The following is a 57,671-nucleotide window of genomic DNA, read 5'->3' on the forward strand; positions in this document are numbered from 1 at the left end:
ATGAAAACCCTGTTCTCCCGCCTGCTGCTGGCCGCGCTGCTCGCCGCAAACGCGTTCGCCGCCCAGGCCACGGTCATCACCGACATTGCCGGCCGCAAAGTGGACGCGCCGGCCAAGGTCAACCGCATCCTCTTGGGCGAAGGCCGGCTGTTCTACGCGCTGGCGCTGCTGGAAGGCAAGCAGCCGCTGGCCCGCATCGCAGGCTGGCAAGGCGACTTCCGCCAGCTGGACCCGCAAACCTATGCCCAATACAAGAAGCGTTTCCCCGAAATTGACCGCATCCCGCTGATAGGCGGCACCAGCGAGAACTCGGTCAGCGCCGAGAAAGTGCTGGCGCTGAGACCGGACATCGCCATCTTCAGCGTCTCCGGCCACGGCCCCGGCCTCTCCAACCCCATCGTCAAGCAGCTGCAAGCCGCCAAAGTGCCGGTGGTGTTCGTCGATTTCCGCAACACGCCGCTGGAGCACACCGTGCCCAGCCTGCGCATCATGGGCCAGGCGCTGCAGCGCGAGGCCGAGGCGGAACGCTTCATCCGCTTTTATCAAAGCAAGATGGACGCCATCCGCAAAACCGTGGCCGCCATCCCGGCGCAGCAGAAGCCCAAGGTGTTTCTGGACCTGCGCGCCGGCGCTTTCCCCAACGTCACCAGCGCCGGCAAGGGCAGCCTGGGCGAACTGGTGGACGCCGCCGGCGGCGTCAATATCGGCGACACGCTGATTCCGGGCGCGGTAGGCGAAGTCAATATGGAGCACATCCTGGCCGCCAAGCCGGACTGGTATATCGGCACCGGCAGCGCCGCGCCCGGCGACAAGACCGGCATCCAGTTCGGCGCCGATGTCGCGCCGGCCCAGGCTCGCGCCTCGCTGGCCGCCGCCGCCGCGCGGAAGCCAGTGGGCGCACTGGCCGCCGTGCGCGAGGGCCGCACTTTCGGCGCCTGGCACCACTTCTACAACACGCCTTACCATATCGTGCTGCTGGAAGCCTTCGCCAAAACGCTGCAGCCGCAGCGCTTCGCCAAACTGGACCCGGACGCCAGCTGGCAGCAGCTGCACCGCGACTTCCTGGCGATCCCGCCGCAGGGCACTTACTGGGCGAGGGGCGGCAAATGATGGAACACGCCATGGCGGCGCCCGCCGCCTCGGCCATCTCCGCCGACTACCGCCGGCGCCTGCTGCGCCGGCTGTTGCTGATCGCGTTTTTGATCGGGCTGATATTCGCCTCGCTGACGCTCGATGTCACCACCGGCGCCAGCGGCCTGCCGCTGGCCGAGTTCTGGCGCACGCTGCTTGATCCGGCCACGGCCGATCCGTCCACTGCCGTCATTGTATGGGACATCCGCCTGCCCTACGCCCTGATCGCCGTCGCCGCCGGCCTGGCGCTGGGCCTGGCCGGCGCGGAGATGCAGACCGTGCTGCACAACCCGTTGGCCGACCCGTTCACGCTGGGCCTGCAGCCGGCGGCGGCGTTTGGCGCGGCGCTGGCCATTCTGCTGAACCTCAGCCTGCCCGGCGTGCCGGCAGCATGGATGCTGCCGGCCAACGCCTTTGTCTTCGCCCTCGGCTCCGCGCTGCTGCTAGACGGCGTGGCGCGGGTGACGCGGATGGCGGCCAGCGGCGTGCTGCTGTTCGGCATCGCGCTGTTCTTCAGCTTCAATGCCCTGGTTTCGCTGCTGCAGTTCGTTTCCACCGCCGACGCGCTGCAAGACCTGGTGTTCTGGCTGATGGGCAGCTTGTCGCGCGCCGATTGGCCCAAGCTCACGCTGCTGTTCGGCGCTTTCGCGCTGATTCTGCCGTGGTCCATGGCCAATGCCTGGCGCCTCACCGCGCTGCGGCTGGGCGAGGACCGCGCCGCCAGCTTCGGCATAGACGTGCGCCGCCTGCGCCTGGCGTCCTTGCTGCGCGCCAGCCTGCTCACCGCGCTGGCCGTGGCCTTCGTCGGCACCATAGGCTTCATCGGCCTGATCGCGCCGCACATCGCACGCCGGCTGGTGGGCGAGGATCATCGCTTTTATCTGCCGGTCAGCGCCTTGACGGGGGCGGCCATTTTGTCTCTGGCCTCCTGTGCCACCAAGAACCTGATCCCCGGCGTCATCGTGCCGGTGGGCATCGTCACCTCGCTGGTGGGCATTCCCTTCTTCATCGCCATCGTGCTGCGCAACGGAGGTCGGACATGAGCGGGCATCTGTCGCTGGAAAACCTGTCGGTGAGCTACGGCAAACACCGGGTGATAGACAAGCTCAGCGTGCCCAGCCTGGCGGCCGGCGAAGTCACCGCCCTGCTCGGGCCCAACGGCAGCGGCAAATCCACGCTGCTGCGCGCGCTGGCAGGCCTGCAGCCTTGCGACGGCGCGGTGCGGCTGGGCGATAGGCCATTGAACCGTCGCCAAGGGGAGGCCGCCTATCTACCGCAAACGCTGCCGCCCTGCGTGCATCTGACGGTGTTCGAGTCCTTGATGGTGGCCGGCCAGGCAACGGCTGCGGGGCTGTTTCGCCGCCATGGCGACGACGAGGTGGTGGCGCTGCTGGAGTCCTTGGGCATCGCCCACCTGGCGCGCCATTATCTTGACCAATTGTCCGGCGGCCAGCGCCAGCTGGTCGGCATCGCCCAGGCCTTGATCCGCGAACCGGCAGTGCTGCTGCTGGATGAGCCGCTGTCGGCGCTGGACCTGAACTACCAGTTCCATGTCATGGACCTGCTGCGCCGCGAAACCCGCCGCCGCGGCATGGTGACGGTCATCGTGCTGCACGACCTCAACGCCGCGCTGCGCCATACCGACCGCGCGCTGATGCTGAAAGGCGGCCAGTTGCTGGCCAATGGCCGGCCGGAGCAGGTCATCGACGCCGCCACGCTGCGCGCGGTCTACGGCGTGACAGGACGCGTGGAACGCTGCCCGCAAGGCGTGCCGCATATTCTGGTGGATGGATTGGCGCACCACGCCGGCTAAAGCAATCCCTTCTTACCGCGGCCAGCCGGCCGCGGCAGTCATCGCCGTAAATTTTGCAGATTTTTGCATAGATAATTGCAATTGATACTCAATCGCATTTATTATGCGACATCATCATTCCGCAAGCCGCCCGCGCGGCCCACCCCGCAGCACACCATGAACCCGACACCGTCCCGCCTCCCCGTCAGCGCCGCCCAGCACGGCATCTGGATGGGCCAGCAACTGGCTCCGCACAATCCATCCTACTGGACCGCCGAAGCCATAGAACTGCGCGGCCCTCTCCATGCCGAGGCGCTGCTGGACTCCGCCGCGGAAGTGCTCGCGCACTGCCCTGCGCTGAACATGCAGTTCCATTTCGACGGCGAATCGCTGTGGCAGCAGCCGCATGCGGAACCGTTTCCGCCCCCGGCGCTGCATGATTTCAGCGGCGCGGCCCAGCCGCGCGCGGCCGCCGATGCATGGATGCGCGAATCTCTGGCCCGCCCCTGGCAAACCGATTTCGAACGCCCGTTCCGTGCGGCGCTGCTGAAGCTGGATTCTCACCATCACCTGTGGTTTCTGCAAACGCACCACATCGCGCTGGACGGCTACGGCTACGGCCTGCTGGCCAAGGCGATCGCTGCGCGCTACAGCGCGCGGGCGTCCGGCCAAGCCATGCCTCCCCTGCCCGACTGGTCGCTGCAGAAAGTGCTGGCGGAAGACCAGGCCTATCGGGCATCGACGGATCGCGAGCATGACCGCGCTTTCTGGCTGCAGCGGCAAAACAATCTCCCCGCAGCGGTGACGCTGGCGCCGCCGCAGACGCTGGCCGAGCAGGTCGCCAAGACCGGCGGCATGCTGGACGGGCAGCGGATCGCCAGCTGGCAGCTTGCCGCCAAAGCATGCGGCGGCAATTGGGGAGGCTGGCTGCTGGCCGCGATTGCCGCCTGGCTGGCGGAACACACCGGCCGCCGCGACATCACCCTGGGCCTGCCGGTGATGAACCGCATCGGCTCCTCGGCGCTGGACATCCCCTGCATGGCGATGAATATCGCCCCGTTCAACCTGCGGCTGACGCCAGACGACACGCTGGCGGAACTGGTGCGCCAATCGGAGGATGGCCTGCGCGCCATCCGCCCCCGCCAGCGCTATCGCTACGAATGGCTGCGCGGCGACCTAAACCGGCTGGCAGGCGATGAGCGGCTGTTCGGCCCCGTCGTCAACCTGATGCCGTTCGACCGCCGCGCGCCGTTCGCCGGGCTTGAGGCCCGCATCCTGCCGGTCAGCGCCGGGCCGGTGGAAGATCTGTCCATCAACCTCAGCCTGCTGAATACCGAATGGCGTTTCAGCCTGGAGGCCAATCCGCGCGCTTATCCGCCAGAGCGGCTGCAAACGCTGTGGCAATCGCTGCTGCATTGGCTGGACAAACTGGCCCAAACGCAACCCGCCACGCCGCTGGCCGAGCTGCTGCCCCATCTGCCGCCCTTGTCCGTGCTGCACGGCCCCGCGCTGGCGCGCCCGCCGCAAGACATCATGGCCCGCCTGGCGGAGCAAGCCGCCAGCCAGCCGGATGCGGCGGCGCTGGTCTGCGGAGCGCAAACGCTGAGCTATAGCCACTTGCTGGCCAGAGTCCAGGCCCTGGCCGGTCAATTGCGCGCCCAGGGCCTGCAGGACGGCGAGCGCGTGGCCATTCTGCTGCCGCGCGGCGTCGATGCGATTGTCGCCATCCTGGCCACGCTATGGGCCGGCGGCTGCTATGTCCCGCTGGACCCGCACGGCCCGCCGGCGCGCCTGCAAATGGCACTGGACGATGCCGCGCCCAAGCTGGCGCTGACTTGGCGGCTCTGGGCGGCGCAGCTGGGCGGCATCGCCACGCTATGCCTGGACGAGCCCTTGCCTTTCTCGCCCGCTCAGATGCGCGCCATATCCGCGGCGGCGGATCTACCCGCCTACCTGCTGTACACCTCCGGCTCCACCGGCAAGCCCAACGGCGTGCTGGTAAGCCGCGGCGCCCTGGAGCATTTCGTCTCCAGCGCCGGCCAGTTCTACCGTTTTGCCCAGGGCGAACGCATGCTGCAGTTCGCGCCGCTGCATTTCGACGCCAGCGTGGAGGAAATCTTCCTCGCGCTATGCCATGGCGGCGCCTTGCTGCTGCGCGACGAGGCCATGCTGGAATCGATGCCGGCCTTTGTCGCTGCCGTATCCGAGCAGGGCATTGACGTGCTGGACCTGCCCACCGCCTTCTGGCATGAGCTGGCCTATGCGCTGACGCCGCAGCTGGCCGAGCAGCTGTCCGGCGTGCGCCTGGTCATCATCGGCGGCGAAGCCGCCCTGCCCGAGCGCGCCCGCCGCTGGCGCGAACTGCTGCCAAACTGCGTCCTGCTGAACAGCTACGGCCCGACCGAGGCCTCCGTCATCGCCACCGGCGCCATCCTGTCCGGCCCCGGCGCGGCATGGGACGGTTCCGACAGCCTGCCCATCGGCCTGCCCCGCCCCGGCGTGGACGCCGTCATTGTGGACGAGACCTTGCGCCCGGTGCCGGCGGGCGAGGCCGGCGAACTGTGCCTGCTGGGCGAGGCCTTGGCCCTGGGCTATCTGCACCGTCCGGAATTGACCGCGCGCCGTTTCGTCGAACTGAGCGCCCTGCCCGGCTCGCCGCGCGCCTACCGCACCGGGGATCGAGTCGCCTGGCGCGATGGCCAGCTGCGCTTCCTGGGCCGCTTGGACCAGGAGCTGAAGATCAGCGGCCTGCGCATTGATCCAGCCGAGGTGGAGAACGCGCTGCTGGCCTATCCCACGGTGCGGGAAGCCGCGGTGATCGGGCTGCCGCTGGCCGGCGGCGGCTACGCGCTGGCAGCCTTCCTGAGCGGGGAGGAGCAAGCCGATGCGGCCGCGCTGCGCCACGCGCTGGCGGATGTCTTGCCCGCCGCCGCCATTCCCGACCGCTGGCGCTGGCTGGAACAACTGCCGCGCAACGTCAACGGCAAGATAGACCGCAAGCAGCTGGCCCTGCTGGCCGATGGCGCGACCGTCGCATCGGCGGGTGCGGGGGAAGCCACGCCCTTGCAACGCAAGATCATGGCGGTCTGGCAACAGGTGCTGGGCGTCACGCCGGACAGTCCGAGCGCCAATTTCTTCGCCATGGGCGGCAAATCGCTGCAGGCGATTCAGGCCGCCAACCGGCTGAGCCGCGAGCTGGAGCGCGAAGTCCCTGTCTCCGCCTTGTTCACCCATCACACCGTCAACGCGCTGGCGCAAGCGCTGTCCGCCCCGGCGGCGCACCGGCCGCCCGCGCAAGACAGCGACCCGTTCGGCCCCTTGCTGACCATACAGCCTGGCGCGCTGCCGGCGCTGTTCTGCCTGCATCCGGCGGAAGGACTATCCTGGTGCTATCTGGGACTGGCGCGCCACCTGCCCGGCATGGCCATCTACGGCCTGCAGGCAGCGGGCATCCGCGGCGAGACGCCGGACAGCTTCGAAGCCATGGTGAGCGGTTATATCAAGCAAATCCGCGCCATTCAGCCGCGCGGACCGTACCGGCTGCTCGGCTGGTCGCTGGGCGGCGCGCTGGTCCAGGCCATGGCCACCGCGCTGCAACAGGCCGGCGAAACCGTGGAACTCTTGGCGCTGATGGACAGCTACCCGGTCACACGCTGGCATGGCCGTCCCGCTCCTACCCTGCGCGACGCGCTGGTGACGGTGCTCACCGTCAACGGCGAACTCGATGCCGGTCCCGATGGCCGCCCACTGGACAACGAGGCCATCTATCAGCGCCTGCTGCGCCCCGGCAGCCCGCTGGCGCCGCTGGGCCGAGCCGCGCTGGAGAAACTCGCCCTGGCGTCGTGGCAAGGCATGCGGCACTTCCGCGCCAGCCAGACGCCGCGCTACCACGGCGACATGCTGTTGTTCCGCGCCAGCCATCATCCTGCGGATGGACCGCAGGCAGTCGACTGGGCGCCCTACCTGAACGGCCGGCTGGAGGTGATGGAGCTGGACTGCGATCACATCGGCATGAGCGATCCGCAACCCATGCGGCGGATAGGGGAAGCGCTGGCGAGGCGGCTGACAACGGGGTAATGCTTGCCGGGCACTGCCCGGCGCAAAGCAATGCTTCACCCGCCATCTAGTTTTCCAAAAAACAAATCTCATCCCAAATGAATTAAGCAGCATTTTTACAGTTGACTTAGTCCAGCTTTGGCGATAACTTTGAACGATAATTATTATCATTATCAACTGGAGCCTGCCATGAGCAAGCCATCCGTGATGACCGAACAGACGGACGCTGTGTTTTATTTTCTGTCCGCCCATCGCAGCCTGAAGGCCGCCGGCATCCATAGCCGCCTGAGCGTTCCGGCGAAAGACCGCCACTTCCAGACCGCCGTTAGCCAAGCCTTCGCCCGCGCCCGCGCCCGCGCCGCCGGCATCGACCAACCCGTGCTGATGGGCGCCATTCCTTTCGATATGGATCAACCGTCGGAACTGTTCATCCCGTCCTGCCACGGCTTTTTCGACCGCGCAGAGCGGCTAGAGGCCGCCTCCCGCCGCGCGGCCGCCGCCAGCCGGGCCGTCAGCGCGCGCAGCCTGCCGGACGAGCCGGGCTTCAAGTCCGCCGTCAGCCAGGCCATCGCCCGCTTCCGCCATGGCGATATCCGCAAGGCTGTATTGTCCCGCGTGTATGAGGTGGAGTTTGCCGAACCGCTGGCGGCCGACCAGATATTCGATGCCTTGTGCCGACAGAACCCGCACGGCTACCAGTTCCAGCTGCCGCTGGCCGCTGGCGGCCATCTGGTCGGCGTCAGCCCGGAGTTGCTGCTGCGCAAGCACGGCGCCAGCGTCCATACCTTCCCCCTGGCCGGCTCCGCCAAACGCCAGACGGACGCCCGCGCCGATCAGGCCGCAGGCGACGCCTTGTTGCAATCCGCCAAGGACCATTACGAACACAGTCTGGTGATCGAGGACATCCGCAGCGCGCTGGCGCCGCACTGCGTGGAATTATCCATCCCCGATGCGCCGTCCCTGCTCGGCACCCGCGCGATGTGGCATCTGGGCACGCCGATAGAAGGCCGGCTGGCCGACCCCGCCATGACGGCGCTGAAGCTGGCTTGCCTGCTGCATCCCACGCCGGCCATCTGCGGCTTCCCCACGGCCTCCGCTCGCGAGTTGATCGGCCAGATCGAGCCGTTCCAGCGCGGCGTGTTCAGCGGCATGGTGGGCTGGTGCGACGAGGAAGGCAATGGCGAGTGGGCGGTGACCATACGCTGCGCCACGGTGGCCAAGAACCGCGCCCGCCTGTTCGCCGGCGCCGGCATCGTTGCGGCGTCCACGCCGGAATCGGAATGGGCGGAAACTCAGGCCAAACTGGGCACCATGCTGGCCGCCTTCGGACTCACCGGCATGGAGGCGCTGGCATGAGCATCGCCTTCACTCCATGGCCGCAAGCGCTGGCCACCCGTTATCGCGCCGCCGGCTGGTGGACCGACCTGCCGATGACCGAGATGCTGGAGCGGCAATGCCGCGAACGTCCGCATGCGCCAGCCATCCTGTGCGGCGAACGCGCCATCAGCTACGCCGAACTGGACCGCCAATCCCGCAATCTGGCCGCCTGGCTGCATAGGCAAGGCCTGCGCCGCCACGACACGGCGCTGGTGCAGCTGCCCAATGTGGCCGAGTTCTATATCGCGCTGTTCGCGCTGCTCAAGCTCGGCGTCGCGCCGGTCAACGCGCTGTTCAGCCATCAGAAGCTGGAACTGTCCGCCTACGCGCGGCAGATCCGGCCGAAACTGCTGATCGCGGACCGCACCCATGGCCTGTTTCACGACGACGCCATGCTGGACGAGCTGCGCGCGATCTCGCCCGAACTGAACCTGCATCTGTTCGCGCACGACACGCTGGAAGCCGCGCTGCAAAACGATGCCGAGCTGCCGGCCGGCGCCGGCCCATCCGATGCGGCCGAAGTCGCATTCTTCCAATTGTCCGGCGGCAGCACCGGCACCCCCAAGCTGATTCCGCGCACCCACAACGATTACTTCTACAGCGTGCGCCGCAGCGCCGAAATCTGCGAACTCGGACCGCACACCCGCTTCCTGTGCGCGCTGCCTGCGCCGCACAACTTCCCGCTCAGTTCGCCCGGCGCGCTCGGCGTATTCCATGCCGGCGGCGCCGTGGCGCTGGCCCCCAGCCCGGAACCGCTGGCCTGCTTCGCCTTGATCGAGCGGCATCAGGTGGACATCGCCGCGCTGGTGCCGCCGGCCGTGGCACTGTGGCTGCAAGCCGCGCAGGGGCGAGAGGCCCAGCTGCAAAGCCTGAAACTGCTGCAAGTGGGCGGCGCCAGCTTTGCCGAGTCCATGGCGCGCCAGGTGCCGGCCGTGCTGGGTTGCAAGCTGCAGCAGGTCTTCGGCATGGCCGAGGGCTTGGTCAATTACACCCGGCTGGACGACGGCGACGACATCGTCTTTGGTTGCCAGGGCCGGCCGATGAGCGACGGCGACGAGGTGAAAGTGGTGGACGAGGCCGGCCGTGCCGTGCCCGTGGGCACGCCCGGCATGCTCGCCACCCGCGGCCCCTACACCTTCCGCGGCTACTACCTGGCGCCTGAGCACAATGCCCGCGTGTTCGACAACGAAGGCTTCTACTACTCCGGCGACATGGTGGTGGCCGACGAGACAGGCTATCTGCGAGTGGTGGGCCGGGTAAAAGACCAGATCAACCGCGGCGGCGAGAAGATCGCGGCCGAGGAAATCGAACACCTGCTGCTGCAACACCCGCAAGTGGCGCAGGCCGCGCTGGTGGCCATGCCGGACAGCATGCTGGGCGAAAAGAGCTGCGCCTTCATCGTCCCGCGCGGCGACGGCCTCCGGGCGGTGGCCCTGCGCCGCTTCCTGCGCGAGATCGGCGTGGCCGATTACAAGCTGCCGGATCGTTTCGAGCTGACCGCAGCCCTGCCGCTGACCCACGTCGGCAAAATAGACAAACAAACGCTGCGCGCCCAGCTAGCCGCCGCAGCCGGAGCCTGAACCCATGAGCATCCCCAAACTCAACGCCTACCCCTTGCCGCAAGCCGCCGACTTTCCGGCCAACAAAACCGCCTGGCAGGTCGACCCCGCCCGCGCCGCGCTGCTGATCCACGATATGCAGCGCTATTTCCTGGCTTTTTACGGCGAGGACAGCCCGCTGATGCAGGAGCTGACCGCCCGCATCGCCGCGCTGCGCGACTGGGCCGACCGCCACGGCGTGCCGGTGGTCTACACCGCGCAGCCGACGGAACAAAAGCCGGAAGACCGCGCGCTGCTGAATGATATGTGGGGCCCTGGCCTCACCACCGCCGATCCGGCCTTGCAAGCGGTGACGCCGCGGATCGCGCCGCGGCCGCAAGACACCGTGCTGGTCAAATGGCGCTACAGCGCCTTCCAGCGCAGCGACCTGCAGCAAAGGATGAAAGATTGGGGCCGGGACCAGCTGGTGATCTGCGGCGTCTATGCCCACATCGGGTGCATGATGACCGCTTGCGACGCCTTCATGCGCGACATCCAGGCCTTCATGGTCGGCGACGCGGTGGCCGACTTCAGCGAGGACGAGCACAAGATGGCGCTGCGCTATGTGGCGACCCGCTGCGGCGCGGTCATCACCGCTTCCTCCCTGACAGAGGGAGGGCAGGAAGCATGGACTCGCGACTGGCTGAAAACCCAGGTGCTGACCGTGTTGGCCGATGGCGACGACAGCCTGGCCGGCGACGACAATCTGCTGGACTACGGCCTGGACTCCATCCGCCTGATGGAGCTGGTGGGCAAGTGGCAGGCGCAGGGTCTCGACATCGGCTTTGAAGACCTGGCGCGCGAACCCACGCTGAACGGCTGGTGGGCCGCCATCGCCGCCAAGCTGCCGCAGGAGGCCTGAGCATGCGCGGACTGGATTTCAGCGGCCAATGCGTGTGGGTCACCGGCGCGGCGCAAGGCATAGGCCAGGAGGCGGCGCGCCGCTTTGTCGAAGCCGGCGCGCGCGTCATCGCGCTGGACTGGCAGTTCGAGCGCGCCGCCGCGCGCGACGGCATGCTGCGCGAGCTGCCGCTCGACATCCGCGACGCCGATGCCGTGGCCGCGCTGTGCCGCCGGCTAGCCGAGGAGGACGCGCTGCCCGACGTGCTGGTCAACGCCGCCGGCGTGTTGCGCCTGGGCGAGTTGGACACGCTGTCGCTGGCGGATTGGCAGCAATGCCTGGATGTCAACGTCAGCGGCCCCTTCTACCTGATGCGCACGCTGCTGCCGCATTTCAAGGCGCGCCGCGCCGGAGCCATCGTCAACGTGGCGTCCAACGCCGCCCATGTGCCGCGCCTGGAGATGGCCGCTTACAGCGCGTCCAAGGCCGCGCTGGTCAGCCTGAGCCACAACGCGGCGCTGGAGCTGGCTCCGTACGGCGTACGTAGCAATGTGGTGTCGCCCGGTTCCACCGACACGCCGATGCTGCGCGGCATGTGGCGGGACGACAGCGGCGCGGCCCGCACCATCGCCGGCAAGCCGGAAGCGTTTCGCTTGGGCATTCCGCTGGGCAAGCTGGCCACCCCGGCCGATGTGGCCAGCGCCGTGCTGTTCCTGGCTTCCGATCTGGCCGGCCACATCACCATGCAGGACGTGGTGGTGGATGGCGGCGCCACGCTGGCGGCCTGACATGCACGCGTCGCGGTGCCCCCTTATTCTTGCCCTGAACCGTGGCAAGCCCGCGCTGTCCTGTCGCACATGCCACCATCCGGAGCGGCCGCTACCCGCGCCGCTCCTGCCGCAAACAACGGAGCGCATCCGCTGACGGTTTGCGGATCGCTTCGCGGAGAAGACCCATGACCACCCTCGCCCGGCCAGACAGCCCCTCGCGCGCTGCCGGCCACCCTCCCTCCCTGCCGCCGGCCAGCCAGGCCGACTACCGCGCCATGCCCAGCCCGGCCGAACTGCTGCGCAGCCTGCCGCAAAGCGCGCGCGCGGCGCAATCGGTGCATGCCGGCCGCGCCGCCGTCAAACGCGTGCTCTCCGGACAAGATCCGCGCTGGCTGGTGGTAATCGGCCCGTGCTCGATACACGATCCTCGCGCCGGCCTGGACTACGCCGAGCGACTGGCCGAACTGGCGGCGGAACTGGACGACACGCTGTTGATAGTCATGCGCGCCTATTTCGAAAAACCGCGCACCAGCGTGGGTTGGAAAGGCCTGATCAACGACCCGTATTTGGACGACAGCTGCTGCATGGACGAGGGCATGCACATCGCCCGGCGTTTCCTGCTGGCCTCTGCCGAACTGGGCCTGCCGCTGGCCGGCGAGGCGCTGGACCCGCTGTCGCCGCTATACCTGGCCGACCTGTACAGTTGGACCGCCATCGGCGCCCGCACCACGGAATCCCAAATCCACCGCGAACTGGCGTCGGCGTTGGACAGCGCGGTGGGCTTCAAGAACAGCACCGACGGCACCCTGGACGCGGCGCTCAACGCCATCGTCTCCGCCAGCAGCCCGCACGCCTTCCTGGGCATGGATCACGCCGGTCAAGTCGCGGTGGTGAACAGCCGCGGCAATCCGCATGGCCATCTGGTGCTGCGCGGCGGCGGCGGCCGGCCCAACTACGACTCGGTCAGCGTCGCGCTGGCCGAACAGGCGCTGAAAAAGCGCGATATCCCGCCGGTGATCATGGTGGACTGCGCCCACGGCAACTCCTGGAAAAACCACGCCTTGCAGCCCATGGTGCTGGCCGACGCGGTCTCGCAGATCGTCCACGGCAACCGCAGCATCCGCGCCTTCATGCTGGAGAGCTTCATCGAAGGCGGCAACCAGCCGATACCGGCCGACCTGTCCCAACTGCGCTACGGCTGCTCCATCACCGACCCCTGCGTGGACTGGGACACCACGGCACGCATCTTGCGCGAGGCACACTCGAAACTAAAGCCATTGCTTATGAAATAAGTTGATCAGGCCCGGTCGCGCAGTCAATGACAGAGAAGCGACCGGTCAATAGAAAATCTGGATGTGCGGTCTAATTGGCACAGTACGAACCCAAGAATCAATTCACAGCCTGCTTGTGCCATCTACTATATACGTTCTTCATTTTCACAAAAAAAACTTAAAGGACCAAAACTCACCTGAGTGACATTATTCGTTACCGGTATCATATTTAATAAATGCTTAGTCCCAACATCGTAAAGATGATATTCGTCTCCCAGATTACCATATTCTGATCGAGATATGATCTTTTTATCAATAACAGCCGACTTAACCTCTCCATTTGCAGCATAACGCGTTGAAAAATGCAGCATTCTATTCACAAAATCACCCGTTGGAGATTGAAAGAAAAAATATACTGTTTCATTTTTCATATCAAGGTCGATAAACCCATTAACAGTAACAATCCTTCCATCCTTACGTGGGAACTTTAACTCAGATATTTTCGCGGTACAGACCACCCTGCTATCAAATAGATAATTATTACAAGAATATCCAATATACAAAAAAAGAAAAAAAATCCCAAATCCAATTAAAAGCTTATTTGATTTTTGCAATTCAAATCACTCCCATCATGCTTATCGCAATAATATATCGAAGTTCCTTTTCTATTCTTGATGTAGAATACATCGCCACTAGAACCAGGCAACTTGGGAACATCTTTATATAGCAAGCCTACCACATAAATTGATCCATTATCCTTCTTAATTTTATTTATATAAAAACCCGGTAAAAAATCAGAAAAAAACCATCCTGAGACTAAACCTAAGGATGCGATAAGAATACAAAACAAAACATCTCTAACCTTACGCCCTGTCAATAAAGCATACTTATTTCCAATATTGACCAAAGACTCATCCAGGCTGCGATCATCATTTTGTCCAGAATCAGAAATCGCCAGTTCTGCTGGAGAATCACTTCGGTTCTCTTCCGCATCCCTTACGCCTTTTTCATCTTCTTGAAAATCGTCCTCACTACGCTCGCATACTCCTACAAACATGCACCCTCGCCTAGGAACAGTCTTAATCAGCTTAGGGTCAAGACCGATACGCTCGAACTGTGCTCTTAACTCAAATATCAATTTATGATAACTTGAATCAGTTACTATTAGCTTCCCCCAAACAGCCTCCATAAGAGCATGCTTCTCGAAAAATCCGTTTACCAGCTTACTGAGAAGAACATTCTCATTATACTTAAGATCCACTTTTCTACCATCGGAGGCCTCCAACACTCCCTCTGTATAGTCATAAATTATATTGTGCTCTATAATCCATCTCATGGATGATATCCTCATTATTTATACTAATCCACAGACAGCCAATGCAAATTAAATTAGCGGCAATTTAAAATTTACATACCACTTTTTTAATTATAGTAAAAAAATTTAAATTTGCTGTCCATCACAACAGATATGAGCCATGCAATTTGAAACCATACCAATTCAGATTTATGCATCTACATAGCTAGAAATACGTCCACGCAAATAAAGCTCATCAAAATCCGCAATGAAAATCAATTCGCGTAAGGGTTGGTAAGGCTAGTAATTTCATTTCTTATGTGGTAAGGAGGTTGGTATGGAAATTCATGCTTAAATAGACTATATTAATTAGGTGACATTAATTGAACCGAGGTGTGACATGCAGGCCAACTTTCAACTTTTCCTTGATGAGCTTATTTCAAATCAGCTATGCGATGGCAACCCTGACATCCACATATCCATTGGCATCGGAACCAATACCATATGCGATATGATCATGAACTCAATGGAAGTCAAATCCATCAAGACTCATAGCACATGGCTTTCTATCAGTAGCAAAAGAAATGACGACGGCACGATCCGGATCATCATTAAACCCTCCAACAAACAAGAACAAGAAGACATGTTGAAATGTATGATCGCCCCATGGCGTAGTTTCCCATTACAGCCCTCCAAATCAAAGCAACAACACATTGTCTTGTCTGGCGCATCAGGAAATAACTTCTAATAATCCACTCAGGATCTTTTCATGGAGCAGCTGCTTTCTAACGGATAACCCCGTGGAAAGCGGCCCGCCACCGCGTCAATTGCTACGTGAACCTCCCTCTGCCGCTAATAGAAGGTTACCGCCTGATCAATGCTCAACATAGCCAGCTTGTCAATATCGGCAATCACCAAACGCAAACTCCGCCGCTGGCCAACTCACGCTTAGGGCCGCTAACAAACCTCGAAGAGTAACTGAGCCAAGGCGCGCCAACGCAGACAGTGCAAATAGTACGGCAAGGAGGCGCAACGCAGGATCAGGGGTTTTGTTAGCGGCTCTTACAACGATTGTTCTGCAAACGTCTTCCCGAGTCACGCACCAGCGACCAGGATGGCCTGAAACAGACAAAAACATTCCGAATGTAGGCTAGGCGCTGCTCCCAGGAATTTCTTGGACGAAATATCTAGGCAACACCCAGCATGTTACAGTATTTTGCGTTTATTACTACTAGCGGATCTTACGCTGCTGTATTTCACTGCATCATAGCATTTATCAGTTTTCCCACCTCAAACGCCAATCCATTCCACGGCCTTGGCAACATATCCTATATCTGTTTGTATTAAACTGCGCCACACACAAATCTTTCCGCCACGCGCAATTTTAAATACACGCTCTGCCACGTCTGCCACCACCTGCTTTTCATGACCAAATGGCGCGATTAACTCAACTATAAATGCACAGTCCCCAGACCGCCAATCTTCCAGGGCAATCGCACCTTCACGTTATAAAGGCGACATGCCCAGCAACTCGGCCAACGCGTCATCATCCCAGCCAGCACGCTTGCGCCGCACCCGCATGCTTTTCTTGGCCTGATACGGCGAGCTGCGCAGCTGGTTGAGCGCGAATTTCAGCAGCAGCGCAAAATTCTGCGGTCCATGATCTTCGCGCAATGGGCAGTTATCTTCTCGAAAAATCACATCCAGACACCAATGCAGGCCATTTTCGATCGCCCAATGACGGCGCACCGCCTGCGCCAGCTATTCCGCGCTCAACGCGCGCGACGACAAATAATAGCGCTGCTCCAGCGCCGATTGTCCGCGACCATCCAGCCGCACCGAATCCACGCAGCCCACTGTTTGGCAGCCGGGCCAGGCCTGAGCGTCGACAATGCCTTCCGCCGGGGCAATCACGACATGTTGCAACACCGTGCGGCCATGCCCCTTTTGCGCGCTGGCCACTCGTTCGGTGGGATGGTCATGCAGCGCGCACGCCACGGCCTGACGCAGCTTGGGCTGATTCTCCTTCACCGCCAGCAAATAGTCCGCTTTACGCGCCACGATGGTCTGGGTCACCTCTTTCTGGCAGCCCATCGCATCCAGGCTGACCAGACAGCCCTCCACATCCAACGCGGCCAGCAACGCCGGTATCACGTTGATTTCATTGCTTTTGTCAGCAACTTTCTCCTGCCCCAGCGCCAAGCCCAGTTCGGTAGCGAAGGCGCTGACCATGTGCACCGGGCTGTGCGCGCCGCGAGCGGTGCCACGCAGGCATTTGCCATCGATGGCGATCTACTGGAACGAGCCCAGCAGTCCTTGCGTCCAGCTGCGGAAGGCGTTCTCGAACTGCTTGGGATCCAGCAGTCGGAACACGCGGTTGATGGTATCGTGAGAAGGAATGCCGTTCTTCAACGGCAGGAAGCGCCGCAGCCAAGCCTCCTTGACCTCCGCCCACTCGACCGCTTCCACAAAACTCTCCGCCCCCCCCGCGAAGATGGCGCACACGGCAATCACCAGAGTTTCGTCCAACGGATGGGCGATGTAGCGCCCGGTTCTCGGCTCAGGCACCTCGGCCAAATGTTCCATCAATGTTCCCATCCTGCACCGGTAAAACCCGGGAGTTCACCTCAAGTCTGGGCGGGTTGGCAAGTCTGTTTATTTATGGCAATAGGGTGCGATTGCCCTGCCAATCTTCAGGCAATACATCCCGATCTCCTGCCAATAGAGCATTTCGAACAGCAGCAAAAAATTACCCAATTACAAAAATCCAAAGGAAGTCCTTCATCATTTAGATAGTATGAGAACTGTCCCAATTCTAAAGCAGGCACAATGCGTCGCGCCCATTGTTCCAACGTATATTTTTTATGATCATCTGAGTTTAGGCTGAATGATATAATATCGCCCAAAAAATCATGTCGCTGAATATAGTTACTATGAAAATCTACAATCTTTATATGGAAATTCTCTTTAGCCAAACCCAGTCAAGCCGCTTATCATAATGGCGCAAAAAAAATCAAGTTAAACAAAGTAACTATTCTTTGCAGGTAGTTGCAAACTATCTCACACAATAAGAGAATCCTAAAACTTAATTCCCATGCCACACCCTTTAAAAATCTTACCAATCATTACCACGCATTAATGAACGATCTTACCCTGCCTGAGAGAGGCAAATGAGAGTCAAAAATGGCCAGCCATGGTCTACCATGACCGGCAATCACACTCCTTTAGATTGTGTGACTCAACATAGAAGAGGGGCGTGAAACATCAGCAGGATGCAACGAGTCCGATCCCGCATCAGGCGAGGGAAAACTTGTCATGGCATGTGTCAATCGCTGACTGTTCACATCAGCATTGGATAGTCCGCTGCCTTCGGTCTCTGGCGCGCTCAATCGAAATGGCAAGATAGCTGATAAGCCACTGGCAATTTCAATCTCTCCTGCCTCCCTTCCGACAACCATTGCGATTCGGCCATTACGCAATAAAGTCTGCGCATCGCTGCTAGAAAAAAACTGCTGCAACGGCGCCAAGCTAGCTCCCGTTGGCGTTTCACTCAATAATAGCGAAGACTCATAGCGCCGCCCTGCCAAATCAACATTTAAGCAAATTTGCGCCCCATCCCCAATACGATGCCGCAACAATACAGCAGCCGGACGGTTTACTCCATGGAACGACACCGTATGCCCACCCATCGAAATCGAATTATTTTGAATGCCCAACCCAGAGAAAACCTGCGGCTTCAACTCGCCAAGCACAACGCGACCATCTTGAATGCTGTGCTGCTTTAATGCATAGTCCACATCGAAAATCCAACGCTCTTGGGCATTGCCACTCGCCTCTACCCTCAAGCTCAGTGGATTTGCCGGCAAAACGACAGCATACGCGCCACCACCGCCATTCAATGTGTAACTTAATAAGCCGCGATCATCGGCATCGGCCACCGTCGGCATAATCAAAGTGCGAGCTGATGCATCCAAGTTCACTTCGATGGCTGTAGACCGGCGCGTCTCATCCAATCGGTAAATAGCCCAATCGGTTGGAAACGCATACATGCGCGGGACAAAATCCGTTCCAAAATGCGCGCGTAAACGATCCATGGCAGGCGCACTGGCAGTTCGCCTACCTGTCACTTGCTGATAATCAAAGGTCAGCCGGCGACTGATTGCGGCAGGCAACAAAACTGGTAAATTTGGCTGCGATGGATCAAGCGAAAATGCCTGTTGTCTAGCTAAACCTAGGCCAGCATACACATCCAGCCAACGATGGGTATCCGGATCAGGGCGGGCAAAATAATGGTCCCACCCCCCCGTGACCGTGTGCGCACTCCCGCCCTTAGTCGCATTGATTTCCACGCTGCCGTAATGCAATTGACCACTACGAAAATCAATGCGATCGACGACCGCTCCAGGATTCAGCTGCCATATGCCATGCTCCAGATGGAATCCAGCACTCTCAATACTGTTCGCGATAGCATCCAACCGTTGCGACGCTTGGTCAAAGCCTTGCCGCAAGCGCTGGTAATTCTCGACCAAGGCCGGCAATCCCACAGCCAACCCTGTCAGCGGCACCGCCAACGCACTCAAACCCGCAGCTACAGCACCAGCGCCTGTCAAGCCAGCAATCAAACTGGCTATATTCAAACCACTCATGACGACGGAAGTGCCAAGCGTGGCCTCTATCTCCGCACGAGCAGCCGGATCGCTGGTTTGCTGCAACTTAACCACCGTCGCGGCGATATTGACAGCATCAAGCACAGGATTGGCAACGCCAGCAACACGCGACATCAACTCCGTGCCACGAGCAGCCAAGCTCCATTCGGTTTCCAGCGCGCTGCGTATCGAACCGGCCAGCTGCGCGGCGTCCTCCGCCAAGCCGACGCTGTTTTGCACCAACTGGCTGTAAATTTGCACCTTGGCTGCATCGCTCACAGCATTCAGACCGCCATTGCGCGGATTGACGCTCATCAGGGTTTGCAGCATGAATGCCGCATTCAAACTGTTCACCCCCCGGCTTTGCTCTATGTCCGGCCTCGCCACTAGACGCTGCTCTGCCGCGCTCCATTGAAATGTGCTGGCCAAGTGCTCCGTCATCAAGGAAATATCATTGAACTGCGCAAAAATAGGATTCTCGTCGCGCACCCAGCGCACCTCGCCGGTGTCGCGCTTGATCAATCGAATCTCCATGCCGCTTCCGGTGTGCGACCGCCGAACCTGCACCGTCGCCAGCCAACTATCGTCCAGGCTTTCCCTTCGCTTCAGTGCCTGGACCGCAATAGACCACTGTTCGGCACGATGAATCGCGGCAATGTTCTGCACAGCGTAAACCGACACGCTGCCTCGATGCGCAGCATCCGGCGCCTGTTCGCCCAACAGGTGTTGCCGCACGTCATCACCAACCTGTTGATGTAATTCCACCAGGGCAGCTCGTTCCGCATCGCTCAAGGCGGTATGATGAACCACGCTTTCAATGTCGCGGCCTACTTCTAATAAAGACTCCAGTTGCGCAGGCGTCGGCATCATCTGCCGTGCCTCGGGATCCCAACGCCATTCCACCTTATGCAGCAGGTCTCGCAAGCGGGCCGACTCCTTGGTGATCCAGCCATATTCTTCGGTCAGGATTTCCTTTTTACCTTCGGCATTGACACGTACCGGATACTCGCGCGCACTCAGTGATACCGCTCCGCGTCCCAAACCCATCATATCCGCTTGGCATTGCAACCAGGCGGCCAGCTGTCCCGGCAAAGTTTGCGCAGCCGGCAATTGTCTGTCCACCAGCTCACAGCCCACCAGGTCCAGATGGATGCCGCTGATCTTGTCCGCCGGCAGACGTGCGACAAGCGCTTCCAATTCTGTTTGAAGCTCCAGGGCGTTGCGGAAACCAAACAAGGTTTGACCATCCACCCTACTACCGTGCCCAATCAATACGATACGCACACGCCCTTCGCTATCCAGTTGCAGAGGCGCCATCGATTGCACACTGGCGCTTGACGTCTCCCATCCCAGAGCCATCGGATTCGTCCCTCCACACCATTGCATCCATTCGCTATGCCGCGGGTGCTTAGCAAATAAACTGCGAGCGGCAGAAAAACTATTATCGTCACCTTCCAACTGAATGATCAGCTGACGCTGGTAATCTAAAGCCAGTGATGGTTCAGCCATATCCTGAGCCATTCGATTAAGCACATCGGCTACAGGTTCGCGCCACTGCCCCCCCTCCTCGGAATCGGAAATAGAATGAGCAAGCGCACCATCGCGCATCCTCAAACCAATAGCATACGCCCGAGCCTCGTCTGCAAATGGTCTATAGTTGCGAGCGCCGCGCAGCGCAGAATTGGAGAATCTTTCCAATGCATTGGCTATCGAACACAGAGTATCTATCTTCCACCGCAAGCTCATCTCAGATTGCTGGCTATGATAAACATCTAAAAAATCCAAAACGGCCGCATGTCTGCTCGCAATTGTTTGCCCGGCTTTGACAATCAACTGCGCGCGCGTCCAAAGTTGAGCAGGAATGCTGCGAATCCCACTGCGTATCTGCGACTCAACCGCCTCTAAACTAGCAGCCTCCGTATTCCATAAAGTCTTTAAATCGGTCCAATCCTGTCGCGAGGGCCGAGCATCTCCGCCTCGAGTCTGTGCCTGTGACAATTGCAAATATCTTGCCCCCCATATTGGATATTTGACTATGTTTTCTGCCCATGACGGAGGCTTTCCCAAGATAGTCCATATACTATCGGTCAATTGATGACTGATGAAATCTCGATTCAGTGAGGCTTGCGCCACGCCCATGCTTCTGAAAGTATGGTAATTAACAGCCCGGTTCCTGACTTGATCTAGAGCCAAAAATCTTTCTTCCCAATTTTTCACATTGGCAATGATGGGATTATTACTCTGCCCCTCACCAGCATATTGACTTGCATATAAATCCAAAGCAACTTTGTTCCCACCCAAGTTAGCGATTACAACATAATGCTTCAGTGGGGCGACGTCCCCTTCACTCAACCATAGCAACAGCCCCCGTACTTCGTAACCAATCTGATTTTTCGACAAAATGTCTGTGATACGCTGGGAGATAGCTGCACTATTTGCGCCAGATGCCGTTCTCAACGTTTGCAAAGCTTCATCGCCAAGTAAACTTTCCAACCGGCTGACAGCAGCAGCATAGCTCAATTGACCCACACCATTACGTCGTCTATTACTAATCGGCAGCGCCGATGCCCGCTGAAAAGTAGGGCGAAGATTCAGCCTCTCACGCGCATCCATTTTACGCAATAGCCCTATAGCGTAAGCACGTACCTCTTCACTGAATTTATCAAGAAACCTGGCTGTATTGAAATTTGCCGAACCGTAATTTTCGTTATAGTCAGACTCAACCTGCTTTGCCAAGTCACTTAAACGAGCAACTTTTTCTGCCAAAGTTAAGCTATCCGCCTCACGATGATATCTATCCAATGCCAATAAAGTATTTTCAACATCTTTTCGTCCAAGACTTGCCATAGCCTGGTTCAAAGTTGACCTATCAGCCAGCAATTTCGGGATACGAATCTCGCCCCTATCAATTCTCAACTCAATCTGATGAAATGGCTCAACTTCATTTCGATATAAAGCAGCAAGCTCCAGTTCCTGCTGTGCCCTTTGTTCTGCCGTTGGCCGCAAGCGAGCAAGTCCATTCAAAGACTGCTGAAACTGCTGGTAAGCAGTACCCCATCTTGGGTAATGGACAATTTCGCGCGCCCACTGTGGTAGTGGATGTAATATCTTCCATTCCGTTGCCGTAAGGCATGGACGTTCAGCTCCACTTGCCAAAGCATGGCTTGCCAACAGAGAACTTGAAAAATCTCGGCAATGAATAGCTTGATTAGATAAATCCCCTAAGCTTCTAAATTTTTCTAACCAGATTTTTTCATTAGCAATAATAGGACCTGCAATTTGGGAACTGGATGCAAATTGTCCGGCAGTCACATCCAATACAATACGATGCCCACCCAATTTAGCGATGACAACATAATGATTCGCAGGTTCTGGGTCACCTGGACTTTCCCAAAGCTGCATCGCCCGTACTTCGTAATCGATGCCACCCTGTCCAAGCAAATAGCATATGCGCGCAGATGCGGCTTCGCAAGCTTCCGTAGGACTAGCGATATAACTTTTAACTTGACGGTCTCCATTTATCAAATCCGTCAATCGTGTCAAAGCCTGATCATATGTCGTCAATTTAATCACCTTAAAAAAATATTACTTCATAGAACACCGCCAATCTTGAGGAAGCAAGCGGTGGCAAAACGCTTTTCACACTCGAATAAAAAAGCCCATCATCATGACAAATCCTTTCTTCACCAGCCCTTAAAAAAACTTACCACATCTTATCAGGTATTATTTTTATGGAAATTAGGAATTTCTTTCACCAGAGTACGCCCCATGAATGCATACTCGATATCCTTTTCAAATCTAATGATAGCTCGCAAAAAAACCTGCTTCATCTCAATATGAAGCAGGCTTAAATTAGCTCATCACTCAATATTCTTTTCACTCATGCGCATTAAGAAAAGATTATCGCACTCATCATGAACTAAGACGAGTGGGCACGTATGCTCAGCACATTATTCAGGCGTGACAACATGGTGCCATCCAGATTCCCCATCAAAAATGCAAAATTAACATGTGAAATCAAATAACGATGCTTACTCTCAATTAATCCTGAAAAAGCATTTAGGTAGGCCTGCTCAGCTTGCAATAAATCAAGCTGGCTTCTTAATCCAACTTTCAAGCCTAGTTTCGTAGAGTCCAACTTACTCTTGCTGGAGAGTAATAACTTCTCCTTAGCCATTTTTAGCTCCAAACCGCTATTCATATCATTCAAGGCCTTACGCATTTGCACTTTGACTTGGCGACGAGTAGCCTCCAGTTTTTCTTGAGCGGCATCCCTGCTGGCCAATGACTCTCTCAATTGTGCTTGATGACCGCCTCCGGAAAAAATAGGCATAGAAAACGCCACTCCAACGCTGCTGCCCCGCTTTCTGACAGGAAATCCATCCGCATCATGCCTATCGCTATAAGCCGCACTTAAAGCCAATACCGGCATATGCAAGCCCTTTTTAGCAAGAACCTCTGACTTGGATACTTCGACAGCCAACTCCGCAAGCCGGACTGAATGATTGACAATCATTGCCCTATTTGTATAATATTCAAATTCACTTTCAGGATATGGCTTCAGTGCTAGCACATTATCTACAGTGCAAACCATTTTTCCATCCAGCCCCGTCAGACGCCCCACTTCCAGCTGCCATTTTTCCAGCTCGTTTTTGTCTTCCAGCTCTTTTGCGCTTGCACCGTCCAGAGCTGCCTGTGCTTCATTCAGCTCCAGCAAGCTTGCAGCGCCCAAACGCTGCGCGAGATAGGCTTGTTGAACCTGCAACTGATATGCTTTCTTCGCCGCATGCGTAGCGGCCAATAAATCTTGCGCACGGGATGCCTCAAGATAAGCTCTGATAACAGATGCCAACAGCTGCTGACGACTAAGATCAAATTGTACGTCCGCTATTTTGGCCTCAATTCCCCCGCGTTGAAAAGCAGCGTACCTCCCCACATCAAACAATGGCTGATTTAATTGCAAACTATAGCTACGCGTCTCTGAGTCAGGCATGCCGACAGCCGACTCCCAATGATTGCGCGTATGATTAGTTGCAATGCTAAGCTGAGGCAACAATCCAGCACGCCCTATATTATTTTTCTCTCTCTCCGCATAGAGTTGATGCTGTGCAGCCGCATATTCCGAATTAAAATTACGTGCGGCGTCCCAAGCCTCTACTAAATCGAATGCCAGAGATGTGCCGGGCAAACACACTATAAGAGGGGTGATCAGGAAATACTGTATGACGTTTTTCATAAGGAGGGAATAATGAAAAGTTATTATATTAAGCAATACTCATCGCATAACTCAGCAATATGCTTCATTACATCAACCAGCACTAACGCTCCATCAATGCCTCTCCCATCACTTCACGAATGGGGGATAGTAAATAATCAATCACTTTTCGACTATCCGTTTTAATTTCTGCCGTAACTGCCATCCCCGTCTGAAGTGCCAGCATCATTCCGGTCTTGGAAATCGTTTCGTGAGCAAGAAGAATCCGTGCCGCATATACTGGCCCTCGCTTTTCATCCGGTATTGCGTCATGTGATAAATGTTCAACAACCCCGGAAAGCGTGCCGTACTTGCTATATGGATAACTATCCACCTTTAATGTTACCTGCTGCCCGCTACGCACAAAGCCGATATCCTGATTCAATACCAATGCATCCACAACCAACCTGGCATGATCTGGTGCAATCACCATGAGTTGCTGCGCCTGTTGCACAACGCCACCGATAGTATGAACTGCCAATTGTTGTACATGGCCGCTGACTGGCGCTCTCAAATAACGTGTTTTTTCTCGCTCGCTATAGCGTCGAATATTCAACTCTGCTTCACTAGCCTTATCCTCAGCTTCAGCCAACTCTCCCAATAATTGTTTACGCATATCAGCCTGATATTGTATCAATTCTGCTTGAATTCTCTGGCCATTGGCGCGATGTTGCAGCATTCTTTGCATTTCAACCTCTAGGCTCTTCTGAATTCCGATGCGCTCGTTTTCAAACTCAAGCCATTGCAAGCGTGGAGCCATTCCCTGCTCATTTAATTGACGCCATGCTTCCGCTTTATCAGCCAGCGCAGGTAATCTTGCTGTTAGTTTTTCCTGCTCCAGTTGGCTAGCTACGAGCAGTGCCTTGTTTTCTGCTGACTGCGCCATTAATGCGGCAACCCTTGCTTGGTATGCCCCTAGTTGCTGTTTGATTCGCATCTGCAATGGCGTGTTGGCATACTCTCCCCCGGGCAGGGCGGTATGCCTAGAAATGTGATCGATTCCCACCAAAACCGCGCGCAAGCGCTCGATATCCTGCAAGGCCAGCCCTAACTGCCGCTGCAATTGCGATACATCCACCTGATTTTCAGTGCTATCCAATTCCAGCAAGATTTGCCCCGCCTCAACATGCTGGCCATTCGCAACGTGGATCTTGCGTACAATGCCCGCCTCGAGCGGTTGTATCGACTTCACTCCGCCCTCAGGCATCACTTGACCTTGAGCGACAGCGGTTACGCCCACCTCTCCCAGGCATGCCCATGCCAAAGCTAGGGCAAACAAAGCCATAAGCACATAACCCAAGCAACGCCCCGCCGGCGAAGCAGGCGTTTCAAGCACTTCCAAAGCTGCAGGCAAAAATTCGCGTTCATGGAGGGCAAGCTTCCGGCTTACTCTGTCCTGCCAGTTTTTTACTATCTTGCGAAAAAAATCCTGAAATTGCTGGCCACATCTGCATGCGCGAGCCCAAACAACCAACAGCTTTTTTAAAAACACTTGCTTCATACTAAAACCTCTATATTTCCATGCCCGGCCTGAATTGCGCACAAACGCGCATAACGGCCTCCCTGCCTTAACAGATCTTCGTGACAACCATCTTCCATAACCATTCCATTTTCTATCGTGACAATACGGTCGCAGTGCCGCACGGTGGACAAGCGATGCGCAATGATCAATACCGTGCGTCCTTGGCAAATATCCCGCATATTCTGCTGAATAATGCTTTCTGACTCGTAATCCAATGCGCTGGTCGCTTCGTCCAGAATCAAAATGCGCGGATTGCATACCAAGGCGCGCGCGATAGCGATGCGCTGGCGCTGCCCGCCGGACAGATTGGAACCTCTCTCCTCCAGCATGGTGTCGTAACCCTCCGGCAGCGCCAGAATGAAATCGTGGGCACCCGCCAGTTTGGCCGCTTCCATCACGCGAGCCATGCTCATTCCTGGATCGGCCAACGCGATGTTGTCGCGCACGGAACGGTTGAATAGCAGGTTCTCCTGCAGGACCACGCCGATTTGCGTGCGCAGCCAAGCCGTATCCACCATCGCCAAATCGAAGCCATCTATCATCACCCGGCCGGATTCCGGCAGATACATGCGTTGAACCAGCTTGGCCAGGGTGCTCTTGCCGGAGCCTGACGGACCAACAATGCCCACCGTTTGCCCTGCCCCTATCTTCAAGCTGAGCCTGCGCAGAATCTCCGGCTTATCTGGCCGATAGCGGAAAGTCACCTGATCAAAAACCAGATCGCCGGCAATGGCTTCCAGACTGGATCGATTAGGGTCATAACCAGGTTCGGTCGGGCTATTCAAAACATCGCCCAAACGCTCCACAGACAATCTGGCCTGCTGAAAATCATTCCATAGTTGCGACAGTCGCAGCACCGGCGCCGCCACATGGCCGGCGAACATATTGAATGCCACCAGTTGCCCCATGGTCAGGCTGCCCTCGATGACGGACTGCGCGCCCCAGTACAAAATCAACGCGGAACACAGCTTGGAGACCAGCTGCACCGCCTGGCCGGCGATATTGCCCAAATTGGCGCAACGGAAACTCGCATTGACATAAGCCGCCAGCAGCTCCTCCCAGCGCGACTGCGCCTGGGATTGCACCGACATGGCTTTCAAGGTCTCGATGCCGGTGACTGACTCCACCAAAAATGATTGGCTTTCCGCATTGCGACGAAACTTCTCGTCCACCCTCTTGCGTAAAATGGGCGTCACGAATACGGCAATCAAAACCAGGCACGGCAACGATAACAACACAATCACCGTCAATAGCGGGCTGTAGTACCACATCACCGCCAGAAAGATCACGGTGAACAACAGGTCCATCACCAGCGTCAAGGCTGAACTGGTGATGAACTCGCGGATATTCTCCAGCTCGCGCACCCGCGCAACGGTTTCCCCCACCCGCCGCGCCTGGAAATATGCCATCGGCAATGCCAATAGATGCCGAAACAGCTTGGCGCCCAGCTCCACATCGACGCGGTTTGCCGTGTGGGAAAACACATAAGTGCGCAAGCCGCCCAGCACCACCTCGAACACGGCTATTGCAATCAGGCCGCATATCAACACCTGCAAGGTGCTCATGCTTTGATGCACCAGCACCTTATCCATCACCACCTGGAAAAACAGCGGTGAAACCAGGGCAAATAACTGCAGGAACAAAGACATCACCAGCACATCCGCCAGCAGCCTCTTGTATTTCAGCAAGGCCGGCACAAACCAGCTGACATCAAACTTGCCGCCCTGCCCCAGCAAGGCCGCGCGCTTGGTGGCCAGTACCAGGTGCCCGTTCCACATCGCCTCGAATTGCGCCATCTCCAGCATGGCGATTTCTCCGCTTTCGCCTTGCTGTACCAGCACACGTCCATCCACCGTCTTGGCCAGCAACACGAAGCCGCCATCGCGCAACTCCGCGATGGCCGGCAAAGGCGTATGCTCCAAGCGCCCTACCGCCACCTTGACTCTGCGCGACTTCAAGCCCAGTTGCCGACACAGGCGCACCAGCGCCTCGCCATCGCATGGCCGGCCGGCCATCTCGCGCTGCAATTGTTCGATGTTGGCGGGCAGGCGGAAAAAATGCAGCAGGATGGACAAACAGCCCAACATGCTGGCGCAAGCCTGCTCCGACTCGCGCAAGGCGGGCAAAGGATCATTCATACAATCATCGCTCTAGATAAAGGGAAGAAAATCGCCCCTTAGACGCGCGTCAATAGCGCGCCGCTACAAGCAACGCGGTACTTGCCGGGGGCGAAACCGTAGGGGGAGAAAGACTAGGGCACAACCTTGCAGACAAGGCGCGCTTACGCGAGGAAAACTACTTTGGCATACACCTTGCGTAAGGTAGTTGGAATGTCGGCAAACTGATCACATATTTTGCGATGACATGGAATGTCACGCGGCGCTTGTTTCAGCGTAGACGCGCGGCCAATCCGTTGAAATTGCACTGCGTATCGCAATTTCCAGCAATGTAACCGCCTGAATTGATAAGACAGGCATTCATGGCTGCTCGATATTCAGAAATTTGGCCAGACGACATACAATCCGCAAAAAGATCCGGCTCAACAAATATTTGCGAAAGCACCACGGCAAACCACTCTACTGAAATCCAAACTAGCAAAGGAAACAGAAAAATACATATAAGAATAAATAATTTCATTTACACCATCACAAGCAATATGACTTTATCAATGAATATTTGAATCAACATTGGTCAAAACCACACTAGAGCACAGCATTAAACCGAAGCGTTACATTTCCACGATACTCGCCTGGCAACATCGTTCTTGCAATATTACCACTTATATAAAACTTGAGCTTCTCCTCAACCCGTCGCACATCCAATGCATCACGTCTAGTCCAGCCATTAGAATTGTTTGAAAAATTGGCAAGTGGGAGACGAACTTCGCAATCAACACTATGCGTATTAACATTATTTGTAAGAGAATGACGTCCAACATATTGAATAGAAAATCTTGAATTTGTGTCAATAAAAAATCGAACCTCCTTTGATAGACTACCATCAGCATTTTTCTGCAAAACCACATTAGAATCGGGTACATCTACCGATATATTGGGATGCACCGTCAAACCAACAGAAAACGTATCAGAAACACTAGAAAGCGCTTCAGTCCTATTCGCTCTCAAACCTCTAACGTTGTCAGCGCCGACTTCTAGTCGGCCCACATAATTCCCAGCAGGAAGCATGCCAATGGCATTGAAATCATATTCAACGACAACGTGCTTAATTTGCAAGCCACCAAAATTATATTTAAATTGCATAAGACAACTAGATCTTTCCTTAAACATTAAAGCATAGCCTTGCTCGCCATTAATATTTATATCGGCATGAGTAATGCCTTGGCAATCATCAGCAATTGCCCTTCTTAATTCTGAACGAAAGACATCCCACTGAAGATTACTGAGAATAGCACTTGGGACAAGGACAATACCTAGCCTTCTGAAATTAATACGCATATCACGGCTTACACCTGGTGCCGGCGAGAAGGTTATATTCCCTCCTCTTTCGCCAGCCGCGCTATATGACTTATATAATATTTCTATCTCCCCGCTCGAGCCCCTCCGGGCAGTGTGGGATCCACTAGGCAATAGCAATGATTTATCCGGATTGCAACCGACAACCCCGCAAAAAGAGCGCGGAGCTCTCGCACTAGCAGTGCTATATAAATTCAAATTATTTGAGTCAGATATAACAATATCTTGACCTGCTGAAAACACAAACTGCGACAAGCTCAATAATCCCAAATATATCCAAAGCCGGCTTAATATAGATTTTCTCAACATGCTAAACATTATTTACACCTTCAAGTTTCACACCATTCACCAAGCAGCCGATATCCCCTACGAAAACTACGCCCTCACTCAGCCCCAGCTCTTCTGGCTGGAAATGCAGGCTGCAATGCTTGACCCCCTCGCGCTCCACGCCCAATTCCGGGGTATGCGCATGCACATCCAGCGTGAACAAACCGTTTTCGTCGCTGACCGTACGCCCGGCATGGTTGACCACGCTGGCGCCGGCCCAAGGCTGGCCGCTTTGGTCCAGCAGCCGCCCCATCACCGTCATCACGCGCATGATCTTCACTTTCTGGTAAGCCACGCCGCCGCGGTTCAGGTGGTAGGCGGCGCTGGATGGCCGCACCCTCAGCGGCTGCGCCTCTTCCGCCTGCGCCAACATAAAGTTGACTCGGCCCGGCTGATACGGCGTCAGCGACAGCAGATTGACGCCTGGGCGCAGCGTCTGTTCGCCCCAGCGCCCGCCTCCCTTCAGCGTGGCATTGGAGTCGTCGGACTCCACCTCCACAATCATCATGGCCGTGTTGCCGGCTTCAACCGCGCCCAGCGCGGCCTTGCCCGCGCCCAGCGCGGCCTTGCCCGCGCCCAAGGCCACGGCGTTGCGCAGATTGAGACTGCCGGTCCAAATGCGGTTGGCGCCCCGGCTGAAAAAGGCATCGCCGTCCGCCAACTGATGGTGAAAACCCGCACTCCCACTAAAACCCAGCCCTTGCTCATTGGCCTCCGCCGTCAGGCCGACGTTGCGCAGCGCGCCGTCTTGCCATTGCTGACTCATGCCGGCCGTGGCATAGGCTTGCTGGCGGCCCTCCTTGGCACGGCTGCCCACGCTGGCATGGTACTGACGCCCGGACTCGCCCAGATGCAGGTTCAATGCCGCCTCCACACCGCGCCGGCGCGCCTGTCCGCTGGTGCCGGGCTGATCAAACAGGGAAAAACGTAGATCGACCTCCTGGCCCAGCCAGTTCTGGCGGCGGTTCAAGCCCAAATCCACGCCCACGCTGCCGCTGCGCGCATCGTGGCGCGCCTGCAGCGTCACGCTGTTGCGCTCATTCAACTGGCGATACGCCGTGGCAGTGAGGACGTGCCGCGCCTCCCCGCTGCGCAGCCATTGCTGCTCCAGGCCCAGCTGCCAGCTGCCCTTGTTGTCGTCCAGGGTGCGCAATAGCTGGCCATGCCAGCCTTTGTCGCCATCGCGCCAAAACAGGCCGCCGTCCAGCCGCATCCGTTCGTTCAGCTCGGCATCCACCGTAGCGGCATACTCGCTGCGCGAACCGCTGCGCACCACTCCACCGCCCAGCATCACCTTGGGATGCAGCAAATAATTGACCATCCCGCCGCCGCTCCACCCCAGTTGCCGATGAAACCGGCTGCCGGTACTTTCGCTGCGCTGCCCGGCAAACACGTTGTAGCGCCAACGCTGTGCCGGGTCGCCCCAACGCTGCGGTTTGTAAACCCACTCCTGGCGCCGGCTCACTTCCTCACCATCCTTGCGCACTCGCACCTCAACCGCATAGATGCCGCCAGGCAGGCGCTTGGTATCCAACGCCTGCAAGCCGCCTTCCAGCGCCTGGCTGTGCAGCAACACGCCATCGCGTAAAATCTCCGCCACGCTGCCCGGCAAGCCGCTCACTTGTATCGGCGTCTGGCTGGGAAAATCGCTGTCACGGACCAAGGCGTCGGAGCTGCCGGCCATCAGCCCCAGCACCGTTTCGCCGCTCAAGGCGGGCGTGCGGGCCAGGCCCTGCACGCCGTTGGCGAACTTGCCCACCCGGATGAAATGGCGCGGCAATTCGCGCTGCGCGTACCACTGCCCCACCGTCTGCCGCCAGCCATGGCCGAGAGCGCCGTCCTGCGCCAGCTGCGTGGCGCCAACCAGCGTCCAGTTGTGCAGGCTGCCCGTGACATCCAGGTTGTATCGCCCCGCCAGCCCGCCCTGGCCCTGCGCAAACACGCTCAAATCGTTGCGCAGCAGCAGGCCATGCCCGCCTTGCGCCGGCAGCGCGTGTAAAGCGGCATTCCCAGCCTGTTCCGCGCTGCGCGTCAGCAGCTTCAAGCGCGATTCGGCAATATCATATTCAAGCGCCAACAGCCCGTTTGGGCAGTCTTTCGCACAGCTTCCCAATCTTCTGGGTACCGCCAGATACTCAAGCCACGGTCCGAGCTCCGCTGGCTCCGTGCCTGGCTGCAAGCTCACCGTGCCGTCGCTGGACACTATCAGCTCCACCTCACCAAATTGACGGCCATCCACCCACAGCTCGGACAAGCGCGGTACGCCAAACAATCCCGCGCGAAACTCTTCCGGGAGCGCAGCCCACTGCTCATCCCAATGTTTCTGTACGGATGCCTGCACAGGGGAAACGATAGCTAGCAAGGCATAAATTAATGTCCTATTCAAACTCAATGCATACTTAAACTTAATCAACATAGAAATAACCATTAGGCTGATATCTTTTCAATTCGACTCGAGCAAATAGTCACAAAATGGTCATTTTTATATTTTAAGAATTCCGTCCTGACTTAAAACTCGATACTTTAATTTTGGAATCCTACCCATTCCCATCCACAAAGAGCACATATGAGAATGGGCAGTGATCATTTACAGTTCAGAAGTAAATTCAATCTCTAGCGCTGCCTGATAGGAACCAGCGACCTTATCGGTTGCTATAATATCTGCAGATTCAATAATTAGTTCTTTACTTGCACTGCCACCGCCTGAAACCACCTGCTTCACATTAGTCAGCCCCACGGAACCGATCTTTACCACCAATGGAATAAAGTTGTTAGAACCTGGACCAGTCAATTTTGGGTTAGCTGCGGAAAGTTTGGCATACACATTACCTAGATTACTATCAAATGTCAGCGCGAGATTTTTGGTAGCCTTAGCACCCGGCCGCCCCGTCAATGCCATTGGCTCATTCGATTCGATAGCATGACCACCGCTCTTAGTAATAGAAAATTTGTTGGCAACGGTATAACTCACAGCAAAGGTCTTTGATGTAGTCACAGTCGTAGCGGCACTAGCAATATGCGACACTCCGGCCAAGGCAATCATGGCTAGGCCACATGCGTATTTTTTAATAGACTTAGACATTTTATGTTCCTCATAAAATAAAAATAAGCTTTATTTATCACAAGATAGAAATCATGACCTTGCGCCTCCAGCAGTCAAAACTACCGGCCGCAGGAAAGCTTCAATAATCGCGGCAATCACTTATTAACAACATAGCCATTAATCACAGTAGGCTCGAATATGGAGCAACAGCAAAACCATGACAGAACAGACAAGCACAGTAAATAAAATCCAAATAAACATCAAGAAGATGAATATGTTTTCCATCCCGTCCATTATTCAGCTTACTCCCCAAGCTCCACGCTGCGCGTCCGCTCGCCTTCCTTCAGGAAGACCTTGTATTTTTTTCCGGCGGCAGGAAACAACTTCTTCTGCCCCGGCCGCAAATGGCTTAGCCCTGCGTTTTCGCATTGCTCGCCCGAGCATACAGAATAGTGCGGGATGATCACCGTGCTATTTCCTTGATTCCAGATCACATGCTGCCCATTTTCTTTTGCCACCCGCGTGTCGAACCGGGTATGCTCTGGCCGCACAATGACAACTGCGCCATAGCTGATCAACAGGTTGACACCGGCACTGAAGGACTGCTGATACTTTTCTGCGGCATCTTCATCGAGCTTGAACTCATCCAGCGTTTTGGGCATCACAGGGGCAAACGTCACGCGATAGTAGCGCTCCCGCTCCCGCCCTCCCAAATGAACCAGCCTTAATGCGCCTCGTCCTTTTGCCGGGATAATCAAATGCGACGGACTGGCCAACAGGCCTTCTTTTTTATTCAAGAGGCCTGCATCACCGATATCGGCAACGTCCTGTTCCCGGCCAGATTCATCAAACACCACTTCACGCAAGGAAACCTTCACATAGGCCGTGCTATCGCCATGGTTGTGCACATGCTTGACCAAAGTGCGCTTTTTTTCATCCATGTACTCAAACATCGAACCCACATCTATGCTGGGCGCCGCCCCCACATGCAGCGATGTCAACGCGGCCACAGCTAAAAATACTAAATAACGCATGATATGCCTCTCAAGAATGGCAAATGACAGAAGGAATCGATTTCATCGCCATTTTTATCTCATTCAATTCCTGCCTGGTCAGGTATAAATACTGGCCTGGAGCGGCCACGCTCAATACTTGCTTACAAATACGATCCACACGATGCAAACGACAAAACTCCTCATCCCACTCAGCAAACCGCTCCAGTTTTTCCATTACCACCATTTGCAGGCTTTCCACTTTTGAACGATGCAATACCGCGCTCGCACCAGAAAACTCTCCCAACATACGCACCTCATTGCTCTCAGCCGTACTCGGCATCCATCCAAAAATATTTATTACTTGCCCGCCACTCCACCTACGGACATGCGCATCTCATCACCAACATTCTGTTACGCAGAAACGCTTATCGCTCCGCCAGCCATGGCCATTCCACCTACAGACATTCCTGCAGCCTGGCTATATGCCATGGCGCCTGCAGCACCCTGCCCAGCCGAGCCAAACGAAACAGCCGAACTCATCACAGAAACCTCGTTAAGCTGCTGACTCAAAGCCGGGTTGACGGGTTGGGCGGGAGCCAGTGCCTGAAGCATGTTCTGCACTTGCCCCGCCAGACCCTCACCGCCTTGATTTGCAGAAAATTGCTGGCCCAGCTTGCTTAATTCATTTTGGAACCAAGCATGGTCTCCACCAGCCTGGGCAGCCGTAGCAGCGATACAAGCCTTAGCCGATGAAGTTGAATTGAACGAAGAATTTTCCAGCAACATTGAAACCAGCAATAAAGCCAAGGCCGGATTCAGTTTCTTCTTCTTTTCGTCCCCCTGCTCCTGCGTAGCAGCTGCAGAAAGCAAGACATCCGTGTTAATAGACTCCATAGCCGCATATGCAGGGGTATACATTCCGTTGCTCACTCCACCAATGCCAGAAACCATCACAACCACCTTTAAAAAGTAACTTATAGATTTGTCAATCCACAGGCACCTTAATCAAAGGCACTTCGATTTGGCTTAGCTTGCAAAACGATGGCGAATCAACAGATGAGCCATCTTGGCACATCTCTTGACAAGCATGAAATGAATAACTCTTATCAAACCTTAATACCCCATAATCAAACAAACCAAACGTTCCATACCCTTAACAATCATTCCACCCACGGACAACTCAATGAAAAACAAGAGAAATTGACTCATGCTCACATAGAGAAAGGCAGCCATTCCGTCAAAATAGTTGGAACATATAGTCAAGCCTGCCTGCGCTTAGCACGCTCTCCATAAATACAAAATTATTCGATATCACTACCGCCGTAGTAACAGATTTTTCAATTCGTTTAACTTTGCAAGCACCCACATGACAAAGCTATCCACCATTATGGAAATACAATTTCGTCCCCCATGCCTCACCAATGCCTTGCCAAGCCATATGACTGCTCAGTTGGCATCTTGAAAGTCAAGTTTTATTACTCTATAAATACAGAACCCCACCACATAGGGAGTCATGATGAAACGCTATATTTTATATTTTTCACTATGCGCACTATTTATTGGCTCCCATGCCATGGCGGATCAAATCATCATTCACACCTATGAATTTCCTAATGAGACAGACCGCCTAGCAAATGGTCAAATAGGAGGTATTGCCGGAAAAATCATTACCGCTGCGCTCAACGCACAACATATTAGTTTCCAACTCATCTGGCAGCCATGGCTGCGCGCACAGGCGGAAATCAAATCCGGCAATGACGACAATTCCTTCATCATTCCTTTAACCCGAAATGGCGAGCGTGAAAATCAGTATGTATGGGTAAGCAAGCTATACGACTCGAATATCGCTTTCCTCACCCTCCCAGGGAAAATCAAACTTGATAGTATTGCGGGAGTTGGCAAGTACAAAGTAGGCGTGTTAGCCGGAACAGGCTATGAAGCCACCCTGCAGCGCAATGGCTTGAGTGGTGAACAAATAGATAGAAATACTGATGAGACACGCAATGCAAGAAAATTGCTGCTAGGCAGAATAGATGCATGGTATACGGGGGTGATTGGCGGCATGCACTTGCTGCAGAAGGAAGGCTACGATGTGAGAAAACTGCAAATCGGCCGCTCAATTGATACAGAGGCAGATTACATCGCCACTTCAAAGAGAACGCCGCAGGTTCTCGTTGAAGAAGTTCGCAATGCAATTGAAAAATATAAAAAGATTCCTGATTATGAAAAGTTGATTAAATCCTATCTCTCCAATTAAATTAAACCAGTTCTTAAAATTAAAATCCCCCGCTAAAGATGTAGCTTTGTACTTTTATCTTCAGCGGAGGATTACTACATTTAGTTAATATCTACTAGGCTCAATTTAACATTAAACTATCAATTTTCCATCTCCTTGCACCGCCATGCTCCACGCAGCCTGTACGGCCTGGCTTGAAGCACGATCGATATTGCTGATGAAACCGGCTTGACCCGCCTCAGGCGCAAAGCCGCTCATGGCCTGCACCAAGGCATCGACTGCCTGATGGCTGAGGGCGGTATAAGAACGCAGGCTGTTTTTCTGGATGTCTCCCAACTCCAAGACAATTTGCGCTCGCTTGTTGGAAAAATATCCGTTGAATGTCGCTGCGCCTATCTGCTCGAAACGGTCCTGATCACTGGCTTCCGCTGTTTCATCGCACCGATTCAGTAAAATCTGCAAATCATCTCCGTTACGCCGGAACCAGATATCCTGCTGATCAATATCATCCAGTACGATATAGTCATCCTGCTCGACATCCAGCACTTCGCAATCAATCACCGCTTCCGACAACACAAAGCTATTCACGCCTTCTCCGCCTGAAAAGCGGTTTTGATAGCCGCCCAACACCAGCACATCGTCACCGGCGCCAGCGGAAAATTCACTGAACTTGGAAGCGCTGTCAGCGATAAGGTGGTCGCCCTCATCCGCGCCCGTCACTAGCGCGTGATACCCCATGAGCTTGATCTGGTTTCGGCCATGGTCGGCTTGCAGGCGATTATGATTGCCAAACACCACGGCATAGTCATTGCCCTGGCCCAGGCTGATCTGGTTATGGTTGCCGATGGCGACGACGAAGTCCTGCCCCGCGCCGCCATCCATGCTGTTGTAGTTGCCGGAAACCACCAGATAATCCTGGCCGGCGCCGCCGTCGATCACGCCTCCCTCGCCAAAAACATAGGCTTGATCGTTGCCGTCTCCCAAGTATGCGTGATTGATTCGGCCAGCCAACACCGCGACATCGTCACCTTCGCCGCCAAACATCATGTTCTCTCGCCCCATCAGCACACCGGTGTCTGAGCCGGCGCCTCCAGAAAAGACATTGGATGTGCCGGTGGCGTAAAAGACGTCATCGCCGCGTCCGCCCCAGAAGTTGTTGTTCTCTCCCAAATAGGCGCCCAGATCTTTGCCATCCCCGCCCCAATTGAAGTTGTAATTCCCCAAGGAAACATGCATATCGCCGTCGCCTTGCAGATGACCGCTATTACGCAGGAAGTCAAAAGTCTGCTCTTGCATATTCAGTAGATCTGCGCTCAGGTTTTGCTTGAGATTGCTGAGCAGTTGCTCCATCTCGCTCTGCTTGTCTTGGCTGAACAAGGTGGCGAACAGGTTGGGCAGATGCAATGCATTCAGGCCAAACGCCTCATGGTCTGTCTCCGCCGCCGCTAAAGCGTCCGCTGGCGGCGACGCATGGTCAGTTTCGTCAGGCGCCGCGGCTTGCAAACCATGGCTTCTGGCAAAAGAGCGGAGCGCGTCTTTGCCCAAGTCCGCTCCCGCCCCCAATGCATCCAGCCAACGGGCAGGGTCGGTGAAGCTCGCCAGTTGCTCGCCGCCGAAGTCGGCAATGACTGACAGCATTTCACGGAGCATGGCAGGCGCGTCTATGGCTTCGCCGGATCTGGACACCAAACCACCTTGCGCGGTGTAATCCACGCCAAAAATATCACCCAAGGTTGTGTCGCTGCCCACTCCGGCCAAACGACCCATTAGGCGGTTTTGCAGCTGTCTTGGCAGGTCAGTCGGCGTGAAGGTAAAGGTGGTTTTAGCCATGCCGGTGGCGGTGAATTGCTGGGTCAGCAGTCCAAATAGAGAACCCAGATTGGTATCCAGAATGGACTGGATATTATCGCCAAAGACAAAATTCCAGTTAGCGGTAGTGATCTGAATATCCGCTCCCTGGCCGCCAACGGCAAAATTGAAGGCCAATTTTTCATTCATTTGGCGCAGCTTGTCCGCCCGGCTCAATTGGCCTCCACCCTGTTGTCCTTGGCTGGATTGCCATTGATTGAACTTTTTGTTCAATGTGGCTTCGATATCGCTCTTCAACCCGCGGCTGCTGCGCTGATGCTGGCTGTCCAAGTCAGCCAGGCTGGCATAGTCTACGCTGCTGGTTTGATCCAGCCCTGCCGTATCGGCCAGATATTTTTCCACGCCCGCCAGGGTCCACTGCGCCCATTGCGCGCTTAGCCATTGGCTCTGGTCGCGGTTTCCGGCAATCGTTTGCAGCACGCCGGCGATACGCGCGGCATCATCAAACGGATTCACCAGCGGCGGCATGGGAATGGACTTGTCCGCCATTACGATCAGATCATTGCTGCGCCCCAGATTAAAGCTGACGTTGCGGTTGCCTATAAACAACTGCGCCCCTTCCAGCGCGCGGTAGCCAGCGATGTCCACGCTATGCTGGCTGTCTCCATCTCCGATGTGAATCATCACGTTGTTATCGCCGAAAACCAGCGACTTCATGCCGCCGGTGCCTACCTTGATTCCCAAATTGGAGGTACCCCAATTAATCTTAGTGAACTCGCCATTGCCAAGGTGGACGTTGATATTGCCGGAATAGCTCAACTGCCGGCTATCCGAGCTGGCATCTCCCTCTTGATGTGTGGCAACCCGTTTTTTCGGCGCCTGGAAAACGTCTTGATTGTCGGCTATGGCACCGCTCGCCGATGCGCGACGCGATTGTCCTACCCTTGCCAGGTTGATATCGCCCTCGGCGATGCCGCTGCGGATCGATTCGCGCCGCACTTGCAGCTGCAGGTCCTCTCCACGGCTGAACACCACTTTGCGCTCCGCCTCTTTACGCCGCCAATCTCCCTGCTCTGAGCGGGTATGCTTGCGGCCTTGCGCATCCACCGCCACCTCGCTGCTGCGCGCCGAAACGCTGGCGACTGCCCCACGGCGTTCCATGGCCTCGAAAAAGCCGCGCGCATATCCGTCCTGCCTGGACGAGCCAACCAGGGAACAGCCCACCAAGCTGACATGCTCGGCTTGGGTTTCAATGCCATGCGCACGCGCAATGTCGTGACTCACATGCAGCAGGCGCGCAGCCAGAGAATCGGCGTCGTAGCCGCTCAAACGGCTGTTGCCATCCGCCCCATCCTCACGGCCATGCCCCACCACCTGCAAGCGCAGCTTGCCGCTCAAACTGGACAGTTCGCCATGCACTACCCGGTATTGGCCATCGGCGCCCACTTGCACCAACACGCTCTTGCCCGGATGCTTGCCGGCCAATCGCGCCGCCGCCCTGGCCGCCACGGGGTCATTCTCCATCTGGAAAATCAGCTGGCCATCAAAGCGGCTTGCTGTCTCGCCGCGGGTTTGCGAGGTGACTTGCTCGGTTCGCCATTGTGCCAGTTCAGTTGAAATATCCAGTCGAGACGACTCAACCCTTTCATGCGTGCCCCCTAGCCCTTGAATGTTCAGGCTGTCAGCACTCGCGCCCTCCGCAGAGTCTTGCGACGGCCGCCGCACCATTCTCACTTGCCCGTTTTCGCCATCCGGCACAAAGCGGGGATGATCTTCACCCGGCTGCCAAGTCACTTTCAAGTGCGCGCCCATGCGCCGGTAAGCGCCTTGCAATTGATCAACGTCATGGACAATCGGCTGCCATACGCCTCTATCGCACAAGGCCAATGGGAAGGATGGATTGGCCACGGCGCCCACCAGCGGCACGCCTTGTTCATGCGCGCCCATATGGGCCGGGTAGCTAACTTGAGGGCCATGCTGCACGGTATGGTGTGAACCGCGGCGCAAGGGCCGGCTCTCGTCTTTAGCCGCCACCGCGGCATTCAGCATGTCGCGGATGAAGCGCTCTGTCTGGCTGCTGCTGGGCACGGAGTGCGCGCGGCCGCTAAAACTGACCATGTCATGCAGGTCGTAGTCGCCGGTATACATCTTTTGCTGCCACTGCGGGCTTTCGCGCAGCAGCGCTGTGCTGCTGCGTACGGACGCAAAATCACTGATGTCAACCGGGAAATAATAATGATCGGCATCGACGCGCAGAACCCGTTGCCCCACGGCTCGCTCCGCCTCATCTGCGGAGTCGCGCTGAGCATACAGCTCCGGCGTCACATAAAAACCGAGCAGCGCTTTGGTTTCCGGATCCCAGTGCCCAACCAGCCCCGCCAGCCCCAGCTCCTGCAGCCAGACCAGCTTTTGCGCCCCCTCCGCGCCATAAGCGCTGCTCAAGGAGCTGCCCTTGACCGTTTTTTCAAGGATGTCGTGCCCCTTGGCCGCCGCGCCATCCGCCAGGCGTTCCAGCGTCAGCGCGCCGGCTTCGCGCGCGCTGACCGCGAAGTTACCCAGATTGGATGCCACACTGAATGCCAATAAATGCTGCTTGGACACAAACTGGGATGTGATCCGGCCAAAGCGACCGTCCGGCAAATCCACGTCACGGAACACGTAGTCGCACAAGGGCTTGAGCTCCGGATTCTTACGCAGCAGAAAACGCTCCAGGTCTGCATCGGGCTGTTGCATCAACCGATCAATAAACTCAACCCGTCCGCTTGAAGCGCCCGATGGCCTGGGGCGCGTCCGCTCGGCATGTGTGGTCTCGGTCGAAGGCGCAAGCGCATCGCTATCGACGGTATCGACCACGCGGCCCGTCGCTCGCCGCACATCATCCGCAAAGCTGGCCAACTCTCCACTATCGGCTCGCCAAGTCTTGCCCGGCTCCGCATCAACCAAGGCATTGAGGCGCGCGAGAGCCGCAGTGGAATCCGCGCGAGCCCAGGCCAGCGCGGCAGTGGTCAATTCGCTGTCGCCGCTACGCGCAGTCTCTCGCGCCAATTGATACAGACGTACGGCCAGTTGAGGGCTCTCCTTCGCGACTGCCAGCAAATCCTCTCGCCGCGACAGCATGTCGCCTGCAAACAACTTTTCTTCCAATTGGGCGCGTAGCCGGCCCAAAGCCGGATTGCGCCCGGACGTGGGATGCTCCGCCAGATAACGGCTAAGCCGCTGATGCAAGGCCAGGCCTTCAGCCAGTTGCGTGTCGCCACCGACCGTGGGTAGCCGTTCCAGACCGTCCAGAATCGCTCGATAGGATGGGCCAATGCGCTTGGCGAATACCGAAGCCTCCTGTTGCAATGCTTGGCGCGTGATCAGGCCATCCAATGGCGTCTTCTCCACTTCCTCAGCAGATTCTTGCCGCTCACTCCTGAGGCCGCTCGTCGCCCCCAAACTCTCCAATTCTTCAGTATCCGGAACACGATTAGGCTTTGAGGTGTCACCGTGCTCACGCTGTTCGAAGTGCTTGTTGAGCGAAGCAACCAGTTCAGCACGCTGCTGAGCCGTTTTAGCAGAAAACACCATGTATTCAAAAATTGCGCGGCTGAGCGCCCGGGCCTCCTCCGTACCTGACATTTCACCAAGCATCCCTGGCAGATAAGCTTCTGGATGCCATTGCAAGCCCATGACCGGCACTCCATAGCGCGACTCAAAGGCTTCAACCGTCAAAGTATTGGGATCCTCCGCCGAGATACTCAACCATCGTGATGGTGTTCCGGTGCCATCCCTTAGTTTCCGTCCTTCTGGAGTATCATCATAAGTAGGGACCGCCCAATGAGTAGAGTTAATACCCGTGATCTTTGAATCACCTCCTTCCTGAGTCTCCATTAACTGGCTTATAACCTTACCATCCATAAGCCTTAGTTCGTGTTCCAATTGCCACGTTTCCGCTGGATTGCTCGCCTTGTGTTGATCCCGGCTGCTGCTGCGCCGCAATGTCCGAACCTCGCCGCCATAAAGTTCAAGCAATCGCCAAGAACCCGCACAGACAGCTATGATCGGAATACCACGCGCTCTTGCTATTTCCAATAGACGTAACTCATAGGTGCTACGACTTTGATGTTCGCCATTGATGCGCTCGTATTTAGCGACTTGTGTCTCGTACTGGGCCAGCTGTCGCTGGTATTGAGCTAATTGCTTTTGATATTGTGCTAGTTGAGATTTGTATGCATTCTGCTGTTTCTTGCTTGCTAACGGCTCTGGAGCAATTGGTTCCTTAGGCATACTTGGTGGCTCTGGGCGCACTGGACGATTTAGGTTCAACTCTTCCTGGTGTGAAGGCGAAGACGGTGATGAAGAGCCAACTTGAATATCACTTGCAGTTGGCGCACCGGGAATATATAACAAGTTAATATTATCCAGATCGGTCCAAGCAGCATCACGCGAGGGCGTCACGGGACCCCTAGCACCAACAGGCAAAGTAACTGGCACTATTTTGAAAGGGAAAAGAGGATCGCCATTTTTATTCTTTAGCTGGTTCAGCGATTCAATCGCTTTCAAATCATGTTCTATATGCGCTTTGCCATTGCCATCGGTACGGAAGCTGACACCTATTCTCAATTCCTTTATGGCTTGAGAACCTGGTTCCATTTGATCCCGTATTGTGGATACCTGCCTCTGCAGTACCTGATCGGCCGGCACGTCTCCTGCATCTCCATCCTTGCCTAAACCTTCAAGATCTCCAGCGACGCCCCCCTCATCCCGCGAAGCAGGGGCCTGCCGAACCGGTTGAGCCTTTCCGAGGTAAGAGCGTGACCTAGCTCTCAAGCCTGCATTGATCTGCAAGCGATTGACCGCGGCTCTGGCATCAGCCAACCCACCCAACTCTGGCGCAATCTGGCCGGGGTTTTCGGTGCCGCCCGCCTCGCCATCGAATTCATCCACCTCGCCGGCCTCGGTCGTTTCATCCCGCTCCGCCGCATCAGCGCGCTGGGGCTCGACCACTGCGGCGCTGCGAACCACGCGCTCCGGCTTGGCATCGCCTTGTTGTTGCACACTCTTGGCATCGGAAGCCGCTTGACTCACTTTTTGACGACTTTCTTCCGCTGATTGCGCACCGCGATGGCGGGCCTGCTCCACATCTTGGTTAGCCTGCTCTTGCCTGGCCTGCGCTTGTTGCTGCCTGCTCTGCGCCTGTGACGCCTGCGCCTCGCCCTGAGCAGCCGCAGCCTGTGTCTGATCCTGGCCGAGCAATCGGGCCTCCTCGCTTCGCCGACGCCCTCTCTCGCTTTTCTGCAAGGCTGCTTGGCGCTCTGCTTGCTGCCTCTGATGCTGCTGGTCTACGCTGTTCAGTGCATCGGATGCCGCCGTCTGCGCCCTCGCCAACTGCTCCTGGACATCCTTCGGCAGCTCGCCAGCAAAACGATCCCGCCAAGCGTGGCCAGAACCACCTTCCTGTCTTTGTGCGGCAAACGATTCCAGTCCGCGCGTCAACTGGCCCAAGCGTGATGTCACCGCTTCGGCCTCTTCACTCAAGACATCCCGCAGCCAATCACCATTACGCGATAATTGCTGTTCATCGCTTGCTTCCAGTTGCCTCAGGCTGCCTTCGATATCCGCCAACTGACGTTCTTTTTCTTGTTCAAGGCGCTGCTGGTCACGCTCTGCTGCGGCTTGGTCCTGACTCGCCTGCGCTCCCGCGCTCGGCACGTTGAGATCCGGCATCGACTCGGCATAGGCGGCGACATTATCGATCACATACCCCAGGCTGTTCTCAGGCCCCGTACCGCTAAAGGAGATGCGATTGCGTCCCGTCACGGCGGCAAGTTGTAATTGCTTGTGTTGCCACTCGGCGGCATCGCCTTGACTGCTGAAAACCAGGACATTGTTCCAGCGTACTTCGATACCGTGCTCCAGGCCAGCATGCAGACGGCGAGCAAAGTCAAAATCCAATGTAATGGTCTGCCCGCTACGCAGGCCATCCAGATCCTGATAAATCGTAGTATTGCGGTCAGTGGACAGTTCGCTGGAGAATTGGCCATATTTAGCTTCAGCCGAAAGCCCGTATACACCGGCGCCCAGCCAAGCCTCGATGCCATGAGTGGATTGCCAGCCATGGCCCTCTTGTTCGAAATCGCCGTTGACGATCAGATTAGTTTGCTCAGCGCCTTGCTCGTCTATCGATAAGCGGCTGGCGTGCTGTGCCTCGTCCACATCCTGCGGCCGTGAAACCTGGCCACGCAGGTCACTGGCCAAGCTTGAATCGGTCTGGCCAATCTCATCCAAACGAAAACCTTGCAACTGCTGGACTTCCGTCAGCTCTACGCCAAGGCTTTCCTCTTCGGCTCCGGTCCGGCTCTGCCGTCCCGGCAACCGGAATCCTCCCCGTCCCTGGCGAGATACACCCGAAGTTTCGCCCTCGTCTCCCTGCACCAGATAATTGATGGCCTGACTGGCCCCCGCACCCAACAAGGTTTGTTTGATATTGCCAAACAACTCCGCCAACTTATTGCTAGCCGTATTGCTGCTGGCTACCGCGAGAGAATAGAAGTCGCCATTGCCGACTTTGACCACAACGTTATTCCGCGCATAAGCGGCGCTGATCATCAGGCCGTCGCCAATCTGGATGTTGGCATTACCCTTTCCCTTCATCACCGCCACATTGAGGCCGTCGCCCCATTGGGTATTCAGGTTGTAGTCGCCCCAGGCGACATTGACGCTGGCGCCGCTTCCCACTTTGATGTTGCTGTTGAGCTTGCCGTAAACGGCGGTGACGCTCAGCCCATCTCCTACAGTCGTGACAACATTCGCTTCGCCTTTAGCTGCCGTAACCTGAATACCATCGCCCACCTTGGTCACCAGGTTGGCACGCCCCAGCAAGGCCTGGTAGCCATCGCCCTGCCCCACCTGGGTGATGATATTAGCCTCGCCTTTCGCCAATGTGACCTGACGTCCAGCACCCACCTTGGTCACCACGTTGGCGCGCCCCCAGGCGCCTACATAATCGTCACCATCGCCAATATGGGTCACCACATTGGCCTCACCCTGCACGATGCTGAGCTGGCCACCCTGGCCTATCTTACTCAATACATTGGCTCGCCCCTTGGCCGCTCGAACACCCAAACCATCGCCTACATGGGTCAATACATTCAGCTCGCCCCAGGCTGCGACAATTTGATCGCCAGCTCCCACCTTGGTCATCAGGTTGGCTTTGCCTTTGGCAAAGCCAATTTGCAGGCCGTCTCCTACTTGGGTCAGCACATTGCCCACGTCGGAAACCAACAGCCCCACGGTGGCGCCATTCCCTACCTTGGTCAGCACATTGCCCTTGCCCAACAACAAAGCAGCAGTAACGCCGTTGCCTACATGGGTCACCACATTGGCTTCAGCCTTGGCCAATACCCCAAGCAATCCATCACCCACCTTGGTAACGATATTGGCTTTGCCCAATGCCAAAACCCCGGTAATGCCGCTGCCTACATGGGTCATGACATTGGCTTTTCCGAACGCCGCAGCCAGCGTCGCGCCATCGCCAACTTTCGTCATCAGGTTGAAATCGCCTGCAAACAAGCCAAGGCTGATGCCATGCCCCACTTGCGTGAAAACATTGGCCTTGCCCGCCATCAGCGCGGCAGTCAAACCATCGCCGACCTTGGTCAAGACATTGGCTTTGCCTATCATTGCGGCAAACGTTTCGCCATGGCCAATCTGGCTGAACACATTAGCGCCGCCAATCATGGCGGCCAATGTCATGCCATCCCCAACCTTGGTGGCCACATTGCCCTTTGCCAGCATCAGCGCTACGGTCAGGCCATTGCCGACATGAGTAAAGATATTGCCCTTGGCTATCATCAAAGCCAGCGCTTTTCCATCGCCTACTTTGGTGAAAACATTGAGCACACCGCCCATCAATGCCCAGGCATCGCCCTGTCCAATATGGGTGAATACATTGCCAGCCCCAACCATCGCGGCAATCGAAGTACCACCGCCCACCTTGGTAAAGATATTGCCCGCTGCGGCCATCACGCCTAGCGTGCGACCATCGCCAACATGACTTAGCACATTGCCCCAAGCCAGCATGACGGCGCTCAGATCACCGTCGCCCACCTTAGTCAGCACATTAGCCGCCCCAAGCATGATCGCCTGGGTTTCACCCTGTCCTATATGGGTCAACACATTGAGCTGGCCACCCAACATCGCCTGTAGCTTCCCATCACCATGTTTAGTCAAAACATTAGCGCCACCCAAAGCAACTACACGGGTATCCGCCTCTCCATTCCCCAGGTGAATATGGCTAACGACATTAGCGCCGCCCAGCAGGCCAGCAGCTAAATCACCGCCGCCCAAAACAGAAAGCACATTGCCGCCGCCTGCCATTACGGCATCTACGGCTCCCGATCCCACTTTGGTAAATACATTTAAGCCGCCGGCAGCCATCCAACGCCCACGTCCGCTGCCGATATGAGTATGGCTATTAAATCCACCCAGCATCAATACCTGGCCATCGCCATTACCATGATGAACAGAGATATTTCCATACGCCAGCAGACGCGCAAGATAACTACCATCACCACGCCTGATCAATACATTCGCTGCGCCTGCCGCATACACATCCATGCGTCCTTGTGCGCCTAGATGCAGCAACACATTTGCCAGACCCGCGCCACGAAATACCAGATCCCCCAATTGGCCCTTCTTGATAACCACATTGGCCGCACCCGCCCCACTGAAATGAATGTCCCCTTGCGTCACATCCGACTCAATCAGATTTCCCCCGCCGGCACCTTCAAAAATAATATTGCCTTCAGTATTTCCTACCCTCCGCGGACGCTCTGCGAAATCATTTACAGAATAGTTTTGCACTTGCGACAAACTTCCCGATAGGGCGGTCACGGTGTTGATCCGATAATGAAGGTCGCTGATTTCATACTCACCTTGATTCAGCGCACTGTATCCATTTGATTCACCAATAATTTCTTCAGCAATAGAAGCAATATGATTTCCCGTCTTTCTCCAAGCGCTCGTTCGGTATCTAACCTCACCGGTTACAGCATCATTAACAAGCTCCAGCTTAACTACCTTAGTATAATTACTTTCATATCTTGCAAAGATATAACAACTGGGCTGAGCAGCCGATCTCACCGCATCAACAGTCACACCACCATCTACATAGCCACCTCCTACACTTCCTATTTTTGCGGAAACAATCTCGATACTATTTACAGCCTGTTTTAGCCCTCCACCATAACTTATCCATTGATCCTTTTTAACCTCACTCTCTACCGCCCGGACTTGCACAGCCTTCTGATGTTCATAAGTAAGGCCTGTCAGCTTATACGCCCACCCGACCCCATTTCTTTTCGTTGGTGTAAATCCAGTTTGCTCTCCAATATGCATATCACTGAGTTGATTGAGATGATCTCCAGTTCGATACCACGATGTAGAAAAGTACCGCAGCTTGCCGCTATCAGGATCGTTCAACAACTCAATCTGATTGACCTTGGTAAAACCATGTTCGTAAATAGCAAAAATATAAGTATTTAAGTTAACCGTTGATTTAATGGCCGAAACTTGCCTTTCCTGATCACCCCATTTACCACTAATCAAACGAATAGACTCAGCACCCACAGAGTCTAATGGATTACCAGCATCTGCCCCCCTACGGGTAATATGATTAAATCCCCCCACTCCCTGAAAGTGAATATTTCCATTGGCCACATCCGATACAATTCGATTGTACCCCCCAGCTCCTGAAAAATGGATATCACCGCGCGTGCGATGGAAATCATCCTCCTCATAACAAAGCCGAAATAGCTCATTCCATCCGCCCACGCCTCTGAAATCGATATCGCCCTCTCGCCCCTGACGCAGAACGCGGTTATATGCTCCTGCACCATGCAGATTAACCCTGCCGGACTCTACACTTGAGGTAATGATATTGGCAGCACCTGCACCAGTAAAAAATATGTCTCCACTAGATCCTTGATAGCGCTGAAACCATCGGCGCTCTAGCTGATTTGCAGCTCCTGCTCCATTGAATCGTAAATCACCATTATCAGTATGATGGCTGATTTGGTTATACCCGCCTGCTCCTGAGAAAAAGACATTACCTGAAAAACCCCGCCTTGCTAGCCAATTAGCCAATGCAGCGCCTTGATAATTAATATCTCCACTATGCCCAAAGTGCAGTATCGATACAGCACCACTCAATCCACTGAAATCTATATTGCCTGACTGCGTTTTTTCAATTGCAACGTAACCTGCAGCACCTCGTACCGTCAACGCACCACTATCATCAAACACCTTCAAATATGCAGCACCGGCATTTACGATATCATCGCCAGTCCCTGTATAAACGGTTGCACCTATTGATCCCACTGTAATCTGATCATTACCGCCATAAGCGTGAATGACGCCACCGAACCCTATCGCATTAATCGTATTATCATCATCGTCAGCAACATAATTACCCGTGAAAAAATATTCAACACTTCTCCAGACGCTCTTACCCATAAACTACCTTCCTATTCTTCTTTCAAATTGAAAACCATTGTACTTTTCGTGCACATGCACCCAGATCTGGATGAATAGTGCCTCGCACAGTACAGACTCGCTGGCCTTTTTTTGAAGAAAATACTCTTTGACGTAAATCACGTACCACAGCACGAGCATGACCAAATGGGGCAATCATCTCTGGTATAAAGATAAAATCGCCTGATTGCCAATCAGTCTCTATTAAATCCCTAGATCCTGACAGCAAAATCTTTCTCACCTGAATAGAAACAAAAGCCCAGTTGCAAAAAGCAACTGGGCGTCCTTGATCGTCTTCATAGTAGCAAAATTGGTCTAAATCAAATGCCGGGATGATTCTATGCTGCCACTCCGCCACTGAGTACCTTCGGTGCAGCGGGGAATATTGACTTAACAACATTACCCCACCCAACATGGCCTGTTTTTGCGATTGATTCAGCTTACCTGCCTGATAAATCGTTGCCACAATTTAATCATTTACTCCTATCATTTTTTGGCGGTTATTTTTTTTCACACAAGGTCAGCGAATACAGGCACACCCTCAGTATCTGGCGTTGCGTTTATCATGCCCGTCGAAATCATTTTCTTTATTTCCTCTTCCATTCTAGGGTCTTCCAGCATACTTTTGACAATCGCTACCATATACATGAAGCCGGCTGCAGGCATATGAACTATTTGCTTCAAAACAAGTTGGGCGACATCCTCCTTCTCTTTTCCATATGCGAGCTTATCATGATCATGCCCAACAAAATGAAGGGAAAAGACACCTCTGTTATAGTTAACGCTTGCAACTGTTTGTACAAACTTCTCATCCATAATAATTGCTCCACATTGATAGATAATAAGGAAATTGCGAATTAAATATTTAACTCACATGAAAATTTTCTCACATACTTATCAAAATCATAAATTAATTATCATTCTTACTTCTTAAAAAACCTTACCGATACAACCTTACGCGCTCTTACTCTACAATATTAATACCTATCAAAATTCAATATCTTCCAAGATGCGTTTTCATTCTTAATACAATCGCAGCCCATTGAAAGGAAAGCTCAAAATCACAGCATCTAAATTATCTACCACACTCCAGCAGTTTAATTCGGCATGCAAATATGACTTAACATTGATTTTAAAACACACTACTGTATAGATGATTGCTGCAGGGTTAATAATAGCTCGCCAAAAAATATGTAATCAACTTCTTTGGATTCAAATAAAAAAACCCCGCATAGCGGGGTTTTTCCTGTACAGCCCTGCAAACAGGGCTAAGTCAAGAAAAGCTTACTGCGTCTTCAGACCAAAGGAATCAGCAGTCGCCTGGGCGGTTTTCGCTTCTTCTTCCAGCAGGGCCTTGATGGACAGGCGGATGCGGCCGCGGTCGTCCATTTCGATGGCCTTGACCTTCACCACTTGGCCTTCCTTCAGGTGGTCGGACACATTCTTGATGCGCTCGTTGGCGATCTGCGAGATGTGAACCAGACCATCCTTGCCCGGCAGGATGGAGACGATGGCGCCGACGTTGTTGTCGAGGATCTTGACCACGGTGCCTTCGTACACCTTGCCCACTTCCACTTCAACGGTGATCTCTTCGATGCGCTTCTTGGCCGCTTCCGCGCCCTCGTTGCTGACCGAAGCGATGGTGATGGTGCCGTCTTCCTCGATATTGATCTCGCAACCGGTGTCCTTGGTGATGGCGCGGATGGTTTCGCCGCCCTTGCCGATCACTTCGCGGATTTTCTCCGGGTTGATCTTCATCACGTACAGACGCGGCGCGTGGGCGGACAGCTCTTGCGGGCCGTCCACGGCTTCCTTCATCAGGCCCAGGATGTGCAGACGGCCTTCCTTGGCCTGATCCAGCGCAACCTGCATGATTTCCTTGGTGATGCCCTGGATCTTGATGTCCATCTGCAGCGCGGTGATGCCTTCGGCGGTGCCCGCTACCTTGAAGTCCATGTCGCCCAGGTGATCTTCATCGCCCAGGATGTCGGTCAGCACGGCGAAGCGGTTGCCTTCCAGGATCAGGCCCATGGCGATACCGGCCACGTGCGCCTTCAGCGGCACGCCGGCGGACAGCAGCGACAGGCAGCCGCCACAGACGGAAGCCATCGACGAGGAGCCGTTGGATTCGGTGATTTCCGACACGACGCGCATGGAGTAGCCGAACTCGGTTTCCGGCGGCAGCACGGCGACCAGCGCGCGCTTGGCCAGACGGCCGTGGCCGATTTCGCGACGCTTCGGCGGGCCCATGCGGCCGGCTTCACCGGTGGAGTACGGCGGGAAGTTGTAGTGCAGCATGAAGCGTTCGGTGTATTCGCCGGCCAGCGCGTCGATGATCTGCTCGTCCTGCTTGGTGCCCAGCGTGGCCACAACCAGCGCCTGGGTTTCGCCGCGGGTGAACAGGGCGGAACCGTGGGTGCGCGGCAGCAGGTTGTTGCGGATGCTGATCGGGCGCACGGTGCGGGTGTCGCGGCCGTCGATGCGCGGCTCGCCGGCCAAGATCTGGCCGCGTACGATTTCCGCTTCCAGGCTCTTGAAGATGCCCTTGATTTCGTTGGCCTTCAGCGTGTCGGTGTCTTCGTTGATCAGCGCGGCCTTGACGGCATCCCAGGCTTCGTTGATGGCGACGGTGCGGGCTTGCTTCTGACGCAGACGGAAGGCTTCGGCCAGCTTGTCGCCGGCGATGCCGCGGATCTGAGCGATCAGCGCTTCGTCCTTGGCCGGAGCGGCCCAGTCGAACATGACCGGATTGACTTCGTCGGCCAGCTCGTTGATGGCCTTGATCGCGGCTTGCATTTGCTCGTGGCCGAACACCACGCCGCCCAGCATCACGGCTTCGGACAGTTCCTTGGCTTCGGACTCCACCATCAGCACGGCGCGTTGGGTACCGGCCACCACCAGGTCCATCTGCGAAGTTTGCAGCTCGGACTTGGTCGGGTTCAGCACGTATTCGCCATTGATGTAACCGACGCGGGCGGCGCCGATCGGGCCGGCGAACGGCAGACCAGAAATGGCCAGAGCGGCCGAAGCGCCGATCATCGCCGGGATGTCGGAATCCACTTCCGGATTCAGCGACAGCACGGTGGCGACGATCTGCACGTCATGATAGAAGCCTTCCGGGAACAGCGGACGGATCGGGCGATCGATCAGGCGGCTGGTCAGCACTTCCTTCTCGGACTGCTTGCCTTCGCGCTTGAAGAAGCCGCCCGGGATCTTGCCGGCGGCGTAGGTGCGCTCCAGGTAGTCCACGGTCAGCGGGAAGAAATCTTGGCCCGGCTTGACGGACTTGCCGCCCACCACGTTGACCATCACAACGGTGTCGTCAACGGTGACGACGACGGAACCGGACGCCTGGCGGGCGATTTCACCGGTTTCCAGGGTGACGGTTTGACGGCCGAACTGGAAGGTTTTGGTGATCTTATTGAACACGAGGGTTTCCCTTTATCTTGGTTCGATTGTAAAAATCGCGAGCCGGAAAAAAACAACGGGAACCCCTAAAAATTCGGACCTGCGGCTAGATCTGAATTTGTAGAGGCTCCCCCCGTTGTCACGACAATTAGAACTCGCGAAGCTGTCGGTGTGAAAAAGTCGCAGCAAGCTGCGACTTTTTCAGAACCGGATACCGATTACTTGCGCAGGCCCAGGCGGGCGATCAGCGCGCGGTAAGCATCAGCGTCAGTGCCCTTCAGGTAGTCCAGCAGACGGCGGCGACGGCTAACCAGCTTCAGCAGGCCACGACGGCTGTGGTGGTCCTTGGTGTTGGCTTTGAAGTGCGGGGTCAGGTCGTTGATGCGTGCGGTCAGCAGGGCAACCTGCACTTCGGACGAACCAGTGTCGCCTTCAGCGCGTTGGAAACTTTTAACGATTTCTGCTTTTTGAGCGGCGGTCATTGCCATTTGGATTACTCCAGTTTCAGTAGGGGGTTTGAAAACCCGACAAGTGCGGCGAGCCGGAAAACCCAACCCATTCCACACTCCGGTAAGCGACGGATCAGGCCTGGGCCTGGTTCGCCAGGAGCCGGATCGGATGCAAGCGGCCATCGCCGCGAGCCTCGCCCAGCCCCACGAATTTCCGCGTCACCTGATGGTAAACCCGGAAACGCTGCATTTTCTCACACTTTTGTTCAAAACGCACGGGTTGGCCGTGCATAAACTTGCCGATCTCGCCATCGGGCAGCTCGACCTGTGGAAAGTGCGCAACCAGCACGTCGGCCGGCAACAGCTTCGCCTCGCGCGCCGGCATGTCCAGCTGCTCCAGATCCGCCAAAAGATGCGACTGGTCCAGCGTGAAACCGCCGGTCGCGGTGCGGCGCAGCGCGGTCAAATGCGCGCCGCAACCGAGCGCCTCGCCGATATCGCAACCCAAGGTGCGGATATAGGTGCCCTTGGTGCACAGCACGTCGATCTCGGCCGATACGCCGTCGAACGACAACAGCTCCAGCTTGCGGATGGTGACCTGGCGCGCCTCGCGCGGCACCTCGATGCCGGCGCGGGCATATTCGTACAGCGGTTTGCCCTGGTGCTTCAGCGCGGAATACATCGGCGGCACCTGGCTGATTTCGCCGCGGAAGCGTTCCAGCACGGCCTCCAGCTGCTCGCGGCTGAAGTTCGCCGGGCGCTCGGACACCACCTCGCCCTCCACGTCGCCGGTGGTCGTCACCACGCCGAACTTGACCGTCGCGCGGTAGCCTTTGTCGGCATCCAGCAGGTAGGACGAAAACTTGGTGGCCTCGCCCAGGCACACCGGCAGCAGGCCGGTGGCCAGCGGGTCCAGCACGCCGGTGTGGCCGGCCTTGGCGGCGTTCAGCAGCCAGCGCGCCTTCTGCAGCGCGTTGTTGCTGGAGATGTCGTAGGGCTTGTCGATCAGCAGCACGCCATCGATGTGGCGGCGGTTGCTGCGCGGCTTGCTCATTCGGCCTTGCCCTCGCCCGGCTCGCCGTCGGCGACATCGCCGAACTTCTCCGCGTCTTCGCGCGCCACCTGGTTGATCAGGCTGGTCAGGTGCATGCCGCGCTCGACCGAGTCGTCATAGACGAAGTGCAGCTGCGGAATGCTGAAAATCTTGATCGCGCGGCCCAGCTCGTTGCGCAGGTAGCCGGCGGAGCTGTCCAGCGCCTCCTGAGTCGCTTCGCGGGTGGACTCCACCATCACCGTGTAATACACCTTGGCGTGCGAGTAGTCGCGGGTCACCTCCACCTGGGTGATGGTGATCCAGCCGGCGCGCGGATCCTTCAGTCCCTTGCGGGTCAGCTCGGCCAGCTCGCGCTGGATTTGCTCGGCGATGCGGTCCGAGCGGGAAAAACCTTTTTTGGCTTTGGCCATGATGATTCCAATCGTTACCTTGCGATTCACAGAACCGCTTTAGCCACGAAAACCACGGAAAACACGAAACACAATCACGAGACCGATGCTCAAAACCGTGCGCAAGCGCGTTCACTCCAAGCCAGTCTTGTCATTGCTGCCCTCGGGCTGGTTTGTTCGTGTTTTTCGTGGGTTTCGTGGCGCAAACATGAAAAAGGCGAGCGCCCGCCGACCTTTCGGTCAGACCGGCGCCCGCCCTTGGCGTCTCAATTACAGAGAGCGCGCAACTTCGACGATTTCGAACGCTTCCAATTGGTCGCCTTCCTGGATGTCGTTGAAGTTCTTCAGCATCAGGCCGCATTCGTAGCCTTGCTTGACTTCCTTCACGTCGTCCTTGAAGCGCTTCAGCGATTCCAGTTCGCCGGTGTGCACCACCACATGGTTGCGGATCAGACGGACCGAAGCGGAACGCTTGATCATGCCGTCGGTCACCATGCAACCCGCGATATTGCCCACCTTGGAAACCGAGATCACCTGGCGGATTTCGACCGTACCCAGGATCTGTTCCTTCTTCTCCGGCGCCAGCATGCCGGACAGCGCGGCCTTCACCTCGTCCACCGCATCATAGATGATGTTGTAGTAACGGATGTCGACGCCCTCGTTCTCCGCCAGCTTGCGCGCGGCGGAATCGGCGCGGGTGTTGAAGCCGATGATGATGGCCTTGGAGGCGATCGCCAGGTTGACGTCGGATTCGCTGATGCCGCCCACGCCGGAGTGCAGGATGGCCACGCGAACTTCTTCGGTGGACAGCTTCTGCAGGCTGCCGGCCAGCGCTTCGTACGAACCTTGCACGTCCGCCTTGATGATGATGGACAGGGTTTGCACCTCGCCTTCGGACATCTGGGCGAACATATTCTCCAGCTTGGCGGCCTGCTGCTTGGCCAGACGCACGTCGCGGAACTTGCCGGCTCGGAACAGGGCGATTTCACGCGCCTTCTTCTCGTCGGCCAGCGCCATGGCGTCTTCGCCGGCCAGCGGCACGTCGGACAGGCCCAGGATTTCCACCGGGATGGCCGGACCGGCCGATTCGATGGCCTTGCCGTTTTCGTCCATCATGGCGCGGACGCGGCCGAATGCCGTGCCAGCCAGAACCACATCGCCCTTGCGCAGCGTGCCGGACTGAACCAGCAGGGTGGCAACCGGACCACGGCCCTTGTCGAGGCGAGCCTCGACGATGATGCCCTTGGCCAGGGTTTCCACCGGCGCCTTCAACTCAAGCACTTCGGCCTGCAGCAGGATGGCTTCCAGCAGCGCGTCGATGTTCAGGCCCATCTTGGCCGACACCTCGACGAACTGGGTATCGCCGCCCCAGTCTTCCGGCACCACTTCATGCGATACCAGTTCCTGGCGGATGCGCTCGGGGTTGGCGCCTTGCTTGTCGATCTTGTTGACCGCCACCACCATCGGCACCTTGGCCGCCTTGGCGTGGTGAATCGCTTCGATCGTCTGCGGCATCACGCCGTCGTCGGCCGCCACCACCAGCACCACGATGTCCGTAGCCTTGGCGCCGCGGGCACGCATCGCGGTAAACGCTTCGTGACCCGGGGTATCGAGGAAGGTGATCATGCCGCGCGGGGTTTCCACGTGGTAAGCGCCTATGTGCTGGGTAATGCCGCCGGCTTCGCCCGCCGCCACTTTGGCGCGGCGGATGTAGTCCAGCAGCGAGGTCTTGCCGTGGTCCACGTGGCCCATCACGGTCACCACCGGGGAGCGCGGCTTTTCCACCACTTCGACGGTCTCGCCGCCGGTCACTTCCAGGTAGGCTTCCGGATCGTCCGCCTGAGCGGCCTTACCGATGTGGCCCATTTCTTCCACCACGATCAACGCGGTTTCCTGATCCAGCACCTGGTTGATGGTGACCATCATACCCATCTTCATCAGGGTCTTGATCACTTCAACCGCCTTCACGGCCATCCGGTGGGCCAGTTCGGCCACGGTGATGGTTTCCGGCACCAGAACCTCATGCACGATGGGTTCGGTCGGCGCCTGGAAGGCGTGCTGATTGTTCTGCTTGTTCTTGCCTTTGCCGCCGCGCGACTTCCAGTCGTTGCCGGCATCGCCGCCTTTGGTCTTCAGACCGCGGCCGCCCTTCTTGCCTTCATCCCAGCGATCGCCGCCCTTCTTGTTGCCGCCGCCCTTCTTGGCATCCGGGCGACCGGCAACCGTCGCCGGCACAGTCGGGGCGCCAGGCGCGCCGGCCACGCCAGGACGCGGGCCGCGGTTATCGCCAGCCGGGCGCGGACCACGGTTGTCGCCAGCCGGACGCGGGCCGCGATCGCCGGCGCCTGCCGGACGCGGACCACGATCACCGGCGCCAGCTGGGCGCGGGCCACGATCGCCAGCGCCTGCCGGGCGCGGACCGCGATCACCGGCACCTGCCGGGCGCGGGCCACGGTTGTCGCGGTTATCGTTGCCGCGCGGACCGCGGTTGTCGCCAGCCGGGGCCGGACGACGCTCGTCGCGGCGCTCTTCGCGCGGCGGCTCGACGACCGGAGCGGGCGCCGGAGCCGGTTGCGAAGCCGCCAGCTTGGCAGCCTGGCGACGTTCCTCGCGCTCGATCTTTTCGCGCATCAGCGCTTCCTGACGGGCGCGGAACGCGGCCTGACGCTTCTCTTCGGCTTCACGCGCGGCGATTTCTTCCGGCGACAGGATGGAGGCGACAGTGCGCGGAGCCGGCGCGGCGGCCGGCTTCGGCTCGGGCTTAGGTTCCGGCTTGGCTTCCACCTTGGGCTCGGGCTTCGGCTCAGGCTTGACTTCCGGCTTCGCCTCAACCTTGGGCTCCGGCTTCGGCTCGGGCTTGGCTTCCGCAGGCTTGGCGGCCGGAGCGGGAGCCGGTTCGGCCGGCTTCGGCGCTTCGGCGCGCGGGGCTTCTTCCGGACGCGCCACCACGCGCTTCTTGCGGGTTTCCACAGTCACGGTGCCGCCGTCGGCTTTTTTCACCTCGGAGGTGGACTTGCGGGTCAGCGTAATGCCGCCGTCCTCGCGCGCGCCATGCGCACGCTTCAGATAGTCCAGGAGCTGGGACTTGTCTTGCGCCGACAGGGTGTCTTCCGGCGAGCGCTTGCTCACGCCGGCCGCCTTCAGCTGTTCCAGCAGGCGTTCCGGCGAGAGATTCATCTCACTGGCAAATTGTTTTACATTCGTCAAAACCATTCGTCTTCCCAAATTCCGTAAATACTTCCCGAGAAAGCCTTACTGGTTGAACCAGTGTTCGCGCGCCTTCATGATGATTGCGCGTGCAGCTTCCGCTTCCATGCCGGTCATGTCCACCAGATCGTCAACAGCCAAGTCGGCCAGATCGTCGCGGGTGTTCACGCCGCCTGCGGCCAGCTTGCGAACCAGCTCGGCATCCAGGCCTTCCATGTCCTTCAGGTCATCCGATACGTTTTCGACCTGCTCTTCGGACGCAATGGCCTGAGTCAGGAGCGCATCACGGGCGCGGCTGCGCAGCTCGCCCACCAGCTCCTCGTTGAAGCCTTCGATTTCCAGCATTTCTTCCAGCGGCACATAGGCCACTTCTTCCAGCGCGGCAAAGCCTTCGTTCACCAGCTTGGCTGCGATGTCTTCTTCCACGCCCAGCGCGCTGACGAACAGCTGGCGCAGCGCGGCGTCCTCGGCCTGATGCTTCTCTTCGGCCTCGGTCACGGTCATGATGTTCAGGTACCAGCCGGTCAGCTCCGCAGCGAGCTTGACGTTCTGGCCGCTACGGCCGATGGCCAGCGCCAGTTGGTCTTCCTCAACGATCACGTCCATGCTGTGATTGTCTTCGTCCACCATGATGCGGCTGACTTCAGCCGGCGACAGCGCGTTGATAACGAACTGAGCCGGTTCCGGCGCCCACAGCACGATATCCACGCGCTCGCCCGCCAGTTCCTGCGTCACCGCCTGAACGCGGGAACCGCGCATGCCGATGCAGGTGCCTTGCGGATCGATGCGGGCGTCGTTGGCCTTGACCGCGATCTTGGCGCGCATGCCGGCATCGCGCACCGCGGCACGGATTTCCAGCATGCCCTCGTCGATCTCCGGCACTTCCAGCTCAAACAGCTTGACCAGGAAGTCCGGCGAAGTGCGGGACAGGATCAGTTGCGGGCCGCGGCCTTGGCGGTCGATGCGCAGCAGGTAGGCCTTGACGCGGTCGCCCACGCGCAGGTTTTCCTTCGGAATCATCTGATCGCGCGGCAGCACGGCTTCGAGCTTGCCGCATTCGACGATGGCATTGCCGCGTTCGATGCGCTTGATGGTGCCGATCACCAGGTGCTCGCGGCGCTGCAGGAATTCGTTCAGCAGCTGTTCGCGCTCGGCGTCGCGGATGCGCTGCAGGATGACCTGCTTGGCGGTCTGCGCGCCGATGCGGCCGAATT

Annotated in this window: 34 protein-coding genes and 1 pseudogene (1 of these 35 running past the window's edge); 11 read left to right on the forward strand and 24 right to left on the reverse strand. The window is 56.8% G+C overall.

What is annotated here, in order from left to right:
• The 9 genes from QUG01_RS05140 (at window position 1) to QUG01_RS05180 (ending at window position 12,857) form a co-directional block, all read left to right on the forward strand.
• Window positions 1-1,110: an ABC transporter substrate-binding protein gene (locus QUG01_RS05140; protein ID WP_500829182.1), complete on the forward strand. Its 1,110-nt coding sequence runs from the start codon at window positions 1-3 to the stop codon at window positions 1,108-1,110.
• Entirely contained in the window at window positions 1,107-2,174 is a 1,068-nt protein-coding gene (locus QUG01_RS05145; RefSeq protein ID WP_500829183.1) for a FecCD family ABC transporter permease, read from the forward strand. Before QUG01_RS05140 ends, QUG01_RS05145 begins: the two co-directional genes overlap by 4 nt.
• A complete protein-coding gene (locus tag QUG01_RS05150; protein ID WP_500829184.1) occupies window positions 2,171-2,944 on the forward strand; it encodes an ABC transporter ATP-binding protein in 774 nt (257 codons plus the stop codon). Before QUG01_RS05145 ends, QUG01_RS05150 begins: the two co-directional genes overlap by 4 nt.
• 156 nt (window positions 2,945-3,100) lie before the next feature.
• Window positions 3,101-7,000: an amino acid adenylation domain-containing protein gene (locus tag QUG01_RS05155; protein WP_500829185.1), complete on the forward strand. Its 3,900-nt coding sequence runs from the start codon at window positions 3,101-3,103 to the stop codon at window positions 6,998-7,000.
• Between the two features lie 168 nt (window positions 7,001-7,168).
• Window positions 7,169-8,335, forward strand: coding sequence for an isochorismate synthase (locus QUG01_RS05160; protein WP_500829186.1), 1,167 nt, complete (start codon window positions 7,169-7,171; stop codon window positions 8,333-8,335).
• Window positions 8,332-9,936 carry a (2,3-dihydroxybenzoyl)adenylate synthase gene (locus tag QUG01_RS05165; protein WP_500829187.1) on the forward strand — a complete coding sequence of 535 codons (1,605 nt, stop codon included), beginning with the start codon at window positions 8,332-8,334 and terminating at the stop codon, window positions 9,934-9,936. Before QUG01_RS05160 ends, QUG01_RS05165 begins: the two co-directional genes overlap by 4 nt.
• A gap of 4 nt (window positions 9,937-9,940) precedes the next feature.
• The gene (locus QUG01_RS05170; protein WP_500829188.1) at window positions 9,941-10,816 is read left to right on the forward strand and encodes an isochorismatase; all 876 of its coding nucleotides are present in this window, start codon (window positions 9,941-9,943) and stop codon (window positions 10,814-10,816) included.
• 2 nt (window positions 10,817-10,818) lie between these two features.
• Window positions 10,819-11,583 carry a 2,3-dihydro-2,3-dihydroxybenzoate dehydrogenase gene (gene dhbA / locus QUG01_RS05175; RefSeq protein ID WP_500829189.1) on the forward strand — a complete coding sequence of 255 codons (765 nt, stop codon included), beginning with the start codon at window positions 10,819-10,821 and terminating at the stop codon, window positions 11,581-11,583.
• 167 nt (window positions 11,584-11,750) lie between these two features.
• Entirely contained in the window at window positions 11,751-12,857 is a 1,107-nt protein-coding gene (locus tag QUG01_RS05180; RefSeq protein ID WP_500829190.1) for a 3-deoxy-7-phosphoheptulonate synthase, read from the forward strand.
• Between the two features lie 125 nt (window positions 12,858-12,982).
• Here QUG01_RS05180 and QUG01_RS05185 read toward each other — a convergent pair whose 3' ends face one another.
• Window positions 12,983-13,450 carry a hypothetical protein gene (locus tag QUG01_RS05185; RefSeq protein WP_500829191.1) on the reverse strand — a complete coding sequence of 156 codons (468 nt, stop codon included), beginning with the start codon at window positions 13,448-13,450 and terminating at the stop codon, window positions 12,983-12,985.
• Window positions 13,426-14,172: a winged helix-turn-helix domain-containing protein gene (locus QUG01_RS05190; RefSeq protein ID WP_500829192.1), complete on the reverse strand. Its 747-nt coding sequence runs from the start codon at window positions 14,170-14,172 to the stop codon at window positions 13,426-13,428. The genes QUG01_RS05185 and QUG01_RS05190 overlap by 25 nt, the downstream gene beginning before the upstream one ends.
• A gap of 358 nt (window positions 14,173-14,530) precedes the next feature.
• Here QUG01_RS05190 and QUG01_RS05195 point away from each other — a divergent pair, with 358 nt between their 5' ends.
• Entirely contained in the window at window positions 14,531-14,878 is a 348-nt protein-coding gene (locus QUG01_RS05195) for a hypothetical protein (protein WP_500829193.1), read from the forward strand.
• A gap of 542 nt (window positions 14,879-15,420) precedes the next feature.
• Here QUG01_RS05195 and QUG01_RS05200 read toward each other — a convergent pair.
• From QUG01_RS05200 to QUG01_RS05260, 13 genes and pseudogenes are all read right to left on the reverse strand, one after another.
• Window positions 15,421-15,624: a toxin-activating lysine-acyltransferase gene (locus QUG01_RS05200; protein ID WP_500829215.1), complete on the reverse strand. Its 204-nt coding sequence runs from the start codon at window positions 15,622-15,624 to the stop codon at window positions 15,421-15,423.
• Window positions 15,625-15,636: 12 nt separating this feature from the next.
• A pseudogene (locus tag QUG01_RS05205) lies at window positions 15,637-16,716 on the reverse strand (ISAs1 family transposase).
• Window positions 16,717-16,823: 107 nt separating this feature from the next.
• Window positions 16,824-17,105, reverse strand: a complete 282-nt coding sequence (locus QUG01_RS05210) for a toxin-activating lysine-acyltransferase (RefSeq protein ID WP_500829194.1) — start codon at window positions 17,103-17,105, stop codon at window positions 16,824-16,826.
• Between the two features lie 249 nt (window positions 17,106-17,354).
• The gene (locus QUG01_RS05215) at window positions 17,355-22,349 is read right to left on the reverse strand and encodes a TcdA/TcdB pore-forming domain-containing protein (protein ID WP_500829195.1); all 4,995 of its coding nucleotides are present in this window, start codon (window positions 22,347-22,349) and stop codon (window positions 17,355-17,357) included.
• Between the two features lie 346 nt (window positions 22,350-22,695).
• The gene (locus QUG01_RS05220; protein WP_500829196.1) at window positions 22,696-24,012 is read right to left on the reverse strand and encodes a TolC family outer membrane protein; all 1,317 of its coding nucleotides are present in this window, start codon (window positions 24,010-24,012) and stop codon (window positions 22,696-22,698) included.
• A gap of 82 nt (window positions 24,013-24,094) precedes the next feature.
• A complete protein-coding gene (locus tag QUG01_RS05225) occupies window positions 24,095-25,531 on the reverse strand; it encodes an HlyD family type I secretion periplasmic adaptor subunit (RefSeq protein WP_500829197.1) in 1,437 nt (478 codons plus the stop codon).
• A complete protein-coding gene (locus QUG01_RS05230) occupies window positions 25,528-27,690 on the reverse strand; it encodes a type I secretion system permease/ATPase (RefSeq protein WP_500829198.1) in 2,163 nt (720 codons plus the stop codon). Before QUG01_RS05230 ends, QUG01_RS05225 begins: the two co-directional genes overlap by 4 nt.
• Before the next feature lie 564 nt (window positions 27,691-28,254).
• Window positions 28,255-29,343, reverse strand: a complete 1,089-nt coding sequence (locus QUG01_RS05235) for a hypothetical protein (protein WP_500829199.1) — start codon at window positions 29,341-29,343, stop codon at window positions 28,255-28,257.
• Entirely contained in the window at window positions 29,336-31,396 is a 2,061-nt protein-coding gene (locus QUG01_RS05240) for a CS1-pili formation C-terminal domain-containing protein (protein ID WP_500829200.1), read from the reverse strand. The genes QUG01_RS05235 and QUG01_RS05240 overlap by 8 nt, the downstream gene beginning before the upstream one ends.
• Before the next feature lie 543 nt (window positions 31,397-31,939).
• On the reverse strand, window positions 31,940-32,434 hold the full coding sequence (locus tag QUG01_RS05245) for a CS1 type fimbrial major subunit (RefSeq protein WP_500829201.1): 495 nt from the start codon (window positions 32,432-32,434) through the stop codon (window positions 31,940-31,942).
• A 263-nt stretch (window positions 32,435-32,697) separates the two neighbouring features.
• Window positions 32,698-33,429, reverse strand: coding sequence for a hypothetical protein (locus QUG01_RS05250; RefSeq protein WP_500829202.1), 732 nt, complete (start codon window positions 33,427-33,429; stop codon window positions 32,698-32,700).
• 10 nt (window positions 33,430-33,439) lie between these two features.
• The gene (locus QUG01_RS05255; protein WP_500829203.1) at window positions 33,440-33,697 is read right to left on the reverse strand and encodes a hypothetical protein; all 258 of its coding nucleotides are present in this window, start codon (window positions 33,695-33,697) and stop codon (window positions 33,440-33,442) included.
• Window positions 33,698-33,801: 104 nt separating this feature from the next.
• Entirely contained in the window at window positions 33,802-34,341 is a 540-nt protein-coding gene (locus QUG01_RS05260) for a hypothetical protein (protein ID WP_500829204.1), read from the reverse strand.
• Between the two features lie 562 nt (window positions 34,342-34,903).
• Here QUG01_RS05260 and QUG01_RS05265 point away from each other — a divergent pair.
• Window positions 34,904-35,647 carry a substrate-binding periplasmic protein gene (locus QUG01_RS05265; protein WP_500829205.1) on the forward strand — a complete coding sequence of 248 codons (744 nt, stop codon included), beginning with the start codon at window positions 34,904-34,906 and terminating at the stop codon, window positions 35,645-35,647.
• A gap of 111 nt (window positions 35,648-35,758) precedes the next feature.
• Here the strand turns inward: QUG01_RS05265 and rtxA are convergent, their stop codons facing one another.
• From rtxA to nusA, 9 genes are all read right to left on the reverse strand, one after another.
• Window positions 35,759-47,932, reverse strand: coding sequence for an MARTX multifunctional-autoprocessing repeats-in-toxin holotoxin RtxA (rtxA, locus tag QUG01_RS05270; RefSeq protein ID WP_500829206.1), 12,174 nt, complete (start codon window positions 47,930-47,932; stop codon window positions 35,759-35,761).
• Window positions 47,933-47,954: 22 nt separating this feature from the next.
• Window positions 47,955-48,416 (reverse strand): toxin-activating lysine-acyltransferase, encoded by a 462-nt coding sequence (locus QUG01_RS05275; RefSeq protein ID WP_500829207.1) that lies wholly within the window; start codon window positions 48,414-48,416, stop codon window positions 47,955-47,957.
• 44 nt (window positions 48,417-48,460) lie between these two features.
• On the reverse strand, window positions 48,461-48,766 hold the full coding sequence (locus QUG01_RS05280; RefSeq protein WP_500829208.1) for a hypothetical protein: 306 nt from the start codon (window positions 48,764-48,766) through the stop codon (window positions 48,461-48,463).
• A 468-nt stretch (window positions 48,767-49,234) separates the two neighbouring features.
• Window positions 49,235-51,379, reverse strand: a complete 2,145-nt coding sequence (gene pnp, locus QUG01_RS05285) for a polyribonucleotide nucleotidyltransferase (protein WP_500829209.1) — start codon at window positions 51,377-51,379, stop codon at window positions 49,235-49,237.
• A 197-nt stretch (window positions 51,380-51,576) separates the two neighbouring features.
• Window positions 51,577-51,846, reverse strand: coding sequence for a 30S ribosomal protein S15 (rpsO, locus tag QUG01_RS05290; protein WP_043625892.1), 270 nt, complete (start codon window positions 51,844-51,846; stop codon window positions 51,577-51,579).
• A 94-nt stretch (window positions 51,847-51,940) separates the two neighbouring features.
• Complete coding sequence (gene truB, locus QUG01_RS05295; protein WP_500829210.1) at window positions 51,941-52,861, reverse strand: tRNA pseudouridine(55) synthase TruB; 921 nt, start codon at window positions 52,859-52,861, stop codon at window positions 51,941-51,943.
• Entirely contained in the window at window positions 52,858-53,271 is a 414-nt protein-coding gene (rbfA, locus tag QUG01_RS05300) for a 30S ribosome-binding factor RbfA (protein WP_500829211.1), read from the reverse strand. The genes truB and rbfA overlap by 4 nt, the downstream gene beginning before the upstream one ends.
• 249 nt (window positions 53,272-53,520) lie before the next feature.
• Window positions 53,521-56,463: a translation initiation factor IF-2 gene (gene infB / locus QUG01_RS05305; protein ID WP_500829212.1), complete on the reverse strand. Its 2,943-nt coding sequence runs from the start codon at window positions 56,461-56,463 to the stop codon at window positions 53,521-53,523.
• A 39-nt stretch (window positions 56,464-56,502) separates the two neighbouring features.
• On the reverse strand, window positions 56,503-57,671 hold the 3' portion of the coding sequence (nusA, locus tag QUG01_RS05310; RefSeq protein ID WP_500829213.1) for a transcription termination factor NusA. Its footprint extends 310 nt past the window's final position; only the last 1,169 of its 1,479 coding nucleotides appear in the window; its start codon lies off the right edge, out of view; the stop codon is at window positions 56,503-56,505.

Source organism: Chromobacterium sp. CCUG 76385, from assembly GCF_059916625.1.

Bases quoted from the DNA above. Each gene is read 5' to 3' on its own strand.
- QUG01_RS05180 (WP_500829190.1), top strand. From the start codon at position 11,751: ATGACCACCCTCGCCCGGCCAGACAGCCCCTCGCGCGCTGCCGGCCAC.
- QUG01_RS05225 (WP_500829197.1), bottom strand. From the start codon at position 25,531: ATGAAGCAAGTGTTTTTAAAAAAGCTGTTGGTTGTTTGGGCTCGCGCA.
- QUG01_RS05140 (WP_500829182.1), top strand. From the start codon at position 1: ATGAAAACCCTGTTCTCCCGCCTGCTGCTGGCCGCGCTGCTCGCCGCA.
- QUG01_RS05250 (WP_500829202.1), bottom strand. From the start codon at position 33,429: ATGCGTTATTTAGTATTTTTAGCTGTGGCCGCGTTGACATCGCTGCAT.
- QUG01_RS05280 (WP_500829208.1), bottom strand. From the start codon at position 48,766: ATGGATGAGAAGTTTGTACAAACAGTTGCAAGCGTTAACTATAACAGA.
- rbfA (WP_500829211.1), bottom strand. From the start codon at position 53,271: ATGGCCAAAGCCAAAAAAGGTTTTTCCCGCTCGGACCGCATCGCCGAG.
- QUG01_RS05220 (WP_500829196.1), bottom strand. From the start codon at position 24,012: ATGAAAAACGTCATACAGTATTTCCTGATCACCCCTCTTATAGTGTGT.
- truB (WP_500829210.1), bottom strand. From the start codon at position 52,861: ATGAGCAAGCCGCGCAGCAACCGCCGCCACATCGATGGCGTGCTGCTG.
- QUG01_RS05190 (WP_500829192.1), bottom strand. From the start codon at position 14,172: ATGAGATGGATTATAGAGCACAATATAATTTATGACTATACAGAGGGA.
- QUG01_RS05230 (WP_500829198.1), bottom strand. From the start codon at position 27,690: ATGAATGATCCTTTGCCCGCCTTGCGCGAGTCGGAGCAGGCTTGCGCC.
- dhbA (WP_500829189.1), top strand. From the start codon at position 10,819: ATGCGCGGACTGGATTTCAGCGGCCAATGCGTGTGGGTCACCGGCGCG.
- QUG01_RS05260 (WP_500829204.1), bottom strand. From the start codon at position 34,341: ATGGTTTCTGGCATTGGTGGAGTGAGCAACGGAATGTATACCCCTGCA.
- infB (WP_500829212.1), bottom strand. From the start codon at position 56,463: ATGGTTTTGACGAATGTAAAACAATTTGCCAGTGAGATGAATCTCTCG.
- QUG01_RS05170 (WP_500829188.1), top strand. From the start codon at position 9,941: ATGAGCATCCCCAAACTCAACGCCTACCCCTTGCCGCAAGCCGCCGAC.
- QUG01_RS05165 (WP_500829187.1), top strand. From the start codon at position 8,332: ATGAGCATCGCCTTCACTCCATGGCCGCAAGCGCTGGCCACCCGTTAT.
- rpsO (WP_043625892.1), bottom strand. From the start codon at position 51,846: ATGGCAATGACCGCCGCTCAAAAAGCAGAAATCGTTAAAAGTTTCCAA.
- QUG01_RS05245 (WP_500829201.1), bottom strand. From the start codon at position 32,434: ATGTCTAAGTCTATTAAAAAATACGCATGTGGCCTAGCCATGATTGCC.
- QUG01_RS05150 (WP_500829184.1), top strand. From the start codon at position 2,171: ATGAGCGGGCATCTGTCGCTGGAAAACCTGTCGGTGAGCTACGGCAAA.
- rtxA (WP_500829206.1), bottom strand. From the start codon at position 47,932: ATGGGTAAGAGCGTCTGGAGAAGTGTTGAATATTTTTTCACGGGTAAT.
- QUG01_RS05265 (WP_500829205.1), top strand. From the start codon at position 34,904: ATGATGAAACGCTATATTTTATATTTTTCACTATGCGCACTATTTATT.
- QUG01_RS05160 (WP_500829186.1), top strand. From the start codon at position 7,169: ATGAGCAAGCCATCCGTGATGACCGAACAGACGGACGCTGTGTTTTAT.
- QUG01_RS05235 (WP_500829199.1), bottom strand. From the start codon at position 29,343: ATGTTTAGCATGTTGAGAAAATCTATATTAAGCCGGCTTTGGATATAT.
- QUG01_RS05195 (WP_500829193.1), top strand. From the start codon at position 14,531: ATGCAGGCCAACTTTCAACTTTTCCTTGATGAGCTTATTTCAAATCAG.
- QUG01_RS05155 (WP_500829185.1), top strand. From the start codon at position 3,101: ATGAACCCGACACCGTCCCGCCTCCCCGTCAGCGCCGCCCAGCACGGC.
- QUG01_RS05255 (WP_500829203.1), bottom strand. From the start codon at position 33,697: ATGTTGGGAGAGTTTTCTGGTGCGAGCGCGGTATTGCATCGTTCAAAA.
- QUG01_RS05145 (WP_500829183.1), top strand. From the start codon at position 1,107: ATGATGGAACACGCCATGGCGGCGCCCGCCGCCTCGGCCATCTCCGCC.